Here is a 54,893-nt window from a genome sequence, read left to right as displayed (position 1 = left end):
GAAGCCCCGCAACGTCATCGCCTGCGTACCCGGCGGCCGCCAGCACGAGAGCGAGACGCACGCCAGGTTCTCCCACCTGAGGATCGACAGCACCGAATGGTTCTCATTCGAGGGCCCCATCGTCGATGCAGTGAACGACTGGCACGCGCGCGCGATGGTCCTGCGCCGGCACGCCAACGCGAACCTGTTCAAGGCCCCGCGCAGCACCTGACCAGCTTGACACCGGCCGCCGCCCCGCGCCCCACCTGCGGGGCGGCCTTCCTTCACGACCACGGGAGCCACCGTGACCACCCGCCCCGCCACCGACGGACGCCGCCTCTCTCAAGCCACCCGCGCAGCCTGGGCCCTCGTCCTCGCCATGCTCCTTGCGGCCGCCGCATGGTCGCTCTCCGGACAGCTCATGCGTTGGGGCATGGGCCCCTGGCTCGCCTGGCCCCTCTCCATCATGTTCGACGCAGCCGGACTCATCTGCGCCACCTACGCCCGCCGCGCCGTTGAACGCGGCACCCCCGCCGGCCTCGCCCGCCTCGCCCTGGTCGCCTTCGTCTCCGTCGCCGGACTCCTCAACTACAACCACGGCCACGACATCGGCGGCTTCCCCGCCGCCATCGGCTTCGCCTCCCTCTCCGCCGGCGTCGAGCTCCTCTTCGAACTCCACCGCCGCGACATCCGCGACGAGCAGCGCGCCGCCCGGGGCCTTGTCGCCGAGCGTCTCCCGCACATCCCCGCCCTCGGCTGGATTATGTATCCGACCCGCTCCTGGGCGACGCTGCGCGCCGCGGTCGGTGTCCGCCTCGACCTCCTCGACCCCGTCCAGACCGGAACCCGGGACACGTCCAAAGACAAGCCGGGACACGCCACCGCCACTGTCCGCGCCGCTGTCCGGGCCACTCTGGACACCGTCCCGGACGCGTCCCTCGATGACGTCCTCAACCAGCTCGACATCCTGGGGATCGACGCCGACGAGGACACCGTCCGAGACATCCTGGACAGCAGGCAGGACGCGAAGGACAGCAGGTCACAAGCGATCCTGCGCCCCATCGCCCCGCCCGGGCAGACCGTGGCGGACACCATCAGGACAGCCCTGTCCTCTGGCATGCAGGACAAGGACAAGGTCTTGTCCTACGTCTGGGACGTCCACGGCCCCGATGTTCCGCGCTCCACCGTCGTCCGGACCTTCAACCGGATCAAGGACGAGCGGCGGGCCGGCTGATGGGCGCGCGGCCGTCCCCCGACGGCGACGAGCTGCGCGCCCGCCACTACCTCTACCGCCTCGGCGCCCGCCCCTTCGGCCACCAGGAGCCACCCATGCCCGACGACCAGCGCCCCATCACCCCGACCCGCATCATCCCCGCCGGCGCCCCGCTTCCCGCCCGGCCGCCCGAGCCCGGAGAGATGCCACCCTGGTACGCCCCGCCCGCGCCTCCACCGTCCGCCCCACCCCCGCCGCCCCCCGGCCCCGTCGAGGTCCGGCACATCCACGAGGTCCTCCTGGTCCTGCCCGAACCGGAGCCCGAGCCCCGACCCCTGTGGACCCGCCTGTGGGACCGGCTCGCCACCTGGCGCATGGGCGGCGCCATCCTCGCCGCGCTCACCCCGTGGGCGGGCGGCCAGAGCCCCGTCGGCATCTGGGCCCACACCGTCCACCAGGCCCGCACCGAGGCCAGCGTCGGCGCCGCGTACATCCTCGCCAGCGTCGCCCTCGGCGCAGCCTGGACCCTCGACCGGCGCACCGGCCGCGCCGTTCCCCGCTTCCTCCTCGTCACCGCCGCCCTCGGCGGCCTCGGCGTCCTGCACTGGTGGGACCCGATCCAGATGCTCACCGGAGTCGACCTGTGACCGCCACATCCACGCTCACCCTGGGCGGACTGCTCCTCGCCCTGATTATCCTCACCTGCAACCTCTACCCCTGGTGGGTCGGCGGCCGCGAGATGAAGCAGCTCGCCATGTTCGGCAAGGGCTTCTGCGCCGCCATCTGCGCTGCCGCCTGCCCCGGCGGCATCCTCGGCTGGGCACACTCCCGCTCCGGCACCGTCGGCAACGGCGTCGGCGAGCGCACCAGCCAGGCCACCACCGGCACCACCTCCGCCCAGGCCCTGACCACCGGCCAGCTCGTCGGCCTCGGGGCCACCGGCGCGGCCATCGTCGTCCTCGCCGTCACCATCGTCGTCCTCGCTTACAAGGACGCCGGGAAGAAGGACCGCCGCCGGATTATCGGCGGCGCCTATGTCGGCAGCACCCTGTGCCTCACCGCAGGCGTGGCCGGCCTCCTGGCCTGGCTGCCCGGCGCTCTCAACGAGCTCGGCGACGGAGTCGTGGCCGCGTTCGAGGGAGCCGGTGTCCTGTGAGCCGCCTCGGCCACCCCGCCGGCCGTCTCGCCGCCGGTTCCGGCGCCCTCGCCCGCCACCTCGGCGCGCGGGTGGCCGCGTGGGTCGCCCGCGGCCGCCGCACCGACCTCACCGGCTGGCGCTCCGTCCTCGGCTGCTGGGCCCGCCTCGCCGCCCTCGGCATCGGCCTCTACCTGCTGTGGCGCCTCGTCCGCGCCATCCCCAACCTGCTGTGGCTCATGAGCGCCGTATGGGCGGCCGCCGACTGGCGGGCCGGCCGCCCCGCCGTCGAGGAGCCCGCTCAGCCCCTCACCGAAGGGGCAGCCGGCGCACCCCGCGGCGACGTCCGGGACGCCACCCTCACCTGGATCCGGCAGCAGATCGGAGACCGGCAGGGAGTGCACCTCCGCACCCTCCTCCGGCACGCCCAGGCGCACGGCATGTTCGAGGGCATGGAGGTGACCGAGTTCCGGTCCCATCTGGAGCGCTGGGGTATCCCCGTCCGGGACCAGCAGCGGGTGCGCGGCATGGGGGTCACCGTGGGCATCCGCGCGACCGACCTGGACGCCTCCGTCAGCCCCTCTCCCGAGCCGGTCGCCGAGGAAGCCGCGTGAGCGAACTACACCCGTTCTGACCTGCGGAACTACACCGCAACTACACCCCGACTACGGGCTGAACTACGGGCCCAACTACAGCTACGGGGCAGCCGTCCTTCCGTCGAGTCGCGGTACCCGCACGCCCGCCGGGCCGACGCGGAGGTCGAGCAGGAGCGGCACCGGACCGCCGCGCACGGCGGGCTCGCCCCGGCTGGCGGGGACGGGGTCGAGCGGGTGCACGCGAGCGGGGGCGGCTGCCTGCCGGCCGGGTCGTGGTGGGCGGTCCTGTTTCTGCTGGCGTTGCTGGTGTCGAACTGCTGGGGCCGGTGAGGGGCCGGTGATCGGTTTGACAGGGCTGGGAGACTGGGCGTGCAGCCGACGGTGACCGCCGCGGATGCCCCTGGGAGCCCCTGCCTCGTCCCCCCCCCGTCGGCAGGGGCTTCACCCATTCTTGGGCGTGGAGCGGCCCCGCACTGGAGCGATCCGGGCGGGGCCTTCGTCATGCGGTGGGCGTGGCATGCTGGTGGTGCGCGACCAACGCACAGGCACCCTTGTTCGGGTGGTTGTTGGCCCCGTCGTCCTGCTCCGTGGCGGCGGGGCCGTCGTGCGTCAGGGGGCGAGAGGGGTGGGCTCCTCGTCCGGGCGTGCCGAGCTTTCTCCGCCGCGGTGCACTGTGTAGCTGACCTCGCCCACACCGATGCGACGCCCAGCCTTCCTGCTGGCCTCTTCTGCGACCTCGGCGCGCGTCTTTTCCACCCAACGTTCACGCTCTTCCGATGTGGCGTCGTCCCATGACTCCGCCGCCAGCGGCGACACCGAGCCAGTGTCCATCTCTGTGTGGGAGGCCACGTGCCACTGCACGAAGACGATGTCGTCGTGAGGCTTCAGCGGATGCGGGTAGCGGTACTGGGGTTCGCTCATCGGGTGTTCTCCTCGCTGCTCACCGGGCGCTCCGGGGCGAGCTTGCCCACAGTCGGCGGCCTCTTCCGCTCCACCCCCAGGGCGCGGGCTCGGCGGCGGAACACCTCAGGCGTGAGCCCGGTCCAGGCAGCGAGTTGACCGACGGTCGCGCCGGCCTTCAGCTCGCGGTCTGCGAACTCCAGCATCTCGGGCTTCAGTGCGCGCTCGCCCTCGTAGTGGGCCTTGTAGCGGGCGAACGTGTTGGCGGCGTCTAGGGGCGGGTCGTAGTCCTTCGGCATGCCTCCATTTTGGCACGACGCGTAGCCCTACCATAAGAGCTACGTGTAGCCCTATTGACAGGGCTACATGTAGGCCTCATGCTGGAGTTATCGCAAGGAAGCACCGCACCAAGGGGGACCCGTGATCCGCTCGAACCGCACCCGCCGCCCGCTCGCCCACCGCCACCTCACGGCCGCAGCGAAGACCGCCAAGGCCCTCGCCTACCGCACCCTCTCCGGCCCGGTCGCCGTCGCCGTCGACGCCGGCAAGCTCATCCGCACCGGCGACTTCCTCGCCCGCGTCGGCGGCGGCAACCTCCCCGACGGCAAACAGTCCTGGTTCGGCCGGCACGTCGCCAAGGCCTACCGCGCCCAGCACGGCGGCGACGCCCTCAAGGTCTGGGCGCAGCACCGCACCACCAGCCGCTGGATCCACGTCCACGTCTACGGCCCCATCGACGAGGCCCTCTACGCCGGCCTCCGCTCCTACAAGGGCACCCAGCACCTCCTCCGCACCTCGTACTCGGAGGCCGCATAGACCAACTCCACGACGCACCAGACGACCCCGCCCAGCAGCACCATCCGCAAGGAGCCCCCCGTGAGCGCCACCGACCTCGCCGCCCGCATCCTCACCCTCGCCGCCACCCTCCTCCACCCCCACGAGACCAGCGACAGCTGGATCCCCGGCCACCAGACGCCGGCCTGCATGACCGACGGCCTCCGCGACACCGTCCTCCGCGACGCCCGCGAGACCGTCCTCCTGCCCGTCCGCCGGTACGCCACCGTCGACGAGACCCGGACCCTGGTCGCCTCCGTCCTGCCCCCGGTCACCGGCACCGTCACCGAGTACGCCGCCCTGCTGCGGGAGACCGCCCGCGCCCTCACCGCCCAGGAGGCCCCCGCATGCTGAACCCGGTGATCCGCTGGGAGCCCGGCATCCTGGTCCGCTACCACGGCTCCCTCACCGCCCTGCACGGCATCTACCGGGCGTTCCCGTGCGGCTGCCTCAACTGCGACGACCCCCGCCTCGGGACCGTCCGCTACCAACTCCTCGACGATGAGGGCGAGGTGGTCGCGTCCTGCGTCCGGCCCGGATCGGCCACCCCCACCGACGACGAGGAACCCGAACACGAGGAGTGCTGCGGCACCCACCGCAGCGGAGATGGCTACCGCGACTGCGACGGCACGCCCCTCTGACACTCCCTGATCGGCAAGGAGACTCTGATGCCCGTCCCGACGCCCGAGCAGCGCGCTCTGCTCGCTGAGGCCCGGCTGCGCCGCCGCGGCTGGACCGTGTTCGAGGCCGGTGCCCGCCGGGCTGCGCTCCGTGTGATCCGCGCCCGCCTGGACGGCACCGACCCGCCCTCCTTCCGCCCGACCACGACAGGATGAACCACATGCTGAACCTCCCCCGCCTGCGGATGAACATCCCCGGCACCTGGGAGATCTTCTCCGCCGACGGCCGGCACGCCGGCATCGTCTGCTCACAGACCCCCCGCCGGGACATCGAAGCCCACCTGACCTACCTGAACCAGAAGGAACCCGACGGCGGATGGACCTACGAGTACATCCCCACGAAGCCTCAGGACGCGCGATGACCTGGCCCGAGCCTCGGTACCCCATCGGTCACGTGGTAACGAATCGACTGGACGAGCCGTTGACGGTCGTCGCCCAGGAGAGACCCGATCAGATCAAGACGCGGGGGGCTCGGCGGCCTTTCTCGGACGAGGACGCGCGGGGCATCCGCTGGTTCTACACACTGCGCCGCCCAGACGGAAGCGAGTGCAGCAGCAGCGAGGCAGGCATTCGCCACATGGAACAGTGTGCGGCGGAACGCGCCCACGCCGCCGACTCCAGCGTGCAGGACGAGCGGTCGAAGATCTCCCCCACCCAGCCGGGCCGTCAGCTGCACGTCGGGGAACGTCTGAGCAGTCCCCACGGAACGTGGACGGTCAGTGAGGCGCGGCACGTTCCCGACGGTCCGATCCTGAAGTTCTGCTCCTACCTCCTCACACACGAGGACGGCCGGCAGGAGGAATGGCGCGGCCGGGACATGGCGGAAGCCGACTTCCACCTCATCCTCGACGACCAGCAGCAGACCCTGATCTGAACCGGAGAACGCCATGGTCACGAATGACGCTCAGGATGTCCGTCTGGAGCAGGCGGCCAACGCAAACTACTTCGTCTATGACCGCGAGACGGGCAAGCTGATCGGCCGGGTGTGGCAGGAGCCGAACGACGGCTGGTGGGCCACCTTCTACCTCGGCGAAGGCGTCACGGCGCGGAGCATGTCTGGCGGCAGGTTCAACGGCCGAGACGCTGCGGTGACCGCAGTTTTGTTCCAGTCGAAGGATCGCTGAGACGACCGGCCCCGCCTGACTTCGCCGTAGGCTCGACCCCGCCACCACAAGGAGAACCCCCATGGCCGACACCGCCCACTGGCCCTTCGGTACCGACGCCGACCGCGACGACCCGCTCACCGAGCTGCGCGTCCCGGCTGTGAACAGCTTCAACCCCGGATGGCACTACGTCGCCGCGTACCTCAAGCCGGTGACCGACGGGCCCGACTACCTCAAGGGCCCGCCGTTCGGCAGCAACGAGCGGCCGACCGACCGCGAGGCGCAGATGCTCGCCTCGTTCCTCCTGGAGCACCGCCGCTACTGGTTCAGGAACCAGGGGTACGCCCGGAAGATGGACCGTCGGCCGCTTGACGTCGACAGCGGGTGGAACACCACGGTGTTCATCAAGTACGGCCCCGACGATTGGGGTTACCGGCGCTGCTCGTGGATGTACGGGCACACGTTCGTGCCGCCGGGACCTTCGTACCGGGAGCGGTACCCGGACGAGTCGTGCGGCGGCCCGTTGTCCCTGGAGCAGGTCATGGACCGCGCCCACACCCTCGGCAGCGACGAACCGATGGATCACTGGGTGAAGTGGAAGGCCGACCATCCTGACGTATTTCCCGCCTGACCCCGCACCTACCGAGGTCCTCGTTCCCCGCCACCGGGACCGAGGGCCTCACCCATGCACCACCGCTCATCAGCATCCACGATGACCAACCGCCCTATCATCATGGAACCCGAACACCAGCCACCGAGCGGAGGGCGGACACCGTGCCCCACGACCAGAACGCCCGACGCGCAGACGGCCGCTACATCCCCACCCAAGAAACGGCAGACCGCGCCGCCGAAGCCGCACGCCTCAAAGCCGCCAACCCCCGCATGACCTACCAGGAGATCGCAGACGCCGTCGGCTACCAGAACAAAGCCGGAGCCTGGCGCGCCATCAACCGCTGCCGCGAAGCCGTCATCCGCGAGGCCGGCGCAGAGCTCATCGCCGCCGAGGCCAGCCACCTCGACGACCTCTTCGTGTCCGCCCTGGAGGTCATGGAGCGAGACCACGTCGTCGTCTCCCACGGCCGCGTCGTCCTCGACGAAGACGGTAAGCCCCTCCTCGACGACGGGCCGAAGCTCGCCGCGATCCGCGAGATGCGCATGATCCGCGAGAGCTACCGCAAACTGTTCGGCGCCGACCAGCCCGCCAAGGTCGAACACTCCGGCGGTGTCAAGTACGAGATCATCGGCGTCGACCCGCAGGACGTCGTGTGACCACCACCGTCGTGCGGTACGAACCGCGCGGCGGCGCCAAAACCCTGCTGTCCGCCAAGGACCAAGAGATATGCATCGCGGGCCCCGCCGGCACCGGCAAGAGTCTCGCCATGCTGCAGAAGGCGTTCTACACCAGCCTCATGGTTCCGGACTGCCGGTCGCTCATCGTCCGTCAGACGCACGCTGCGCTGACCGGGTCGACGCTGGTGACGTTCGAGCAGCAGGTCGCGACGGCCGCGCTCGCCGAGGGCGTGGTCCGCTGGTTCGGTGGCAGCCCGCGGAAGCCGCCCGCGTACCAGTTCGCGAACGGCGCTGAGATCCTCGTCGGCGGCTTGGACCGGCCTGAAAAGTTCCTGTCGACGGAGTTCTCGCGGATCTACGTGGACGAGGCGACACAGATCAGCCTGACCGCCCTGGAGACCTTGATCACCCGTCTGCGGGGGAACTCGGACACCTACCGGCAGATCATCGTCGCCTGCAACCCGGACCACCCCAAGCACTGGATCAAGCAGCGGTGCGACGAAGGCACCATGCGGATGATCCACTCGCTGCATCGGGACAACCCGCTCTACGTCAACACCGACGGCACCCTCACCGAACGCGGCGTCGACTACATGGCCAAGCTCGATGCCCTCACCGGAGTCCGCCGCCTCCGCTTCCGCGAAGGGATCTGGGCAGCCGCCGAGGGCCTCGTGTACGAGGGCTGGTCCGAACCCGTCCACGTCGTCGACCCGTTCGACGTGCCCGACACGTGGACCCGTTGGATCACCGTGGACTTCGGCTTCACGAACCCCTTCGTGGCACAGTTGTGGGCTGAGGACCCCGACGGCCGGCTGTACCTGATCCGCGAGTGGGTGCGCACCCGGATGCTCGTCGAGGACCACGCCACCGTGATCCGCGATCGGCTGCTCAAGGACCAGCCGCGGCCGCGTGCGGTCATCACCGACCATGACGCCGAGGACCGGGCCACCCTGGAGCGCAGGCTCGGGATGGGCACACAGGCTGCCCACAAGTCGGTCAGCGACGGCATCCAAGCCCTTCAGTCCCGCCTCAAGACACAAGGCGACGGCCGCACACGCCTGTACGTCTTCCGTGACGCGCTCCTCGAACGCGATCCCGAGATGGACGCGGCGTCCCTCCCGATCGGTCTGGCGGAGGAGGTGGCCGGCTACGTGTGGGCGGTGAAGCCGGGCAATGCGGGTGGGCTGAAGGAGGAGCCGGTGAAGGAGAACGACCACTCGATGGACGCGGGCCGGTACATGGTGGCGGCGCGGGATCTGGGGGGTCGGCCGCGGGTGCGCTGGCTGTGAGACTGTCAGATTCCTACAAGTCGTGATCGTTGGAGAGTGAGGCTGCAATGTCCGCGAAAAGGGTCCCTCTGCGCAGGTGGGCACGGTCTCTGAATAGAGCTATGCCGGTCCTACTTGACACGACTGGGATCATTCTCTTGTCGGGTTCCGCCATGCTCCTCAGCGTGGCGGCAGGCGTGGCCGCTCTCGGTGTCGGCGCACTCGTCCTGAACTGGCGGTTCTACGGCGGTGACACCCGCGAGTAGCAAGGGAGGGCAGGTTGGCCAGAACCCTCCTCGGCGCGCTCACCAACGCCACCCGCACCGCCACCCAAACCCCCGTCCCCTTCGCCTCCCGCGCCGCCTCCTACGCCGGCGGCCTCTTCGGCACCCGCCGTGATGCCGAGAGCCAGATGCGGGCCATGTCCGCGGTCGGCACCTTGTTCGCGATCGTCGACCGCACCAGCAACGCCACCGCGCTGGTGGACTGGAAGCTGTACCGCAAGGCCAAGTCAGGCCGTGACGAAGACCGCGTCGAGGTCACCTCCCACGCCGCCCTCGACGTGTGGAACAAGCCCAACAAGTTCATGCCGCGGCAGGAGTTCGTCGAGTCCTCCACGCAGCACTACGACCTCACCGGCGAATCCTGGTGGGTCGTCGCCCGCGTCCCCGGCATCAAGTTGCCGCTGGAGATGTGGCCCGTCCGCCCCGACCGCATAACCCCCGTACCCGACCCGAGCGCCTTCCTGAAGGGCTACGTCTACACGAGCCCCGACGGGGAGCAGATCCCCCTCGAAGTCGACGAGGTCATCCAGCTCCGCCGGCCGAACCCGCTGGACCCGTACCGCGGCCTGTCACCGGTGCTGTCGATCCTGCCGGACCTGGACACCTCCCGGTATGCCGCCGAGTGGGCGCGCGCCTTCTTCGTCAACAGCGCGCAGCCCGGCGGCATCCTCGAAGTGCCCGTCCACCTCTCCGACGGCGAGTTCGACGAGATGCGGGCCCGGTGGAACGAGCAGCACAAGGGCGTCAACAACGCCCACCGGGTGGCGATCGTCGAGCACGGCGCCAAGTGGGCTGACCGCACCATCTCCCAGCGGGACATGCAGTTCGTTGAGCTGCGGGGTGCGACTGCGGACCGGGTTCGTGAGGCCTACGGCATATCCAAGTCGGCCATCGGCGACTTCGAGGACATCAACCGCGCCTCCGCGCTGGCTGCGAAGGCGTGGTTCGCGGAGCAGCAGACCATCCCCCGCCTGGAGCGCATCAAGGCCGCGCTCAACTTCGAGTTCCTGCCGATGTTCGGGCGCACCGCGGAGGGCCTGGAGTTCGACTACTGCGACCCCGTCCCCGCGGACCCGGAGCAGGAAGCCGCCGACCTCACAGCGAAGGCCAACGCAGCGAAGTCACTGATCGAGGTCGGCGCTTACGGGCCCGCCGTCGTCGAGGCGTTCGGCCTGCCCGCAGTGCCGTTCGGATCCCCTGACGCGGACCCGGACAAGGAACTCCTGATCGACATCCTGAAGACGGCGCCGGCCGCGCTCGCGGACCGGATCCTTCCGATGCTCGGCTTCGACGTCCCCGCCCCGCCTCCGGCACCGGCTGCGCCCGCTGCTGCCCCTGCGGACGATGCTCCTGTCGAGGACGAGCCTGCCGGGCCCGCGAATGCCTGGGATGAGGCCGTGGCCGGGCTGGTCGGCGACGGGATCGAGGCGGCGATGCGGTGGGAGGCCGTCGCTGAGATCGACGACAACACGTGCGGCCCTTGTGCGGACAACGACGGCCAGACGTACCGCAACCGGGCGGCCGCGTACAAGGACTATCCGGGCGGCTCGGGCTACGTGAAGTGCGTGGGTGCGGAGTACGGCAACGAGTGCCGCTGCCGTGTGGTGAAGCGACGGAAGCGGAAGGACGACGAATGAGCCGGATGCCGGGCCTGACGCTGCCCGCGAACCTGAACGGCTTCCTCACCAAGCAGCGGGAGCAGGCCGACAAGTTGCGCGCCCAGCACGGTGTGGAAGCCAAGACCTGGTATCGCATCACCAACGCGGCCTCGCAGGATGAGGCGGAGGTGATGCTGTACGACGAGGTCGGCGGCTGGTACGGGGCGACCGCCGACCAGTTCATCGCTGACCTGCGTGGGGTGACGGCGCCGAACCTGCGGGTGCGGATCAACTCGCCGGGCGGGTCGGTGTTCGAGGGGATCGCCATCGCCAACGCGCTGCGCTCCCACCCCGCGAACATCGTCGTGCAGGTCGACGGGATCGCCGCCTCCATCGCCTCCGTGATCGCGATGGCGGGGGACCGGATCGAAATGGCCCCGAACACGATGCTGATGATCCACGACGCGTCCGGAGTCTGCCTCGGCAACGCCTCCGACATGGAGGAGATGGCCGAACTCCTCGACCTCATCTCCGACAACATCGCCGACGCCTACGCCCAGCGCGCGGGCGGCACCCGCGAGCAGTGGCGCGAGCGCATGAAGGCCGAGACCTGGTACCTGCCCGAGGACGCCGTCGAGAACGGCCTCGCCGACGAAGCCGTCCAGGCCCCGAAGTCCGGCACCCCGACGGAGCCCGACGAGGACGAGGACGCGCCAATGGCTCGCGCCTTCGACTTGGCCGCCTACGGGTACGTCGGCCCGCGCCGTGAGGAGCCCGCGCCGGAGGGGCAACCGACAACGCTGACCATCAACATCGGCGCCGCCCTCACCGAGGAGATGGTCGAGGATCTGCGCGCCATGGTCAGGAAGGCCGGCACTCCCACTGCCATCAAGGACAGCGGGCTGACCGAACCGGCCGCCGTTGAACCGCCTGTTGAGGAGCCGTCCCCCGACCCCAACGCGCACGTCGACGACCCGACCGTACCCGAGCCCGCGGCCCCGGCTGCCGAGCCCGAAGACGAGTGGGCGGCCGACATCGCCGCCCTCCTCACCACCCCCGCGGACGACTGGGCCGCGGATCTCATCCATCTCATCGGCCCCGACACGTCGTCCCGCGCGGCGACGGCAGCCTGAAGGAGGCAACGTGGCACCCACTACGACCGTCCCGCGCAACAGCGCCGAGCTGGCGGAGATGCTCGCCGACCCGGCGAAGCGCAAGGCAGTCCTCGCGTCGCAGGACTCCCTGACCGAGTTCATCGACTCCTACGCTCAGGGCCAGCAGGGCGACGGCACCGACCTGCAGCGGCAGGTCGACGAGGCCGTCCAGCAGGGCTTCGCGAACTTCCTGCGGGAGAACGGCACCGAGGACATCAAGCGCCCGGACGTGCGCGCCGCTGCCCCCGACCCGTACGCGGCTGCCGACGCCTCGCTCCAGGGCCGCGGCCTGTACAACAAGGCGGCTGAGGGCGCCAAGGTCGATGGCCTGTTCAACTCCACGGGCGAGTTCTTCCGGGCGATCGCCCGCCGCGACGACCTCTCCCCGGAGATGTCGGCGAAGCTCGCCCAGCTGAAGAACTACAGCAGCGACATCCCCTCCGACGGCGGCTACCTCATCCCCGAGACGCTGCGCTCCGAACTGCTGCGCGTCTCCCTGGAGAACGCGGTCGTCCGCCCCCGTGCCCGCGTCATCCCGATGGAGACGCTGCGGGTGCCGTTCCCGGCGATCGACTCCACCACCAACGTCAACAGCGTGTACGGCGGCATCGTCGGCTACTGGACCGAGGAGGGCGGCCAGCTCACCGAGTCGCAGGCGCGTTTCGGACGTGTCGTCCTGGAGGCCCGCAAGCTCACCGGCTTCGCCAAGGTGCCGTCCGAGCTGATGAACGACAGCCTCGTCTCCTTCTCGGCGTTCATCAACCAGCTGTTCCCCGAGGCCCTGTCGTTCTTCGAGGACACGGCGTTCCTCACCGGCAACGGCGTTGGCCAGCCCCTCGGCATCCTCAACGGCGCCGCCGCCATCTCCGTCACCCGGGCGACCTCGTCGCAGATCACCTTCGCGGACGTCATCGGCATGTACGCGCGGATGCTCCCCCAGTCCCTCTCCCGCGCGGTGTGGCTCGCCTCCCCCTCCGCGATCCCGCAGCTCGCGTCCCTCGCCATGACGCGCGGCACCGATGGCATCGCCTCCCCGCCTCTGTGGCTGACCGGCGGCCAGGCCATCGACACCCCGCCCATGTCCCTCCTCGGACGGCCCGTCGTCATCACCGAGAAGGTCCCGGCCCTCGGCTCGGCCGGCGACCTGTCCCTGGTTGATTTCGGGTTCTACCTGATCGGTGACAGGCAGGCGATGCAGGCCCGCCAGTCCGAGGAGCGCTACTTCGAGACCGACGAGATCGCGTTCCGGATCATCGAGCGCGTCGACGGCCGTCCGTGGCTGCAGTCCGCGATCACCCCCGCCAACGGCGGCTCCACCCTGTCTCCGATCGTCAAGCTCGCCGCCTGACCCGGCGCACCAGAAAGGACACCAGCCATGGCAATGGAAGCCCTGGGGCGCCTCGTCGACATCTGCATCGGCGCAGCCCCCGTCGACCTGTCCACCGCGGCCGTCACCGGCAAGCGCATCTCCCTGAAGGACGCGGGCGGTCTCACCATCGTCGTGTTCAAGGGCGCCGGCACGGCCGGAGACGACCCGACCGTCACGCTGAAGCAGCACACCGCCAGTTCTGCCGGCACGACGTCGAACCTGGCGGTCATCGACCACTACTACCTCAAGTCGGCCACCACGCTGGCGGGCACCGAGCAGTGGACCAAGGTGACGCAGACGGCGGCGGCGACGATCGCCGATCCGGGCGGGGCCGGCACGTCGGCGGAGTCGCAGCAGATCATCGTGATCGAGGTCGACGCGGCGCAGCTGTCCGACGGCTACACGCACGTGTCTCTCGACGTGGCGGACGTCGGTACGAACGCGCAGCTCGGCTCGATCCTCTACCTCCGCCGTGACCTGAAGGTGGAGCGGGCGCCGGCTGCGCTGGCGGCGTCGCTGTGAGTCTGTGGGTCTGTCTGGACTGCTCCACGGCGTTCGCGGTGGGGGTGCCTCGGTGCCCTCACTGCGGGTCGGAGCGTCATGCCGAGGAGGGTTCGGCAGCAGCGCTGGGTGTGTATGCCAGTCAGGTCGTCGAGGAGGACAGCATGCCGAAGATCACCCGCCATGGCGGGGCCAGCGTTGCGGGCGAGGAGTCCGCACCGGTCGAGGGCGGTGAGGACGTATCAGCTGGGAGCAGTTCCGAGACATCCTCCGAGAAGCCGCTGAAGAAGCCCGAGCAGAGCGACAGCGGGACCCCGAAGCGTGCCCGGAAGACGGCGAGCCGCTCCGCCAGGGCGGTGACGGCGGGCTCTTCTGCGGGTTCTGCGGATGGCGGCCCGGAGGACGGTACGTCGGCGACCGAGGCCGCTGACGAGTAGCAGCACTACAACCACGAAGGGGAGGCGGCCATGGCCACCACCACGAACACCACTCTCAACCACTACAAGGTCATGTACGCCGCTCGGGAGCACAACCCGCTCAGCAAGGACGTGGCAGCGGCGTACTTCCAGACGGAGGGCCAGTTCACGGTCTTCAAGGACGAGAACGGCAAGGCCGTCTACGCGATCAACAACGCGAACCTCATCGAGGTCTCGCGCGAGGCGCAGTAGTAGCACCACAACGAGTTCGAGGGAGGAGGAGAGCAGATGACCGCAACCGGCTACGTGTCGACCACCGGCGACGCCCGCAAGGTCGACGTCGCAGGCGACACCATGACGGGCGAACTCGTGCTGCCCGACTCCTCCCCGGACACGGCGCTCGCCGCAGCGTCGAAGGGCTACGTCGATACCGTCGCGGCGGCCAAGGCGGCAGGCGCGGCTTCGTCGACAGACAACGCCCTCGCCCGGTTTGACGGCACAACCGGCAAGGTTCTCCAGAACTGCACAGTGATCGTCGGAGATGACGGCTCCGTCACCATCACAGGCAACCTCACCGACGCTGGCGACTTCCTCATCCGCGACAGCCACGACGCCCCAACCAAGGCGTACAGGTTCCGGAGCAGCGGAGGCGCACTCGATACCGAGTTCGGTGGCTCGGACTGGTACTTCAGCAACTTCCCCGCCGCTGACTTCTCCGGCACGCAGCGCACGTACATGCGGTGGGAGAACGGGGCGGCGGCCATCCACATGGTTGCCGAGCTGCAGTGCAAGGCGGATGTCTTCGGCGCCCGCGTCCACAGCATCGACGGCGCCGGGAACAAGCTTGGTTTCCACGGCGCGGACCCCGTCGCCAAGCAGACCGTCAGCGGGTCACGCGACGGTAACGCCGCGCTCGCCAGCCTGATCACCGCTCTGGCCACGCTCGACCTCATCACAGATGGGACGAGCGCATGACGACCGTGATCGCAGGCCAGTCCGTCGCACTGCTCGCCCAGTTCTACGACTTCGAGGGCGGCACCCTCACCGACCTCGATGCCACCCCCAGCATCAGCATCGTCTCCATCGCCACCGGAGCCACCGCCCTCGCGGCCACCACGTCCGGCGTCACGCACCCCGGCATGGGCTCCTACGGCTACGCCTGGACCCCGTCTTCGTCCCTCACCCCGGGCGCATACCTCGCCACCTGGTCCGGCCTCAAGGACGGCAGCCCGGTCACCGCAGCCGAAACCGTCACCGTCACCGCACCCGCGGCCGCCGACGCCACCAACACCAGCCCTGAGGGCATCTGGTACGCCACCCGCGACGACGTGAAAACCGCGCTCGACGTGAAGGGCACCGCCCGCAACAACACTCAGATCGCCCGCGCCCTGGAGGACGCCTCCCGCACCGTCGAGGATCTCTGCCACCGCCGCTTCTACCCGGTGCAGGCCACCCGCTACTTCGACTGGCCGTCACGCCCGGGGGGAACACCGTGGGTGCTGCGCCTGAACGACACGGAACTCATCTCCGTCACGACGCTGACGTCGGGCGGGGAGACCATCTCCTCGGACGACTACTTCCTCGAACCGGTGAACAGCGGCCCACCGTTCAACCGGGTCGAGATCGACCTCGACAGCACGGCCGCCTTCTCCAGCGGCGACACTTCCCAGCGAGCCATCAGCATCAGCGGCCTGTGGGGCTACCGCAACACGGAGACCACGGTGGGCACGCTCGCCGAGGCCCTCGACGCCTCCGAGACCGCCGTCGACGTCAACGGCGCCGCCTCAACGGCCCTCGGCGTCGGTTCAATCCTCCGCGTCGACTCCGAGCGCATGCTCGTCACCGAGCGGACCCAACTCGACACCGGCCAAAACCTCGGCGGGAACCTGACCGCGCAGGCCAACAGCGTCACCGTCGCCGTCTCCGACGGCACCCTCTTCACCGTCGGCGAGACCATCCTCATCGACGCCGAACGCATGCGCATCGACGACATCGCAGGCAACCAGCTCATCGTCAAACGCGGCTGGGACGGCACCGTCCTTGCCGCCCACACCGCCGGCGCCGACATCTACGCCCCCCGACGGCTCACCGTGACCCGCGGCGCGCTCGGCACCACCGCGACTGTCCACTCGGACGCGAGCACGGTGGTGCGCTGGGACCCGCCGGGCCCGGTCCGGCAACTGGTCATCGCCGAAGCCATCAACACCCTCACCAATGAGGCGGCCGGCTACTCGCGGGCCCTGCGCACCGGTGAGGGCGGCTCGTCGGAGCGTGCGCGGGACGTGAACGCGCTGGCGAAGCGCCGCGAGGACACCTACAAGGTGTGCGGCCGGAAGGGACGGATGAGGAGCGTATGAGCATCACCATCCAGTTCCGCGGCCCGCTTTTCGACGGCCGGGCCGCACGCGCCATGGACCGGGCCTGTGACGACGCCCGCGACGACGTGGCCGCTTTCGCCGAGGAGCGTGTCCTCATGGGCACCAGCGCCTCGTTCAAGACGCGCACCCCGTACTACGAGACCCGCATCACCACCACCCGAGTCAGCGGCGAGGTGTCCCTCGTCCACGACCAGGGCGTCGTCTACGGGCCGTGGCTGGAAGGCGTCGGCTCCCGCAACGCGCCCATGACCCGCTTCCGCGGCTACGGGCACTGGCGCAAGGCCAAGCAGGCTGTAGCGGCGCGCGGCCCGCAGATCGCCGAGATCACTGTCCGGCGGCACCTGCCCGAGATGGGAGGCTGACCAGTGGCCCTCGACATCCTCGGCATCACGAACGCCGTCGTCTCCCACGCCATGGCGTCCGGCCGGTTCGAAACGGTGAACGGGCACGAGCCGAAGAACGCGCCCTCCACAGGCGGCCTCACCGCCGCGGTGTGGTCGGAGCGCGTGACCCCTGTACGTGGTTCCGGGCTGGACTCGCTGTCGGTGCTCCTCGTCCTGAACGTGCGCGTGTTCACGAGTGCGGTGCAGGAGCCGGCGGACGCGATAGACCCCGACATGATCGCCGCCGTTGATGACCTGTGCGCCGCCTACACCGGCGACTTCACCCTCGGGGGCCTCGTCCGCCACGTCGACTTGCTTGGCGCCTACGGGCAGCCGCTGGACATCCGCGCGGGCTACCTGCAGCAGGACGGCGTGCATTTCCGGGTGATGACGATCTCGCTGCCTGTCGTAGTCAACGATCTTTGGGAAGAGGTGGCATAGGTGGCCAAGACAGGCGGGTTGGGCGACAACCTGTACATCCAGGGCTTCGACGCGAGCGGCGATATCCAGCAGCTCGGCACCATCGGCGGCGGCCCGGCGCTGCTGAACATGACGCCGATCAGCAAAAGCGCCTACGAGCGGCAGGGCGGGCTGCGCAGCGGGCAGATCGAGATGACCACGTTCTTCAACAGCGTGGCCGTCACCGGCGCGACCCACGAGAAGCTCAGCGCGCTGCCCCGCACCGACGTCATCCTCACCTACTGCCGCGGCACGGTCCTCGGTGACCCGGCGGCGTCGCTGGTGGCGAAGCAGGCCAACTACGACCCGACGCGCGGCGACGACGGCATGCTCACCTTTGGGGTGTCCGCCCAGTCCAACGGCTACGGCATCGAGTGGGGGCGACAGCTCACCGCGGGGGTGCGCACCGACACGGCGGCGACGGACGGCACGGGCATCGACACCGCCGCCAGCGCGAGCTTCGGCGGGCAGGCGTATCTGCAGGTGTTCAGCTTCTCGGGTACGGACGTCACGGTGAAGATCCAGGACTCGGCGGACAACGCCACGTTCGCCGACGTCACGGGCTTCGCTTTCACACAGATCACTGGTGGCGCGCCGCTCGCCGAGCGCATCGCTCTGGGGAACACGGCCACGATCCGCCGCTACGTGCGGGCGGTGACCACCACGACGGGTGGCTTCACCAGCCTGGCCTTCGCCGTCAACGTGATCAAGAACGAGAACGCGGGGGTGACGTTCTGATGGCCGTCCAGCCGTTCCGGTGGGAGCCGAAGATGGCCCCCGACGCGTACAAGACGTACGCGATCGTCTCCCCGCTCACCTCGCACTTCCGGCCCGCGACGTGCGCCGAAGTCGACTGCCCGCACTACCTGCACGGCTGGCGGGTCCGCGTCGAATCCCTCACCCCGGACCTACTGCACGCGGCCCGCAACTCCGGCCGCAGGTACACCGAGCAGCCCGTAGCCGCGGGCGAGACGTGGCTGGTGTTCGAGGCCGGCCAGGCGTGCTTCAAGGCGCGCGAGCACCGGACACGGATGGACCGGGCGCCGCTGTACGTCGTGCGCGACGGCGACCACCGCGGGAATCCGCGCGGCACGAGAGCCCGGCTGCACCAGCGGCCGGAGAACTGGGTCGAGGACTTCGCTGAGCACCAGCAGAAGCTCGCAGACGAAATCGAGAAAGGGTGATCTGACATGGCGAAGGCTTCAGGTCTCGGCCAGACCACGCTGTCGGTGGACGACTCCGCCGGCACCGCTCGGGCGATCAAGAACGACATCACAAACTGGCAGATGTCCACTCCGCGCGGAGTGCAGGACATCACCGGTGTCGACAAGTCGGCGAACGAGCGGCTGCTGCTCCTCGCCGACGCTTCCGTGACGCTGAACGGCGTCTTCAACGCGGCCTCCAACCAGTCCCACGACGTCTTCAAGACCGTGCCCTCCACCTCGGTGGCCCGCACCGTCACCCAGACCGTCAACGGAGTCACCCTCGCCTTCGAGGCCCTGTTCTCCGACTACCAGCTCACCCGCGCCGACAGCGGCGAACTCACCTGGTCCGCCCCCGGCTCCCTCGCCGACGGCACCGTCCCGACCTGGGCCTGACAGGAGCACCCATGGGCTACCGCAAGACAACCCGCCGCATCGAGGTCTCCCTCAAGAACCACAAGGTGTACGGCCAGGACACGGAGCACCCCGTCGCCTATGCGCGAGGCAAGAACCTCGCCGAGTACCTCCGCCTCATGGGCTACAGCGAGGCGGAGGACGCCGACGAGCGTGCCGGCATCGTCCAGCAGTTGGAGGAGTTCGCCGACGCGCTCGTGTCGTGGAACCTGGAGGGCGAGGACGGCACGCCCGTGCCGTGCACCCGTGACGGTCTCTTCTCCATCGACAACGACCTCGCCCTCGCCCTCGCCACGGAGTGGATGGAGCGCCTCGGCGGCAAGGTGGACGACGCCGACCCTTTGCCGCAGAGCTCGCCCTCTGGCGGGCCGTCCCTGGTGGAGTCCGTGCCGATGGAAGCACTGTCGGACCCCCAGCCGCTTTCGAGCGTGCCCGCCTGATCCTCGGCCTCTGCGACCGCTTCCACTGCCTGCCCAGCGCGCTGCTCGCGGAGGACTCCGAGCTTCTTGAACTGATCGCGATCGAACGACTCGGCACACCCGAACACATGGAGGGAGGGGACGGTCTTGGGTAACGACATCGAAATCAGGGTCCGGGTCGCCAACCAGACCGCGTCCGGGCTCACGGCCGTCAACAACTCCCTCCGCAGGCTCCGCGACGAGGCCCGGGACTCCGGGCAGAGCCTGACCGCGCTCACCGCGCGGGCAACTGCGGCAACTCTGGCGCTGAGGGGGCTGAAGGACGCCGCGCAGGATGCGGCCCGCGCGCTGCGGTCCTTGAACACGGCGGCCCGTAACGCAGACGGCCGCCTCGACACCATGTCGAACCGGGCCCGCACGCTGCGCCGTGACACGGACGACCTCGACGACAGCATGCGCCGCCTCACCACCACCATGGGAGGCCTGGGCGGACGTGTCGGCACCATCCGTATGGACGGCGCCAGCAACGGCATGAACGGCCTCCGCAAGGCCGCCCTCATGCTGTCCCCCGCCCTGGTGCCCATCGCCGCCTCAGCCGTGCCGATCGCCGCAAGCCTGACTGCGGCAGGTGTCGCGGTGGGGGTGTTCGGACTGGCCATCGCAGGCCAAGTGTCGGCAGTGAACGACGCCTCGGACGCTCAGAAGAAGTACGACGACGCGGTCAAGAAACACGGCCCCGCATCAAAGGAAGCGGCGCAGGCCGAACGCCTGTACCTGGACCAGGTGAAGGACATGGCCCCGGCAACCCGCCAGGCGGCCAGCGCGCTCACGGTACTGAAAGACCAGTACCAGGCGTGGTCGAAGTCGTTGGCCGGGGACACGATGCCCGTCTTCACCAAGGGGCTGGCGACGGCGGGGGCGCTGCTGCCGAAGCTCACGCCGGCGGTGAAGGGCGCCTCGGCGGAGCTGGACCGGTTCATGACGATTCTTGCCGGCGGGGTGAACAGCGGCGGCTTCTCCCAGTTCATGGAGTCGTTCTCGTCGTTCGCTACTGGGGCGTTGTCGCGGGCGAATGACGCGCTGGTGCGGTTCATGCGCACCATGTCGGAAGGTGCCGGGAGTTCGCAGTTCACGGAGTTTTTGGCGTACGTCCGTGACGTGGGCCCGCAGGTCGGGGAGACCCTGTCGAACCTGGGCCGGGCGCTGACACACCTGGTGGCATCCACGTCGGAAGTCGGCGTCAGCATCCTCACCGTCGTCAACGGCTTCGCCAAGCTCGTCAACGCCATCCCCACCGAGGTACTCGGCAACCTGCTGCAGTTCGTCGTCGTGTTCAAGGCCGTCAAGCTGGCCGCTATGGGCCTCGGCGGCGCAGGTGGTGCGCTCGCCAGCTTCGGCACGTCTCTGGCAGCGATGTCGGCTGCGTCGACAGCGGCCGGCGGCGGGCTGTCGGGGCTCGCGGCGGCGTTCGGGACGCTGTCTCGGGCGGCGAAGGTCGCGCTGATCAGCTCCGGGATCGGCATCCTCGTGGTGGCGCTGTCGTCGCTGTCGGAGATGGGGAAGAAGGCTCCGCCGGACATCGACAAGATGACGACGTCGCTGCGCTCCTTCGCGCAGACCGGAAAAGCGACCGGTGAGGCGGCGCGGGTCTTCGGCGACGACCTGTCAGGGCTGGCGGACAGCCTGCAGAAGGTGACGGATCCGAAGGGCCTGGACCAGGTCCAGCAGTCCATCATGAGCTTCTTCGGCACCGACTCCACCCCGGTGAAGGACGCGAAGGAGAACCTCGACGGCCTCGACCAGGCACTCGCGAACCTCGTCAAGAACGGGCAGGCGGATCTCGCTGCGGCTGCGCTGGAGAACATCAGCACGTCGTTGAAGAAGCAGGGCTTCACCAGCAAAGAAGTCTCCAGCCAGTTGGACGACTACAAGGCCGCGCTCGCAGACCAGGCGTTCGAGCAGCAACTGGCGGCGCAGTCCATGGGCTTGTTCGGGGAGCAGGCGCTGGCGGTGCAGTCCAAGCTGGACGCCCAGAAGCAGTCCGCGGACGGCCTGCGGCAGAGCATTCAGGCCCTCAACGACGTCAACCGCCAGGGCCTGGGCGGAATGATCGGCTTCGAAGCGGCCATCGACGCCGCGGCGAAGGCCGCTTCCGAGAACGCGGGCGCCCTGTCGATGACGGGCGGGCAGCTCAACCTCAACTCGGAGAAGGCCCGCAACGCCGCCAGCGCCCTCAACGACCTCGCGGCAAAAACGGAGGAGGCTGCCGCGTCGGCGCGGGAGTCGGGCTCGTCGTGGGAGACCGTCAACGGGATCTACACCCGCGGCCGGACGAAGCTCATCGAGACCGCGCAGGCCATGGGGCTGAACAAGGAGCAGGCCACCCAGCTCGCTGAGTCAATCCTCAACATCCCGGACGAGAAGACCACGCAGCTGAACATGATCCGCGAGGACGCTCAGCGCGGGATCGAGGCGTTCAACGCAGCGATCAAGGCGACACCTGGCGCCAAGAGCGTGACGCTGAAGACCCTGTCCGGCGCGGCGGAGAAGGTCTTGGAGGCGTTCGGATACAAGGTCACGCACCTGAAGGACGGCAGCGTCACCGTCACGGCGGCGACCGGCGGCGCTCTGTCCGGTATCCAGAACGTGTCCGGTGCGATCGCGTCCCTGAACGGCGACGTCGCGAACACGTACGTCAACGTCCACTACTCCTATTCGGGCGCCAAACGGTCGGACGGGGCGACGTTCATGGGTGCCTCGGGCCGTCTGGCGACTGGCGGTCCCGTGCCCCGGTACGCCTCAGGTGGGGATGTGCAGGCGTTCCCCACGGGCGGCTACGTACAGGGCCCGGGGAGCGGCACAAGCGACAGCATCCTCGCCTTCATGGCCTCGGGGGCGATGGCCCGGATCTCGAACACCGAGTACGTGGTGCGTGCGGCCGCCGTGCAGAAGTACGGGGTGAGGTTCCTCGACGCGCTCAACTCGGGCCGTCTGAAGGTTGCCGGCTATGCGAAGGGCGGCTTGACGAAGTCGCAGCTGAAGGGCCTCAGCCAGCCGGGGGACGTGGCCGAGCTGACGTCGACGGTCTCCGAGGTCCGCGCCCGGATCAAGTCGCAGACTTCGGGCGACGCAGAGAAGCGGCTGCTGCGCACGCTGGACTCGGTCGCGAAGAAGCTCACCGCCCACGAGAAGTCTCTGATCAGCGTCAACAAGGCGCTGGAGAGCGCCAAGGACCGGCTGAACGACCTCAAAACCGCGGCATCACAGCTGAAGGACTCCGTCAAGAACAACATCCTTTCCGCCGCCGGCATCACTCGCGGAGCCACCTCCGATGGGCCGGTGACGGTGTCCTCGATCATGGGCAGCCTCACCGCGAACAGGGACAAGGCGACGGCGTTCGCGTCCGCCCTCAAGGGCCTGCAGTCGAAGGGGCTGCGCGCGGATCTCATCCAGCAGATCGCCGAGGCGGGCATCGACGGCGGCGGCCTCAACACTGCGGGCGCGCTGCTCAGCGCATCGTCGTCGGAGATCACCTCCGTCAACGCGCTGCAGTCGCAGATCGCGTCGGCGGCGAAGGCAGCCGGGCAGACCACCGCCGACTCCGTGTACGCGGTGGCCATCAAGAACCAGACGGCTACCGTCTCGAAGCTCCAGAAGTCGCAGGACAAGCTGGAGAAGGCGATGTCCGACCTGACGAAGGCGTTGAACCGGTCCGTCGTGAAAGCGGTCGGGAAGAAAGCCGCGGGCGGCATCGTCGGGGCTGCTGCGTCAGGCGGTATCCGCGGTGGTCTGACATGGGTGGGCGAGCACGAGCCGGAGCTCCTCGACCTGCCCGTCGGGTCCCGCGTGTGGTCGGGCCCGGATTCGCGGCGGAAGCTCGCGCAGGCGGCGCCGTGGGCGTCGATGCTCACCGCCCCCCGCGGCGCGCCTGCCCCGGCTGCCGCTGCCACGGATGCCGGCGGTGACAGTACGCCGATCGTAATCCAAGTGAAGATCGCCGACCGGGAGTTCGGCGAGCTGTGGCTCGACACCGGCCGCAAGCAGGTCAGGGCCATCGGCTCGATCGACGCCACGCTCAAGCCGACGCGTGGCAGATAGGGAGAGAACGCAGTGCCGTACATCGTGTGGAACGGGCCGGCGCCGACGACGGCTGCCCAGCAGTCGGTGACGACGGGCACGGCCATCAAGACCATGCTGCAGTTGGCCACGCCCAGCACACGGCAGATTCAGCTGCTGGAGTGGGGGTGGTCGTCGGACGACCCGCCGGGCGCGGACGGCGTGATCGAGCTGCTGCAGACGGACGTGGCGGCGACGGTGACAGCGCACGTGGCCGCAGGTGTTCCGAACCTGGACCCGAACGGGGCGGCGTCGCTGCTGACGCTGGGAACGTCGGCGACCGGGTACACCGCGAGCGCCGAGGGGTCGACGACGGCGTCGCGGGTGTTCGACACCGTGTCTCTCAGCTCTGTGTCGGGGGAGTCGGGTCTGTCGTATGTGCGGCAGTGGATGCCGGACGCCCGCCCCATCGTCGCCGTCAGCCGATTCCTGCGCGTGCGGGCGACCACTCCGACCACGGCGGTCGACCTGCGCTGCTACGTGGTGTTCCAGGAGGTGGGCTGACCGATGCCCGCCGTCGCCCCTCTCGTCGCCGCCGTCCGGCGCCGCCTCGCCAACCTCCCCGGCCCGCTCAGGTCGTCCGGGGAGGCATCCAACGGCGAGCCGGTACAGGTGGAGCTGCTCGTGGCAGGCGAGTGGGTCGACATCACCGACTACGACCTGGTCCGCGACAACTCCGGCCGCATCACCATCTCCTACGGGATCCGGGGCGGCGAGGGATCGGAGACGCAGGCCGCGACCGCAGAACTGCAGCTGAAGAACCCGGACGGCCGGTTCACACCCCGCAACCCGTCGGGTGTCTGGTACGGGCAGATCGGCCGCAACACCCCCATCCGGATCTCGGTGCCGGACGGCAACGGCGGCAAGTCCTACCGCATCTGGGGCGAGGTCTCCGAATGGGCACCCAACTGGGACAGCAGCGGCAACGACGTATGGACCGACGTCTCCGTCAACGGCATCCTGCAGCGCCTCGCACAGGGGCCGGCGCCGGAGCGGTCCGTGCTCTACAACGCGATCACCGATCCGCCGCTGACAGGGCTGGTGGCGTACTGGCCATGCGAAGACCCGTCAGGGTCGGTCGAACTGCGGTCGGCGCTCACCAACGGGTCGGGCATGACGTGGACGGGCAACCCCGCTCTCGCCGCCTACGACGGGTTCGGCGCTTCTGATCCACTCCCCACCCTCACCGGCGCCTCCCTCACCGGCGGCGTCGCAAAATACGACATCAGCACGGTGACCCAGTACCAGCTGCGCTACCTCCTCGCCGTGCCCGCCGCCGGGTTCTCCGACCTGGACGTCATCTCTCGCATCGCGGTCGACTTGGGCGCCTACAACCTCGCCTACCTCGACGTCCACTACAACGACCCACCCGGCGGCATCGGCTCCTTCGGCAACCGCGGGACACTGACGATCCTCCTCAAGGACGGCGACGAGAACGACCTCGCCACGTCCGGCACCTCCTCGACCAGCCTCGACCTCCGCGGCCGCCTCCTGCGAGTATCGCTGGAGGTCTCCAACAACGGCAGCGCCCTGTCGGTGACGCTGCGAGTCCTGGACATCGAGTCGGGGGTGACGGACTCCACCACGGTCGGCCTCGTCGCCACCAGCGTCACGCGCGTGACCTCGGTGTCAATGGCCCCCGAAACACTCGCTGGCAGCGCCGGCGTGGCGGACGCAGCGGTCGGGCACGTGCTGGTGCAGACCACGATCACCGACATCACCGATCTCGGGAGGGCGATCCAGCCGACGGGCGAGGCCGCAGGCCGGCGGATCCAACGTCTGTGCGGCGAGGACGGCATCCCGTTCGAATGGATCGGCGACCTCGACGACACGGTCGCGATGGGTCCGCAGGGCAAGGCGAATCTGCTGGCGCTCGTGCAGGAGTGTGCGCTCGCCGATGGCGGTTTCCTGTACGAGACGGCGGAGCGCGGTCTGGGGTATCGGACACGGGCGTCGCTGTACAACCAGGACCCGGCGCTGATCCTCGACTACGCGGGCTACAACCTGTCTGAGGTGCCCGTCCCCGTAGAGGACGACCGGTACATCCAAAATCGGATCACGGTGACCGTGAACGGCGTCTCCCAGTCATACGAGGAGACGGAAGGCCCGCTGGGCATCGACCGCATAGGCACGTACGGAGAGACGAGCGGTCTGACCCTCAACCTCTCCGCCACAGACTCGGCCACGCTGCGCGACCATTCGGCATGGCGCGTCCACCTGGGCACGGTGGACGAGGCCCGCTACCCGAAGATCAGCGTGGACCTCGCACACTCGTCGATCACGCCGGAGATGCGTCGGGCGATCCTCGCGCTCCGCCTCGGCGACCGCGTGCAGATCACCAACATGCCCGGCGCGTGGCTGCCCCCTGACACCGTCGACCAGCTCATCCTCGGCCGCGAAGAGAGCATCACGCATTTCGAGCATCGGCTGTCGTTCATCTGCCGCCCTGCATCCCCGTACAGCCACATCGGCGTCCTCGATGCGCAGGAGACGCGGATCGACATCGACACCGAACTGTACGAGGAGATCGACTCCGAGGACACACAGCTGATGGTCGTACCGTCCACGGGCGAGGTGTCACTGTGGACGACAGACTCTGCTGATTGGCCGTTCGATGTCAGGCTGGGCGGCGAGGTCGTGCGGGTGACGGGCGTCGCTGCCTGGCTGGGGGACTCGTTCACGAGGAGCGTCTCGGGCGACTGGGGAACGACGGACAGCGGCCAGGTGTGGGGCTCCGTCGGCGGCACCGTCAGCACCGATTTTTCCGTCAACGGCAGCGCAGGCGTGCACGTCCTGACGTCGGTGGACATCTCCCGTCGGGGCTTCATCGACCTGACGTACCCGGACTTGGACTACTACGGCAGCATCACGACCTCCGCGACGGCGACCGGCGGATCGATCTACGGTGGGCTGCTCGGCCGCTACGTCAACTCTGACATGCTGTACCACGCGCGGGTGGAGTTCACGACGGCCAACGCCGTCCTCCTCGACATCCACCGGCGGGCGTCCGGGACGGCGACGACCCTCGGCTCGTACACGTCCGCCATCACGCACGTGGCAGGCACTTACGTGCGTGTACGGTTCCAGATCCGCGGCACGAGCCTCAAGGCGAAAGTCTGGCTGGCGTCGTCGGCGGAGCCGCCGGAGTGGCATGTCGAGGTCACCGACACGGCGATCACCACGCCGTCCTTCGTCGGTGTCCGGTCCATCTCCGCGCCCGCCAACACGAACGTAAACGTGCAGGTCCGCTATGACGACCTCGCCGTCATCAACCCGCAGGCCCTGACGGTGACCCGCTCCGTCAACGGCGTCACCAAGGCTCACAGCGCGGGCACCCCGGTGTCCCTCGCCTACCCGACCCACATCGCCCTGTAAGGAGGCAGCATGGCAGCCGAGTCCTATCCCGCGCTCGCGGGAGGCCAGCGGCTCACCGCCACCCTGCTGCGGAGCATGCTGCCGCAGACCGTCCGCAAGACCGCCGACACGCCGCGAGCGGCGACCACGTCCAGGACTGCGGACCCCCATCTGGCGTTCGATGCGGCCGCCAGCGCTGTCTACATCTTCGACGGGTGGATCAAGTACGACGGCGACAACGCTGCCGACATCAGCCTGCAGCTCACCGTCCCGTCCGGCGCGCTCGGCGAGGTGATGCCGATGGGCGCCGGCAACAGCGTCATCAGCTCTACCTCTGCGCCCGCGCTGACGACCAACACGGCCAGCGCGCAGGGCTACATGGTGCGTACCGAGTCGCTCGATATCAACGCTGCCCGCACGTTCGGTGCTATCAGCACGAGCAACCAGAACGGAATCATCTTCACGGGCACGGTCCGCATGTCGACGACTGCGGGCACGGTGTCGCTGGACTGGGCGCAGGCTGCGTCGAGTGCGACAGCGACGACGGTTTACACGGACAGCTGGCTTCGGTTCCAGCGGATCGCCTGAGGAGGCGGCATGGCCACGTATCTGATCTCTGGCAGGAAGTCGGGTGGCTCGACTGTGCTGGCGGTTCATCTCGACGGCATCGACCAGGACGACGTCGTGGTGGATGAGGTGGACGTCGTCAATGCGATCAAGGCGTATCTGATGACTGTCCCTGGGGTGACGTCGACGATCGCCCAGAAGAACGAGTACGTCACCACGTACGTCTGAGAGGAGAACTCATGGCCACAGGCCCGCAGAAGTACCCGGGCGCGTCGACCGCGTACTTCTACCAGAACCGGTTCGGCGGCGACGTGATGGAGGTCAACGTCGTCGTCCTGCACACCACGGAGGGCACCAACCTCCCCGACTACGGGGGCGGTGCGAGCGCGCCCAACCTGACCGCGGTGCCCGACCTCGCGGCCAAGAGGCTGAAGTGGTACCAGCACTTCGACATCGACCGCTCCTCCCGCGCGCTGGTGAACCTGGCCGGGGGCGTGCAGACCAACACGCTGAACGTCGTGCAGGTGGAGCTGACCGGCACGTGCGACCCGGACACCCACGCCAAGTGGACCAAGTCGGGCTACGCGCACATCTACTGGCCCGAGGCGCCCGGCTGGGCCCTGCGGGACCTCGCCGACTTCCTGGCATGGGCTCACGCGCAGCACGGCGTCCCGCTGACCGGCCCGTCGGCGTGGCTGGCCTACCCGGCGTCCTACGGCGCCACGACGACCCGCATGTCAGGCGCCCAGTGGAACGCCTTCAAGGGCATCTGCGGCCACCAGCACGTCCCGGAGAACACCCACGGCGACCCGGGCGCCATCGACTTCGACCAGCTCATCGCCCTGGCGAAGGGCATCAGCTATTCCCCCGAGGAGGACCCCGACGTGGCATTCACCGACGCCCAGGCCAAGCAGCTCGCCGCGATCGCGACGAGCGTCGACAAGCTGGTCTCCACTCAGAAGGTCGCCCCCTGGCAGTACAAGGGCACCGGGGTCACGCTCGACGCCTACGGCTTCCTGCGCGGCACCAACGCGGACCTGAAGTCCCTCGCGTCGAAGGTGGAGGGCCTCGGCAAGGTCGAGCTGTCCGACGCGCAGCTGGCCGCCCTCGCCACCAAAGTCGCCGCCTCCCCGGGCCTCGCCGACGCCATCGCCGCCAAGGTCGCCGAGATCCTCGCCGACCGCCTCGCCGCCTGAACAAGAAAGGACACCCTCATGAACCCGACAGACGCCCAGCTGTGGGCCGCCGGCCTCGGCTTCGTTCTCCCCCCGGTGATCGCGATCGTCAACCAGCCCAGATGGTCGAGTGCAGTCCGCGGACTGCTGATGCTGGCCGTGGCCGCCCTCGTCGGCCTGGGCACCGCCTACTTCAACGGCGACTTCGACGGGAAGCCGGTGGTGACGTGCATGCTGCTCGCCGCGGTCGCGATCGGCACCTCCTACTACACGGTGTGGAAGCCCAGCGGGATCGCGCCGGGGATCGAGCGGGCCACGTCGACGAAGGCAGCCTGAGGTGCGGGCCGCGGTAGCAGGCTGGTTCAGCGGCCGGCTGGGGCGCCGCGGCCCGTTTCTGTTGTTCATGGGGATCGGCAAGGTGTGCTGGGGCGTGAGTCTGATCGTCGAGCCCCCGGCCACTGGCGGCCCGAGTCTCCTCACTGGGGTGGCGCCGCTGCACTGCTGGGCGTGGGTGTGGGTGCTGGCGGGGGTGGGGACGTTCGTGTCGGCGTGGCTGCCGTTTGCGCGGGACGGGCTGGGGTTTGTGATCGCGTCGGCGCCGCCTGCGTTGTGGGCGTTCGCTTATGGGTGGGCTGGGGTGGTGGGAGACTATGCCCGTGGCATGTGGGTGTTTGTGTGGTACATGACGTCGCACTGCGGCGTGATCTGGTGCGCCTCGCGGGTGCCGCCTGAGCAGGACGGGAGACCGGCATGAATGGCTGGCTGGGCCTTGCGGGGGCGGCGGTTACCGTCGTCGGTGTGGTGGTGACGGGCTGGTTCACGTACCGGGGCGGTCGTGCGGCGGCTGCGATCCAGGCGGAGCCGTCGCAGCGGCAGGCGGATCTGGCTGCGTTCCGGGAGATTCGGGACGACATGCAGAGGGACATCGACGACCTGAAAGCGGAGGCTCGGTCACTTCGGTCACTGGTCAGGTCGTTTGCTCTGTATGTGGGGGAGCTGACGGCGCAGATGCGGGGGGCTGGGCTGGAGCCTCCGGCGCCGCCGGACAGGGTCGACGAGTACAACCGGACCGGGGTGTGACGATTTCCGGCCCGTGATCTATCGCTGTGGCTGGTTGTGGTGCATGGTGTGGGGGCGGGAACCTCCCTCCCCCAGGTGGATTCCCCTTGCTGGGCCCTGCCGTGTGTCGCCGATGCGGCAGGGCCCGCCGCGCCTCCCGGCTCCCCACGGGAGGCCATGCGGCTGCCCGCACCCTTATGCCGCTTCGGCGACTTCGTTCCGGAGCGCGTCCACCCACTCATCCCGCAGCAGCCCGTACAACGCCTGCTCCGCCCGCGTCCACTCCCGCCCCCGCGCCCGCAACACCAACGCCCGGATCACCTCGTTCACGACCGCAGCAGAGCGCACGGACCCGCAGGCCGGGGAGTGGGGGGACATGCCCCCAGGATATCGAGCACAACCCCGCCTCACTCATGACGGTTACAACGAACCCACACGAACAAGGCCCCGCCCCTACCCTGAAGGTGACGAGCCGTCCAGAGAAGGGGCGAGACCATGCCAACCGATGCTACCCCCGACCCATACGCCGACCCCCTGCGCTTCGGCCAGCGCGTGCAAATCCTCCGCGAGCGCCGCGGCATGACCCGCGCACAACTCGCCGACCTCATCGCCATCTCCCCCCACACCCTCCGCAAACTCGAGAACGGACAACAGCAAGCCCCCGGCCTCGACATGGTGATGCGCATCGCCGAAGCATTGCGCGTCCGCGACCTCGCCGACCTCACAGGCCACCCCGACACGCACGTCGACCTCTTCATCGGCCCCGGCCACCCAAGGCTCGCCGCGGTCAAGGCCGCCATCGACTCGTTCCCGCTCGCCTCAAGCGCCGAACCGCCGCCCCCCGCACATCTCGAGGCCCGCCTGCACGCCGCGTGGAAGGCCAGGCACCAGGCGCCCAACCATCGCGAGGTCATCGGCCGACTGCTACCGGATCTGATCCGGGATGCTCAAGCACTGGTGCGGCACGCTGACTCGAGCAACGACCGCCGGCATGCGCAGGCCCTGCTCGCCCAGACGTACTCGCTGTCGCAGTTCTTCATCGCCTACCAACCAGACTCGAGTCTGCTGTGGCGGGTCGCGGAGCGCGGCATGGTCGCCGCCCAGGACTCCGGCGACCCACACGCTATCGGCGTCGCCGCCTGGCTGCTGGCGCAGGCCCACCGCGACTCCGGCCCCCGGCACTTCGACGCCGCGGATGCCGTCAACCTCGAGGCCGTCCGCTTCCTCGAGCCGCTCCTCCCCGATGCCGACGATGAAGTCCTCGCTATCGCGGGGGCCCTCGAGTTCGAGCTGGGTTACACCGCCGCCCGCCGGCGTGAGACGGGCACGGCGTGGCGGCACTGGGACAAGGCGAACACCATGGCCTCGAGGCTGCCCGCGGACTACTACCACTCGGTCACGAGCTTCTCGCAGGCCATCATGGGCGCCCATGCCGTCACCGTCGCCGTCGAACTGCACCAGGGCGGCGAGTCCGTCCGGCAGGCCGCTCGAGCGGACACGGCGGTCATCAAGTCGAAGCCGCGGCGCGCCCGTCACCGTATCGAAGAGGCCCGCGGCTACCAGTTGGACGGGCAGCCGGATGTCGCGATCGCCACGCTCGAGAAGGCGCACAAGGCGGCCCCGGACACGATCGCCTACAACGGGTACGCGCGGCGCATCATCCTCGAGGAGGTCGAGTCGAAGCAGGCGGCCCGGCGTCGGCGTGCGTCGGAGCTTGCGGTGGGGGTCGGGATTTTGGCGGCATGACAGAGGGGTGACCGGATTCCGGTCATCGGTTGGTCGTGAGCGCCTCTACGGTCGCAGGTGTGAGACGGATCACCGTGACCGTGGAGGCGTGAGCGATGGCATCAGACCCTGCCGTGATCAGCGGCATGCCCACCTATCAGGCTCTCGGGCTGCTCCCCCTCCCGGATCTGTCCTCCCTTTCCGAGCTCCAGCTCGCAGGGCGCGTCTGCATCTGGAGCGGCGAGGCACTGAACGCGGCGACCGCCGTGGCACTCGGCGAGCGCCAGCACGACGGGCGTACGGTCTACCTGCGAGCCTCCCGCACAGCAGTGAGCGCGGCGGCCCTGGGTGCGCTCTTCGACCACACGACCGGCGACGAGCCGTGCCCGGACTGCCGGCAGCACCCGATCTGCGAGACAGGCCGCGCCCTGAACCGAGTGATCCGGCTGGCGCGATGAAGGTCTGCAGCCGCTGCGGCAAGCAGATCCGTCCGGGCGAGGGCTACCACGAGATCATCCCTGACTCCCTGTCCGGTGCCCGGCCCACCGAGTACCTGCACAAGCAGTACTGCCGACGGTCGAGTCGCCAGGAAGCGCCGATACGGCGCTGAGACTCCCCGGCCGGCTGTGTCCGTCGCTCCGGCCGGCCGGGAAGGCCGCCCCTGATGGCGGCCCGGGAGTGGCCCGCCGCACCGTCATCCCCGTGCGGGCGGCGGGTCACTCCGCCTCGACGAGATGAGACAGCGGGACATTGAGAGCGCGGGCGATCCGCAGGAGGGTGGAGAGCGTGACGTCCTGGCCGCCCTCCGCGCGCTGAAGCGTGTACCTGCTGATGCCCGCGCAAAGCCAGACGTCGTCTTGAGTCCGGTTCTGGTGGAGCCGCTCCCGCCGGATGGCGTCACCGATCGCGCGGCGGTGGTCGGCGATCCATGAGTCGTCGTCGGGCAGGGCGTGCACCCGTCCCACGCTCGACGGGTCAAGATCAAATGTCTGCCCAAGTCATTAGGCTTTCCTAGATCAAGAACCGGTCAGTACTGCAAGGGCCAGGCCAGCTAAAACACCCGTTCGGATGACGTGATCATTGACCCATTGTCAACGAACAAAGGCGCGTCACAGGATGACTGCACTCTCCACACACCCCTCCACCCAGCACGGCGACAGGCGACACCCCATGAACGACGAGCACGGCCGCCCCACCCCGGACTGCACCCTCACCGACTTCCAACGAGCCCGCGTCAACTTCGCCCGCATCGACCTCGAAACCGCCCGCACAGCCGACCTCGCACAGCTGGACGCTGCGGGCCTCATCCTCCTCGTCGAGAAGCTACGACGCCGACTCGACGAGACGCTCCATCTGGTGGACGAGATCACGCAACCTGGCCAGTCACCCCAGCAGAACAACTGAGTACTCTAAAAACGTTTGTGGTCCCAGACGGTGATGCCGGCGCACCGGCGCACCGCGAGGCACGCCTCGGTCAGGTCCCCGTACCACTCGGCCTGCCGGGCCAGCTTCTCCTCGGTCACCGGCAGCTGCATCCGTACGTCGACCTCGGTGAGCGCGGTGTCCAGGCCGAGGCGGGCGAACCGCCGGAGGTTCTCCTCCAGGCTCGTCGGATAGCCGTACTGGAGGGCGAGATGGGCCTGGAGGCCGATGCCGTCGAGGGGGACGCCCTGGGCCTTCAGCTCCTGGGCGAGGGCGTGGTAGGCGTCGCTCTTCGGGCCGACGGCCTCGATGTTGTAGTCGTTGAGGTAGAGCTTCGCCTTCGGGTCGGCCTGGTGGGCCCAGCGCAGGGCGTCGGCGATGTAGCCGGGGCCGAGCGTCCGGTAGAAGACCGTCTCCCGGTAGGTGCCGTCCTCGTTGAACGCCTCGTTGACGACGTCCCAGGCGTAGACCTGGCCCCGGTAGTGCCGCACCTCGGTCTGGATGTGGTTCTTCAGGACGGCCCGCAGCTCGTCGGCCGTCCACTCCCTGCTCGTCAGCCAGCCGGGCAGCTGGCTGTGCCAGACCAGGGTGTGGGCGCGGACCTCCTGGTGGGCGGCTCGGGCGAGGCCGACGATCTCGTCGCCCGCGGAGAAGTCGAAGACGCCCTGCTGCGGCTCGGTGGCGTACCACTTCATGCCGTTGCCGGGCGTGATCATGTCGAACTCGCTGCCGAGGACGGCCGTGTACGGCTCGTCGGCGAGTTCGGGGTTGTCGGTGGCACTGCCGAAGTAGCGGCCGTGCCGCTGGGCGAGTTCGGCGAGCGTCCTCGCCTCGTGCTGCTCGCCCGCCTGCGCGGCCGGGCCGCTCGCGACACCCGCGGCGACGAGGGAGGCGGCGAGGGCCCCGGCGAGTCTGAGCCGGGTGCGGGAGGTGCGGAACGTGCGGGACATGGTGCGACTCCTCACGATCGGTGGTGTGGGTGAGCCGTACGAGGCGGTGGTGCGTCCGCGGGCGCGCGTCATCCCTTCGTGGCGCCGGCGGTGAGGCCGCCGACGAGCTGGCGCTCGGCGACGGAGTAGAAGGCCAGGGCGGGGACCATGGCCAGGACCAGATAGGCGAAGACCCGGGCGTACTCGGCGGAGTACTGGCCCTGGAACTGCTGGACGCCGATGGGGATCGTCCACCACGTCGAGTCGGTGAAGACCAGCAGCGGCAGGAAGAAGTTGTTCCAACTGCCCACGACGGCGAGGACGGAGACCGTGCCGAGGGCCGGGCGGGCCATGGGCAGCAGGATCCGCCAGAAGAAGCCGAGGGGGCCACAGCCGTCGAGGGTGGCGGCCTCCTCCAGTTCGGCGGGGATCTCCCGGAAGAAGCCCCGCAGGATCACGATGGTCATCGGCAGGCCGAAGGCGGCCTGCGGGAGGATCACACCGAGCGGGTTGTCCAGCAGGTCCAGCGAGCGCAGCAGCAGGAACAGGGGCAGGGCGGCCACCGCGAAGGGGAACATCAGCCCCATCGTGAACAGGGTGAACAGCGCTTCCCGGCCGCGGAAGGCGAACCGGGCGAAGGAGAACGCGGCGAGCGCGGACACCGCGACCACCACGATCGTCGTACCGACCGCGATGAGGGTGCTGCTGCCGACCAGCCGCCAGAACGAGCCGGCGCCCAGGATGTCGGTGTAGTTGGCGGTGATCCACGCGTCGGGCAGGCCGACGGGGTTGCGGGAGAGCTCGTCGGTGGACTTGAAGCCGGACAGGACGGCGTAGACGAGGGGCACGGCCATCACCGCGCCGACGGCGACGAGGACGAGGTGCAGGGGAAGGGTCCGGCCGGTCCTGCGGACGCTCACGGCACCGCCGGACGTGCGGGCGCGCACGGCACCGCCGCTCCTGCCGGGGCGCACGGAACCGTCTGTCTTGCGGACGCTCATGAACCGCCTCCTCGCAGGGTGGTGGTGGCCCCCTCCAGGTCGCGGCGGAGCACGAACCGCTGGTAGGCGAGGGCGAAGACGAGGCTGATGGCGAACATGGCCACGCTGATCGCGCTGGCGTAGCCGACCTGGTAGCGCTTGAAGCCGTACTGGAACATGGTCACGGCCATCGTCTCGGAGTGGTGGTCGGGGCCGCCCGCGGTGGTGACCCAGACCAGGTCGAAGAGCTGGATCGAGCCGATGACGGACAGGAAGACGCTGATCCGCAGCGTCGGCGCGAGCAGCGGCAGGGTGACGTGCCGGAAGCGCTGCCAGGGTCCGGTCCCGTCGATGAGGGCCGCCTCGGTCAGCTCGGCCGGGACGGACTGGAGTCCGGCCAGGTAGAGCATCATGTGGAAGCCGAAGTACTTCCACGTCATGACCAGGAACAGGGTGGCCATGACGGTGGACGGGTCGGCGAACCACTGCCCGCCCAGCCCGTCCAGGCCGACCGCGCCGAGGACGTGGTCGGCGAGGCCGTCGTCCGGCGCGAAGATCATGCCGAACAGCACGCCGGTGATCGCCTCGGAGAGGATGTACGGCGCGAAGAACAGCATCCGGTACACGGCCCGGCCGCGGATCCGCTGGTTGAGCGCGACCGCCAGGGCGAGCGCGAACGGCAGTTGGAGAACGAGCGAGAGCAGCACCAGGAGGAGGCAGCGCCACAGGTCACCGAGGAAGACGGGGTCCTCGAAGAGCCGGGTGAAGTTGTCGCCGCCGACGTAGTCCTCGGGCATGCCGAAGCCGCCCCAGCGGAAGAACGCGGCGTACAGCGCGAACAGCATCGGCAGCAGCACCAGCGTGCCGAACAGCACCAGGGCGGGCACCTGGAGGCCGACGGCGGTGAGCCAGTGCCGCGCGCGCCGGGCCCGTCCCCGGGCCGGACCGGCGGCCGGGGGCGGGAGCACGGCGTCGGCGTCCGGGCCGCTCCGCTCGTCCGGGAGATAGGTCGAGGTCATCGCGGGCTACTGCTCTTCCTTCGCGACCTTGGTGATCGACTCGGCGACCTGCTGGGGCGACTTGGAACCGGCGATGAGGGCGGCGACGCTGTCGTTGACCTCCTGGCCGAGGGCGGGCGCGTACGCCTGGTCGAGGTAGAGCTGGAAGCCGGTGGCCGCCTTCAACTGGGTCTGTACGGCGGTGAGGTTGGGGTCGGTGAGGGCGCTCTCGGCGGCCGGTACGACGGGCAGGACGCCGGTCTTCTCGACCAGTTCGGTGTCGGTGGCGGCGGAGGCGAAGAACTTCAGGAAGTCCACGGCCGCCTGCGGGGCGCCCGCGCGCAGGGCGTGGCCACCGCCGCCGCCGAACACCTCGGTGAGCGCGCCCTTGCCGCCCTCGACCGCGGGGAACGGGAAGAAGCCCAGGTCCGTGCCGAGCCCCTTGCCCGCGTCGGCCTGCACCACGGGCGCCCACTGGCCCATGAGCTCCATGGCGGCCTTGCCGTTGCCGACGGTGGCGGCCTGCCCGGTGGGGCTGGAGTAGGCGGCGCCGAGGAAGCCCTTCTGGAACGGCTCCAGGTCGACCAGTTCCTTCAGGTGCTGCCCGGCCTGGACGAAGCCCTCGCCGGTGAAGTCCTTGTCGTCGCCGGCCTTCTGGACGGCGTCGGCTCCGGCGGTGCGCATCGCGAGGTAGGCCCAGTAGTACATGCCGGGCCACTTCTCCTTCCCGGCCAGGGCGAGCGGGGTGACACCGGCGGACTTCAGCTTCCCGACGGCGTCGAGGAATCCGCTCCAGGTGGTGGGCGGCGCGTCGATGCCGGCCTGCCGGAAGAGCGCCTTGTTGTACCAGAAGCCGATCATCCCGATGTCGAACGGGATGCCGTAGGTCCGGTCGTCGAAGAGGTACGGCTCACTGGCGACCGGCAGCAGGCCCTTCGCCCAGTCCTGGGTGCGCTCGGTGAGGTCCTCGACGAGCCCGGCGTCGATCTGCTGCCGCAGGACGCCGCCGCCCCAGGTGTGGAAGATGTCGGGAAGCTTCCCGGAGGCGGTCAGGGCCGTCATCTTCGACTTGTAGGCGTCGTTCTCCAGCTGAACGATCTTGATCTTGACGTTCGGGTTCTGCGCCTCGAACTGCCGGGCCAGACCGGCCCAGACGTCCTTCGTCGGCTGGGTGGTGGAGATGTTCCACCACTCGATGGTGGTCGTCCCCGACGACCCTCCGTCCGAGTCGCCGCCGCAGGCGCTCAGTGCCGTCATGCTCAGACCGGCCGCGGCGGAGGCCGCCAGGAAGCCGCGGCGGGACAGTGCCGGGTGGCCCATCATGCGCTCCTCGGGGTTCGGGACGGCACACACCGCTGTCCGTCCGATGTCGAAAGTTTCGCTTGAGATTCGGAAAGCTTCGCTGCTGCCGCACCCTAGAGACAGGCTCCGAGGGGTGGCAACCCCTTGAACACAGGCAATCCGGCGGGTGCGGTTCAGCGGGTCGGCCGGTGCTCGCACCAGTCGAAGGCCGCGGTGCCCTCGGTGACGTAGAGCCCGATGACCCTGCCGGTGAAACCGCCGGCCACCTCGGTGGAGAGGTACCGGCCATCGAGCTCCGCCAGCGCCTCGGTGCCGTCCGCCGTTTCGACGGAGAAGGCGATCGTGTCGGGACCGGCCGGGCGCACCCCGTCGGCCCGCTGCCCCGAGGCCGTCACGGACGGCGCCACCTGGTCGGTCGTGCGGATGTCGACGACGAGGGTGAGGGGACCGGGCGGCACCGGCCGTCGTGCGACCCACTGCCGTACGGGCCCGATCCGGACGACCACGCCTGCCTCTCCCCCGCTCACCTCCAGGTCGTAGTGGTGGGCCTCGTCGAGGCGGACGGAGAGCCCGGCGCGCCCGGATCCGGGCTCCAGACGGGCCGCCGTACGGCAGTCGGGGTGGCGCTGGCGGCGGCCGACGAAGGTGTGCCCCGGACGGTCGAGGCTGTCGCCGGTCGCGGTCAGGGTGAGCCGGCCGGGGCGGTCGCTCAGCGACCAGGAGCCCTCGGGCCTGCGGCGCGGGGAGATCCAGTGGGGGGCGAGGACGGGGGCGTCGAAGTCGTCCCGCTCCGGCTCGGGCGGGACGGGGTGCCAGGCGCCCGCCGGCGCGGGGTGCCGCTCGCGCACCGGACCCGTCCGGGGCCAGCCGTCGACCCACTCGACCGGGACCAGGAAGGTCTCCCGGCCGAGCACGTGGAACCGGGGGAACCAGCCGCGCGGACGCGTCCCGAGCAGCACCATCCACCACCGGCCGTCGGCCGCCTCGACGAGGTCGGCGTGACCGGTGCACTGGACGGGCAGATCGGTGCCGGCGTGGGTGAGGACGGGATTGGCGGGGGCGGCCTCGTACGGGCCCAGCGGCGACCTGGCCCGCGCGACGGACACGCTGTGGCCGTGGGCCGTGCCGCCCTCGGCCAGCATTAGGTACCACCACCGCCCGATGCGGTACAGGTGCGGGGCCTCGGGATGCTGGAGTCCCGTCCCCGACCACACGGGCACCGGCCCTTCGAGCACCTCGCCGGTCACCGGGTCGATCCGGGCGACCCGCACCCCCGAGACCGCACACCAGCAGGAGCCGTCCTCGTCCCAGGCGAGGTCGGGGTCGATACCGGGCAGGTCGATCCAGACCGGGTCGGACCACGGCCCCTCCGGCCGTTCGGCGGTGACGAGGAAGGTCCCGCCGCCGGCGACATTGGTGGTGATCATGTAGAACCGGCCGTCGTGGTACCGGATCGTCGGCGCGTAGATCCCCGCGGAGGCCGGCAGGTCGTCCGGCAGCGACAGTTGGGCCGGGCGGTCCAGGACGTTGCCGATCTGGCGCCAGTGGACGAGGTCACGGCTGTGGAAGACCGGGACGCCCGGGAAGTACTCGAAGCTGGAGCAGACGACGTAGTAGTCGTCGCCGACCCGGCAGACGCTGGGGTCGGGGTGGAAGCCGGGGATGACGGGGTTGCCGTAGGTCCGGCCGGCCGCGCCGTCGTCCGTCGCGCCGTCCGCCATGGCGTCCGTGGTGCCGGTGGCCGTGGTGCCGGTGGCCGTGTCACCCGCCGCGTCGCTCGTGGCGCCGCCGCCCCCGCCGCCCGCCCTGCGATCCGTGCCGTCGTTCGCCTTCATGTGCCTGCACCCCTTCGGGAGACCGAAGCGGTCGAAACATTCGGTCTCTTCGACGAACATTACGGAGCGGACTGTAGGCGGCGGCCGACGGCTCGGCAAGGAGGACGTCGCACGGCGTGCTCCGGGGCCCGGCGCCCGGCCTCGGATCGCACCGCCTATCGTGACCGGCATGCAGTCCTACACCATCGGCCAGGCCGCGCGGCTGCTCGGCGTGAGCCCGGACACCGCGCGCCGCTGGGCGGACGCGGGCCGAGTGGCGACCCACCGCGACGAGACCGGACGACGCCTCATCGACGGCAAGGACCTCGCCGCGTTCTCCGTCGAGCTCGCGGGCTCCGGCAGCGGCGAGGAGGGCGCCTCCTACACCTCCGTGCGCAACGCGTTCCCCGGCATCGTCACGGCGATCAAGCTCGGCGACGTCGCCGCCCAGGTCGACATCCAGGCCGGTCCGCACCGCCTCGTCTCCCTGCTGACCCGGGAGGCCGTCGAGGAACTGGGCCTGGAGGTGGGGATGGAGGCCACCGCGCGAGTGAAGTCGACGAACGTGCACATCGACCGGGTCTGATCGGGCGCTCTCCCGTGGACCGACGTGCAGGCGGCGGGTGACCAGCGTGGAGGGCGTGGACTTCGGCGGCACAGACGCGCACATCCCCGGCATGGAGGTCATGGGGCCCTACGGTGGGGTCCCATGACCTTGAGCATCCGCAACCAGCTCTCCGGCACCGTCAGCGACGTCACCCCGGGCGAGGTGATGGCCACCGTCAAGGTCCGGCTCACCGGAGGCCCCACGCTCACCGCGGCGATCACCCAGGAGGCGGTGACCGAGCTGCATCTCGCCCCGGGCTCCACCGTGCAGGCGCTGGTGAAGGCGACGGAGGTGTCCCTCGCCACCGGCCACCTCGAGGGCCTGTCCATCCGCAACCGGCTCCCCGGCACGGTCGTGGGCCTCACCCTCGGCGCGGCCATGGCGTCCGTGAAGGTCTCCGTCGCGGCCGGCGAGCTCACCGCGGCGATCACCCGGGAGGCGGCCACCGACCTCGGCCTCTTCGTGGGCTCCGACGTCGTCGCACTGATCAAGTCGACCGAAGTGGCCCTGGCCACGGCCTAGCCGTGCTGTCCGGGCAGATCGGTCAGGCCCGGCACGGCCGGGGGCCCCGTCCGGCACGGACGGGGCCCTCGACTGCCCGCTCAGTCCTCGTACGCGTCCAGCGGCGGGCACGAGCAGACCAGGTTCCGGTCACCGAAGGCCTGGTCGATACGGCGCACCGGCGGCCAGTACTTGTCCGCGGCGGACACCCCGGCCGGGAACACGGCCTCCTCGCGCGTGTAGGGGTGCTCCCACTCCCCGCCGAGCGCGGCCGCGGTGTGCGGGGCGTGGCGCAGCGGGTTGTCGTCGGCGGGCCACTGGCCCGAACCCACCTTGTCGATCTCCGCACGGATCGCGATCATCGCCTCACAGAACCGGTCGAGCTCGGTCAGGTCCTCGGACTCGGTCGGCTCGATCATCAGCGTGCCGGCCACCGGGAACGACATCGTCGGTGCGTGGAACCCGTAGTCGATGAGCCGCTTGGCCACGTCGTCGACGCTCACCCCGGTCGCCTTGGTGAGCGGCCGCAGGTCGATGATGCACTCGTGCGCGACCAGCCCGCCGGGGCCGGTGTACAGCACCGGGTAGTGCGGCTCCAGCCGCTTGGCGATGTAGTTGGCGGACAGCACCGCCACCTGCGTGGCCCGCTTCAGCCCGTCCCCGCCCATGAGCCGCACGTACGCCCACGAGATCGGCAGGATGCCCGCGGAGCCCCAGGGCGCGGCCGAGATCGGCCCCACGCCCGTCTCCGGCCCGGCGGCGGGCTGGAGCGGGTGGTTGGGCAGGTACGGCGCCAGGTGCGAGCGCACGGCCACCGGCCCGACGCCGGGGCCGCCGCCGCCGTGCGGGATGCAGAACGTCTTGTGCAGGTTCAGGTGCGAGACGTCACCGCCGAAGTGCCCCGGCTTGGCGAGTCCGACGAGCGCGTTGAGGTTGGCGCCGTCGACGTACACCTGCCCGCCGGCCTCGTGTACCCGGGCGCAGATGTCGGCGACGTGCTCCTCGAACACGCCGTGCGTCGACGGATACGTGATCATCAGGACCGCGAGCTCGTCCCGGTGCTTGTCGATCTTCGCCCGCAAGTCCTCGACGTCGATCTCGCCGTCCCCCGCCGTGCCCACCACGACGACCTTCATGCCGGCCATCACGGCGCTGGCGGCGTTGGTGCCGTGCGCGGACGACGGGATGAGGCACACGGTCCGCTGCTCGTCACCGTTGGCCCGGTGGTACCCCCGTACGGCGAGCAGGCCGGCCAGCTCGCCCTGCGACCCGGCGTTGGGCTGGAGGGACACCTTGTCGTACCCGGTGACCTCGGCGAGACGTTCCTCCAGCTCATGGATGAGCGTGAGGTAGCCCTCCGCCTGCTCGGCGGGCGCGAACGGGTGCAACTGCCCGAACTCGGGCCAGGTGACCGGCTCCATCTCGGTGGTCGCGTTGAGCTTCATGGTGCAGGAGCCCAGCGGGATCATGCCGCGGTCGAGCGCGTAGTCCCGGTCGGCGAGCCGGCGCAGGTAGCGCAGCATCGCGGTCTCGGAGCGGTGCCGGTGGAAGACGGGATGGGTGAGGATCGCGTCGGTGCGCAGCAGCCCGGCCGGCACCGCGTCCTCGGTCGCCGCGTCGAGTTCCTCGATGTCGCCGTCGACCCCGAAGGCGGCCCAGACGGCACTCACCTGGGCCCGCCCGGTGGTCTCGTCGCAGGCGATCGACACCTGGTCGGCGTCGACGAGGCGCAGGTTGACGCCGTTCTCGCGCGCGGCCGCGACGACCTCGGCGGCCCGGCCGGGCACCCGCACGGTCAGCGTGTCGAAGAACGAGCCGTGCACGACCTCGACACCGCCGGCCCTGAGGCCGCCGGCCAGGACGGAGGCGTACCGGTGGGTGCGCCGCGCGATCGCCCTGAGCCCCTCGGGGCCGTGGTGGACGGCGTACATCCCGGCCATGACGGCGAGCAGCACCTGCGCGGTGCAGATGTTGCTGGTGGCCTTCTCCCGGCGGATGTGCTGCTCACGCGTCTGGAGCGCCAGCCGGTAGGCCTTGTTCCCGTCCGCGTCCACGGACACGCCGACGAGCCGGCCGGGCAGGCTGCGCGCGAACTTCTCGTGGACGGCCATGTAGCCGGCGTGCGGCCCGCCGAAGCCCATCGGCACACCGAACCGCTGCGTCGTGCCGACCGCGATGTCCGCGCCCAGCTCACCGGGCGACGTCAGCAGCGTCAGCGCGAGCAGGTCGGCGGCGACGGTGACGAGCGCGCCCAGCGCGTGGGCCTGCTCGACGACCGGCCTGAGGTCGCGTACGGCGCCGGAGGCACCCGGGTACTGGAGGAGCACGCCGTTGATCTCGCGCTCGGCGACCTCGGCCGGGATCCCGTCGCCGAGGTCGGCGACGACCACCTCCACGCCCGTCGGCTCGGCCCGCGCCTCGATCACGGCGATGGTCTGCGGCAACGCGTCCGCGTCGACCAGGAACAGGCCCTTCTTGTTCCTGCCCATGCGGCGGGAGAGAGCCATCGCCTCGGCGGCGGCGGTGCCCTCGTCGAGCAGCGAGGCACCGGACGTGGGCAGCCCGGTGAGGTCGGCGACCATGGTCTGGAAGTTCAGCAGCGCCTCGAGCCGCCCCTGGGAGATCTCCGGCTGGTACGGCGTGTAGGCCGTGTACCAGGCCGGGTTCTCCATGACGTTGCGCAGGATCACCGGCGGCGTGAACGTCCCGTAATAGCCCAGGCCGATCATGGAGTCGAGGACCTGGTTGCGGTCGGCCAGCGAGCGCAGCTCGGCCAGCACCTCGGCCTCGGACCGCGCGTCCGGCAGATCCAGCGCGTCGGCGTTCTTGATCACATCGGGGACGGCGGCGGCGGTGAGCTCGTCCAGCGAGCCGTACCCGACCTGCGCGAGCATCTTGGCCCGCGCCTCCTGGTCGGGCCCGATGTGGCGCTGCTCGAACGGGTTGGCCCGTTCGAGGTCGGAGAGCGGAATGCGAGGGGCGGTCATTGCGGAGGCCTCCTGGTCTGACGCGACCTTCGAGGGGCACCACGGCACGGGTACCCGGACGGCCTCCCCCTCTGTCATCTCGACCTGAGAGCTTCACCGGCCGCCCGTGGACGCCCGGCTTTCACCGTCGGTGAGGGCGGAAGCCATCGACGTCCGCCCTGCTTTCCAGAGTGACCTCGTCCGTGCGGTACGTGGGCCTGAGAGATTCCGGGGAGGATTTGCTCCTTCGGCGCCTCCGGTGTTCTGCCGGAGGACTCTCCCGCACGGGGTCAGCAGCCGTAGTCAGACTACCAGCGAGGTCAACGGTGCCCCCCTGTCGAGTGGCCGCCATCACAGATGTGCTCTTTTGTAGTGCTTACGGATGAGTTGCGACCAAGTGGAGGGCCCGTGCAGACCGACATCGATCCGCGCAACCTGATCGGCCGCAAGGCGTTCGACCGTCATGGCACCAAGATCGGCACGATCGACGAGGTCTACCTCGACGACGCCACCGGCGTGCCGGAGTGGGCGGCGATACGGACCGGCCTGTTCTCCCGGGACGCCTTCGTCCCCCTGGAGCCCAGCGAGCTGGTCGAGGGCACCCTGCGCGTCCCCTTCGACCGCTCTCTGATCAAGGACGCCCCGGACTTCGGCGTCGGCCGCCACCTCTCCCCGGAGCAGGAGCTCCAGCTCTACCACCACTACGGACTCGACGTGGGCGCCCCTCCCCCGGCGGTGGACCACGACTTCGGCACCCTGGCCGGCCGGGACGACACCTGACCCCGGTCAGCCGCAGGCCCGCAGCAGCCGCGCCAGCATCCCGGCGGGATCGAGCAGGACACGCGCTCCGTCCCGCACGACCCGCCGGGTCCCGGCGTCGACGGGGTCCGCGCGGGCCCAGTCCGGCGCGCCGATGCCCACCTCGACCTCCAGCCCGGAGGCGGTGACCTGCCGCCACTCGGTGACCGGCCCCCACGCCCTGACACGGATCAGCTCACCCAGGGCCAGCTCGCGGAACCAGGCGTCATCGTCGGCGTACCCCGCGGCCCGGGTCGTCAGGACGACGAGGTCGACATCGGAGTCCTGCCGCGCCGCGCCCCGGGCCCATGACCCGACCAGCAGCACCCCGACGACGTCACTCCGGCCGAGGGCCCACGCCGTGACCCGCTCCACCACCGTCCGGACCTCGGCACACCGCTGCGGCGACACCACGGAAGCACCCTCCCCGGTCACCGGACGGTCCCAGGTCGCCCCGCCGGCACCCCGCCCGCCGGCCCCGCGTCCCCGACCTCCCCCGCCACGTCCGCCACCGCCTCGTCCGCGTCCCCCACCGCGCCGTGCGTCGTCGGGACCTCTTCCGGTCTTCGCCGGACCAGCGGCAGCGGATCCGCCGGCTCCAGGTCCGGGTCGTCGATCCGGAACGTGCGCACCCGCCCCACCTCCGACTGCGGTGTCTCGAACCGCACGGTGACCCGCCCCAGGCCACTGCCCTGCACCCAGCCGTGCCCCAGCACGGCGTGCCGCACATCGTGCCCCGGACGCCACTGGTGCCCGTCCGGCACCGCGTCCTCCCGCACCGGCTCGTCCGGCACCTCCTCCTCGACGCCCTCCGCTCTCGCCTCGGCCACCTGCGCGAACAGATCCTCCTGGGTGAAATCGGCCAGGCCGCTGACACCGACCCCGAGCAGCCGTACCCCGCCCGTGGTGTCCACCGCGTCCAGCAGCCGGCCGGCCGCCTCCCGCACCACCGCGGGATCGTCCGTGGGCCCCCGCAGGGTCTCGGACCGGGTGAGCGTGGAGAAGTCGTACCGCCGCACCTTCAGCACGATGGTCCGCCCCGACAGCCCGGCCCCCCGCAGCCTGCGCACACACCGGTCGGCGAGCCGCTGCACCTCCAGCTCCACCCGCACCCGGTCATGGATGTCCACGTCGTAGGTGTCCTCGACCGACACCGACTTGGCCTCCCGCTCCGCCACCACGGGCCGGTCGTCCCGCGCCAGCGCCATCGCGTACAGGCCGTGCCCGTGGGCCTTGCCCAGCAGCCGCACGAGCTCGTCCTCACCGGCCTCGACGATCTCGTCGACCGTGGTGATCCCCGCCCGGCGCAGATGGTCACCGGTCGCCGGACCCACCCCCGGCAGGGTCCGCACCGGCATCGGCCCGAGCAGCGCCCGCTCCGTGCCCGGCTCGATCAGCACCAGGCCGTCGGGCTTGGCCTGCTCCGAGGCGATCTTCGCGAGCATCTTGGAGCCGGCCAGTCCCACCGATCCCGTGAGGCCGGTGACCGCACTGATGTCCGCCCGCAGCCGCACCCCGGCCAGCCGCGCCGACCCGCTGTCCCAGGCCGCCTCCCCGGCCTCCAGGTCCACGAACGCCTCGTCCAGGCTCAGCGGCTCGACCAACGGGGACAGGGACCGCAGCAACCCCATCACCTGGTCGCTGATCGACCGGTAGAACGCGAAGCGCGGGGTGAGGTAGGCGGCGTTCGGCGCCAGCCGGCGGGCCTGGGCCATGGGCATCGCCGAGTGCACCCCGAAGACCCTTGCCTCGTACGAGGCGGTCGCCACCACCCCGCGCGGCCCCAGCCCGCCCACGACGACGGCCTTCCCGCGCAGACTCGGCTTGGACGCCTGCTCCGCCTGGGCGAAGAAGGCATCCATGTCGAGATGCAGGATCGTGGGCGCGTTTCTCACATCTCCGATGCTGCACCACACCACTGACAACGGCACCGGACCGACCCACAACGGCACCGGAGCACCGGACCGCCCGCATGTCGCGCCCTTGTGCTCCCGGACGGCCCCGGGACGCCGTCCCGCCGCCCCCGACCGCCCGCCCGGCACCTCTCCGATCGGGGGCCGCCCGCCCGCACCCGTCGGGTCTCAGACCGCCCGGTTGCGCCGCCGCGCCAGCTCGTCCGCCGGGTTGTGCCCGACGAGCGTCTCCCCGGTGTCCACCCGCTCGCCGTGCAGCTGGGACAACGCGCTCTCGACGTCCCGCCACACCACGCCCACCGCGATCCCGAAGATGCCCTGGCCACCCTGGAGCAGCGCGTGCACCTCGTCCGGCGAGGTGCACTCGTAGACCGTGGCACCGTCGCTCATCAGCGTCATGCGCTCCAGGTCGCGAAACCCGCGCTCACGGAGGTGCTGGACGGCGGTGCGGATGTTCTGCAGTGAGACACCGGTGTCGAGGAACCGCTTGACGATCTTCAGGACGACGACGTCCCGGAAGCTGTACAGACGCTGTGTTCCGGACCCGTGCGCGGGCCGCACACTCGGCTCGACGAGCCCGGTGCGCGCCCAGTAGTCCAGTTGTCGATAGGTGATGCCGGCGGCCGCACACGCCGTCGGGCCCCGGTAGCCGATCTGCTCGGACGCCATGGACGCCGTCCCTCCGCTGCTCGGCACGGCCGCCGGTCGCTGGGGAGCGAGGTCGGCCCCGCCGCTGTGCGCGGGGTACCCCCTGCCCGAGCGCAGCCGAGAACTCGGGGAAGGGTACGGACCGCTCTCCCCGACACCGAATCCGGGGGCACCCCCAGCCGTACCGTCGCCGCTGCTTCCCACGCCGACCTCCGTCCTTGACCTGCCTTCTCGACGGTAGGCAGTCACCAGGGGTGCGTCAACGATCGCCACACTCGCCACGCCGAGTGATAATCACCCAAGGAGTGGTTTCCCGCACCCCACCGCGGGGAAAGGCTAGCCGAATGCGCGGAGCGGGAGCCGTGGGCCGCTCTCACGGGCCACCGGCACATGACAGGCAGGGCACGCCCCGGCGCCCTTCCGCGCGCGGCCCGTCCCGCCGACCGGGCACGGGCGGGCACCGCCCGCTACTGGTTGCTGCTGCCGAAGTCCTCCGGCGAGATCTGGTCGAGGAACTCGCGGAACTTCTCCACCTCGTCCTCCTGCTCGTCCGGGATGGCGATGCCCGCGTCGTCCAGGACCGTGTCGCTGCCGTAGATCGGCGTCCCGGTGCGCAGCGCCAGCGCTATGGCGTCGGACGGGCGCGCACTCACCTCGACACCACTGGCAAAGACCAGCTCGGCGTAGAAGACCCCCTCGCGCAGGTCCGTGATGCGCACTTCCGTGAGCTCCTGGCCGACGGCCTCCAGCACGTCCTTGAACAGGTCGTGGGTCAGCGGCCGCGCGGGAGCCATGCCCTGCTGGGCGAAGGCGATGGCCGTCGCCTCCCCCGGTCCGATCCAGATGGGGAGGTAACGGTCGCCCCCCACTTCACGCAGCAGCACGATCGGTTGGTTGGAGGGCATCTCGACCCGGACACCTACGACATCGAGCTCGTTCACACAGCAACCCTAGGCCGTGCCCGGGACGTTTGGGTAGTCGGGCCGGGAACGGGTGACCGATCCGGCCTCCCGGAGCACCCACCCGTCAGGGCAGCCGCACGCCGAGCGCGGTCTGCACGAGCGCCGCGTGCAGCCGGACCGTCAGCCCCGCGAGCTCCTTCGTACGGGCCTCCGCATGGGCCCTGGTCTGGGGATTGCGATGCCGACGGAGCGGGGCGACCACCTGGTCCACGAGCCCCGCCTCACGGTCCGCGGCGGCCTTCATCACCCGCAGGTGCCGGGGCTCGATACCGAAGCGCCCCAGCTCGGCGACGAGCGAGGCCACCGTGGCCGCCTCCGCGTCGTACACCCCGCCCTCCAGGGGCACGAGGAGCCCGTACGCCTCCCACTCCTCGAGCTCCGGCTCCTCTACCCCCGCGGCCGCCAGCAGCTCGGCCCGCCCGATACGGGCCACCGTGGGCACGTCGGACAGCTCGGGCACGGCCTCACCGTCCCGCTGCCGGCCCACGGTCGGCAACGGCCCGGCCTCACCGCGCTCCATGGCGTCCAGGTGCTCCCGGATCACCTTGAGCGGCAGATAGTGGTCCCGCTGCATCCTCAGCACGTGGCCGAGGCGCTCGACGTCCTCCGCGCTGAACTTGCGATACCCCGAAGGGGTCCGCTCCGGCTCGACCAGTCCCTCCGACTCCAGAAAGCGGATCTTCGAGATGGTGACGTCGGGAAACTCGTCACGCAGCACGTTCAGCACCGCGCCGATGCTCATCGGACCGCCGTCCACGGCGGCGGTGCCGTGACCGGCACCGCCCCTCGGTGTTCGCAGCATGGACCTTCCCTGGGGATACCCCCGGACGGAACCCGGGGGAGGGTCAGTAGCCTCGCTGGCTCGCGTAGAAGACCAGCCGGTACTTGCCGATCTGCACCTCGTCACCGTTCGACAGAGCGACCTCGTCGATCCGCTCCCGGTTGACGTACGTGCCGTTCAGACTGCCGACGTCGGCCACCGTGAACGAACCGTCCGGCCGACGGCGGAACTCCACATGACGGCGCGAGACGGTCACGTCGTCGAGGAAGATGTCGCTCTGCGGGTGACGACCGGCCGTGGTCAGGTCGCCGTCCAGCAGGAAACGGCTGCCCGAGTTGGGCCCGCGACGCACGACCAGCAGCGCGGAGCCGAGCGGCAGCGCGTCCACCGCGGCCTGCGCCTCGGGGGAGAGCGCCGGCAGCTGCGTCTGACCGGTGGTCTCGGAGTCGTAGGCCTCGAGACCGGAGATGGAGATGGTGGAGGTCGTCTCCGACGCGCGCTCGGGCGTCAGACCCGGCCTCAGCGGCGCGCCGCAGTTGGAGCAGAAGCGGCTGTTCTCCGCGTTGCGGTTACCGCACCTCGTACACACCAGGGCCGTCATAGGGGAAAACCCTCCACCCGTACTCGAGGTCGACGGTTGGCCGAAACCTATGCCGCCGGCCTGGGCAGGGTCAACCGACGCCCCGCCCTGGCCTCCCGGAATGTCACCGCCCGGACCAGCCACCTGGTCGCGGAACAGCGGCCGCTCACCCTCCGCCTCGGGCTGTGCGCGATGACGGGCGGTCGCGTTGTCGCTGCCCTCTCGCGCGCTCTTGCCGAACAACTTCGCAAACAACTTCACGGGCGATTCCCCTTGACCGAAACAGACCCGCCCGTGGGGCAGGACGAACCCTGACTGAATACACCGGCCGACCCGGACACCTTCACAACGTCCGTATCCACCAGACAGTTTCCACCACGCACCACCCGATCGGTGCGCCGACCCCCCGCAACCTCATGCCCCTGCCGGACGACCCCCATGCACCCCCGGTTCACTGGGAGGACGACCGAGCGTAGTCAGGCTGCTGCGCCGCTCGCAAGGCGTCCACGACGATCTTGGTCGATCGCTCGACGGTCACGGTGGCCTGCTCCTTCTCAAGAGTCTGCACCACGCCTCCAGGGATGTTGAGCGCCGGTTCGAGGTCCTGCGGTTTGCCGATGACCTTGAAACGATAGGGCGCGTTGATCTTGTTCCCGTCGACGCTCACGCTCTTGCCGGAATCCGTCAGAAACGTGCCGGCGACGACCCGTACACCGTTCACCTGGATCGCCTCTGCCCCCGCCGCGCGCAGCTCCTGGATCGCGTCGAGCAGCATGTCCGCCTCGACCGTCCCCTTCGTGTCCTCGATGGTCATGGTGATGCCGGGTCCCTGGGCGGCCACCGTGCCCGCCAGGACACCCAGTTGCTTCTCCTTCTCGACCGTCTGCTTCCGTGCCTCTTCGGCCTGGTCGGAACTGTTCTCCAGCTCCTGCCGCTGCTCCTCGAGGCCTTGCTTCTCGTCCTCAAGACGCTGAGTGCGGTCATCGAGTTCATCGAGGATGCGCACGAGATCCTCCTGGCGCGCGCCGCGCAGGGCGTTGCCGCTCTCGCTGTTGGAGGCGACCTGGACGGCCAGGCCGAAGCCGAGGCCGAACAGCAGCACGGCGACGATGAGTTGGGCCCGGGTCACGCGCGGCGGCCACAGTCCCTGCACCAGCCGCTGCCGCCCCGTCAGCGCGGGCTCCGCGGCCTGCCCCGGCCCCTGCTGCTGCGCGGGCACCGCGGGGACCTCCGCGGGCAACTCCCTGCGCAGCCGGGTCGTCGCCGTGTCGTCCTGGTGCGACCCGTTGCCGTGCGGCTCGTGACGGTGCGTCCCGCTCCGGTGTGTCTCGTCCCGGCGTGTCTCGTCCTGGTTGTTCATCGGCCTCACGCCCGGAACACGTGCCGACGGATCGCCGCGGCGTTGGAGAAGATGCGGATGCCGAGGACGACCACCACACCCGTGGACAGCTGGGACCCGACGCCCAACTCGTCGCCCAGGAAGACGATCAGTGCGGCGACGACCACGTTCGACAGGAACGACACCACGAAGACCTTGTCGTCGAAGATCCCGTCCAGCATGGCCCGCAGCCCGCCGAACACCGCGTCCAGCGCCGCCACGACGGCGATCGGCAGGTACGGAACGACAGCGGCCGGAATCTCGGGCTGGACCAACAGGCCGGCCACGACGCCCACGACGAGGCCCAGTACGGCGATCACGATGTGTCCTTCTCAGTTATCGGCTGTGCTGTACGTACGATCACACTCGGCGCGGCGGGCACCCGGACGTCGTCCTGCACGGAGATGGCGGTCCGGATGCCGAAGTTCTCCTGCAGGGCGTGCAGGTACAGCCCGTCGGAGCTGTCCTGGAACCGGCTGCTGAGGTTCTTCCCGTCCCCCACCGCCAGCACGGTGTACGGCGGCACCAGCGGTTTGTTGTCGACCAGTATCGCGTCGCCCGCGGCCCTGATCGCCGACAGCGCCGTCAGTCGCTGCCCGTTGATGGAGACCGCCTCGGCGCCGGAGGCCCACAGCCCGTTCACCACACGCTGCATGTCACGGTCGCGCACCCGCCCGGTGTCGGAGAACCCGGAGGTCTCGCGGGCGTCGCCGTCGCCGCCCGTGGAGGCTTCCTCGGCGTCGTCCACGACGAGTTCGATCCCCGGCCCGTGCACCGCGACGGCACCCGCCAGCATGCCCACCAGCTCCGCCTGCTCACCGCCGCCGCTGTCCCTGAGCGCCTCGCGCTGCCGGGCGCTCACGTCGGCGCGCAGTTCGTCGACGGTGTCCTCGAGCTTGTCGGCCGCCTCGGTCTCGCGGTCGATGCGGTCGATCAGTTCCTCGCGCTCCTTGGCGACGACCGGGGCGGCGGTCCGCGCCTGGGCCGCGCCGACGGTCACCACGAGGGCCGCGAGCACCAGCCCGGCGGCCAGTCCCAGCCTGGCCCGCAGGGTCTTGGGCAGACCCCCGGTGCCGTCGGCCTGTCTCCGGGCGGCCGCTTCGGCGTACCCGTCGTCGAGGCTGTGGTCCATGACGTTGGTGAGCAGCGACATGGACGCGTCCGGGCGCGAGGCGCGCGCGGGTGTGCTCCGAACGGGGGGCTGCTGCGGCATGCCGCACATCGTCGCATGTCGCGGCCACTACCTGTGAACGACCCCACCGGCGTGCCGGACAGGCCTCCTTCGGGGCCACCTGTCCGGCACGCGCGCGTGGAGGTGCTGTCAGCGTCCGGCGCTGTCCACCACCGTCGCCCATTCGTCCAGCAGGGCCTGCGCGGAGGCGTCGTCGGGGCCTTCGGCCCACAGGTGGGTGACGGCCTCGGCGGGGTCCGGCAGGACCATGACCCAGCGTCCGTCCGTCTCCACCACCCGGACGCCGTCGGTGGTGTCCACGAAGCGGTCTCCGGCCGCCTCGACGACCCGCCGCATCACGAGCCCCTTCACGGCCCACGGGGTCGCCAGATCCCGCTTCAGGACGTGTGCCCGCGGGATCCGCGCGTCGATCTGGCTCAGCGTGAGCTGCGTCCGGGCCACGAGCCCGATCAGCCGCACGAACGCCGCGGTCCCGTCGAAGACGCTGCTGAACTCCGGGACGATGAAGCCGCCCTTGCCGTCCCCGCCGAAGATCGTGGACTCGTCCCGCCCGACCCGGGTGAGGTCGTCGGGCGAGGTCGTCGTCCACTCGACCTGCGTCCCGTGGTAGGCCGCCACCTGTTCGGCGATCCGGGTCGTCGTCACCGGCAGGGCGACGCGCCCGCTGCGGCGCTCGGCGGCCACCAGGTCGAGCATCACGAGCAGCGCCCGGTCGTCCTCGATGATCCGGCCCTTCTCGTCCACCAGGGACAGCCGCTCGCCCACGGGGTCGAACCGCACGCCGAACGCGGCCCGCGAGGACGCGACGATCTCGCCGAGCCTTACGAGCCCCCGGCGCCGCATGTCGGCCGTCTCCGTCGGCCTGGACTCGTCCAGACCGGGGTTGATGGTCAGCGAGTCCACCCCGAGCTTGCCGAGCAGGCTCGGCAGGACGAGCCCGGCGCTTCCGTTCGAGGCGTCGACCACGACCTTCAGGCCGGACTCGGAGATCCCGGTGGTGTCCACGTTCCGCAGCAGCGACCCGGTGTAGGAGTCGAAGACGCTGGCCGGGAAGTGCAGGTCCCCGATCTCTCCGGGGAACGCCCGCCGGTACTCCTGCCGCGCGAACACCCGGTCCAGCTTCCGTTGACCGCCTTGCGACAGATCGGCGCCCTGTCCGTCGAAGAACATGATGTCCACGGAGTCCGGTACCCCGGGCGAGGTCCGGATCATGATGCCGCCCGCGCTGCCCCGAGCGGTCTGCTGCCGCGCCACCGGCAGCGGTACGTTCTCCAGGTCCCGTACGTCGATGGCGCTGGCCTGCAGCGCGGAGATGACCGCCCGCTTCAGCGCCCGGGCACCACGGGAGTGGTCGCGGGCGGTGGTGACGGTGGAGCCCTTCTTCAAGGTGGTGGCGTAGGCACCGGCCAGGCGCACGGCCAGTTCGGGCGTGATCTCGACGTTCAGGATGCCGGAGACGCCCCGGGCACCGAAGAGGTGCGCCTGTCCGCGGGACTCCCAGATCACCGACGTGTTGACGAACGCGCCGGCTTCGATGGTCTTGAACGGATAGACCCGCACATTGCCCTGCACGATCGATTCTTCACCGATCAGGCATTCATCACCGATGACGGCCCCGTCCTCGATCCGGGCGGCCCGCATGATGTCGGTGTTCTTCCCTACGACGCATCCGCGCAGATTGCTGTGCTGCCCGACGTACACGTTGTCGTGGACGACGGCCTTGTGCAGGAAGGCGCCGCTCTTCACGACGACGTTGGAGCCGATGACGCTGTGTTCGCGGATTTCCGCGCCGGCCTCGACCTTGGCGTAGTCACCGATGTAGAGGGGCCCGCGCAGAACGGCGTCGGGGTGGACTTCGGCGCCCTCGGCCACCCATACGCCCGGGGAGATCTCGAAGCCGTCGAGTTCGACGTCGACCTTGCCTTCGAGCACGTCGGCCTGGGCCTTCACATAGCTCTCGTGCGTGCCGACGTCCTCCCAGTAGCCCTCGGCGACATAGCCGTAGATCGGCTTGCCCTCCTTCATGAGCTGCGGGAAGACGTCACCGGACCAGTCGACGGGCACGTCGGCCTCGACGTAGTCGAAGACCTCGGGTTCCATCACGTAGATGCCGGTGTTCACGGTGTCCGAGAAGACCTGGCCCCAGGTCGGCTTCTCGAGGAAGCGCTCGACCTTGCCTTCCTCGTCGACGATCGTGATGCCGAATTCCAGCGGATTGGGCACTCGCGTCAGGCAGACGGTGACCAGCGCGCCCTTTTCCTTGTGGAAGTTGATCAGTTCGGTGAGGTCGAAGTCCGTCAGTGCGTCGCCGGAGATGACGAGGAAGGCGTCGTCCTTCAACGCCTCCTCGGCGTTCTTGACGCTTCCGGCGGTACCGAGTGGCTTCTCCTCGTTGGCATAGCTGAGCTCCATTCCGAGCTCTTCACCGTCACCGAAGTAGTTCTTGACCAGTGACGCCAGGAACTGAACAGTGACGACGGTCTCGTTGAGCCCATGCCTTTTGAGCAGCCGCAGAACGTGCTCCATGATCGGCCGGTTGGCCACCGGCAGGAGCGGCTTGGGCATGCTCGAGGTCATAGGGCGAAGGCGCGTGCCTTCGCCTCCGGCCATCACGACGGCCTTCATGTCGGAAGCGTCCTCCTTGAAGAGACGACGGTCTAGCCGACTTCACCCGTCCAGATTGTCCCGCACTTTTCGGCGGCGGGCCATCGAGCCACTTCTCAGCAGGCGATCGGCGGGCTCAGTCGGCCATGGCGTCCGCACGGACCAGGCGGCGGACTTGTACCACGTAGAGGACTCCTGCCCACCAATAGAGCGTTGTACCCCACCCGGCGAACGCCCATCCGAAAATGGCAGCGAGTGACGCAAGCCATCCGGTTCCGTCACTGAGCAGGAGAAGCGGGAAGGCGTACATCAGGTTGAAGGTGGCCGCCTTCCCCAGGAAGTTCACTTGCGGCGGCGGATAGCCGTGCCGTCTGAGGATGCCCACCATCACCAGCAGGACCAGCTCCCGCGCGAGAAGTACAGCCGTCAACCAGAGGGGCAGAATGTCCCGCCAGGTGAGGCCGACCAGGGTCGAGAGAATGTAGAGCCGGTCCGCGGCCGGGTCGAGGAGCCGGCCGAGGCTGCTGACTTGGTTCCAGCGTCGCGCGAGCTTGCCGTCCAGGTAGTCGCTGACCCCGCTCAGAGCCAGCACCAGCAGGGCCCAGCCGTCGCTCTGCGGCCCCCCGAACTCAGGCCTGAGAATCAGCCACAGGAACAGCGGTACGCCGACGAGACGCGCCATGCTGAGGATGTTCGGGATGGTGAGGACCCGGTCGGTCTGAACACGGGTCTCCTGGACCTCCACCCGGGGGCCTCCAGTAGGAAAACGAGCCAACGATGCCCCCCGACCTTACCTCAACGCAAAAAAGCTCTGGCTCCCGGGTTGTATGCCCGGGAGCCAGAGCTCCAATGATTGTTCGGCGGCGTCCTACTCTCCCACAGGGTCCCCCCTGCAGTACCATCGGCGCTGAAAGGCTTAGCTTCCGGGTTCGGAATGTAACCGGGCG

General features: G+C 69.8%; 65 protein-coding genes, 1 rRNA gene and 1 riboswitch (1 of these 67 running past the window's edge). Of the genes, 44 read left to right on the top strand and 22 right to left on the bottom strand.

The window, feature by feature from the left end; genetic code table 11:
* The 5 genes from ACIP67_RS40430 to ACIP67_RS40410 form a co-directional block, all read left to right on the top strand.
* A protein-coding gene (locus ACIP67_RS40430; protein ID WP_401699022.1) for a GIY-YIG nuclease family protein crosses the window boundary here: on the top strand, positions 1-211 show its 3' portion. The gene continues 170 nt to the left of window position 1, outside the view; the window shows 211 of its 381 coding nt (coding positions 171-381); the start codon falls outside the window, past its left edge; the stop codon is at positions 209-211.
* A 72-nt stretch (positions 212-283) separates the two neighbouring features.
* On the top strand, positions 284-1,213 hold the full coding sequence (locus tag ACIP67_RS40425) for a hypothetical protein (RefSeq protein ID WP_401699020.1): 930 nt from the start codon (positions 284-286) through the stop codon (positions 1,211-1,213).
* Positions 1,213-1,839 (top strand): hypothetical protein, encoded by a 627-nt coding sequence (locus tag ACIP67_RS40420; RefSeq protein WP_401699018.1) that lies wholly within the window; start codon positions 1,213-1,215, stop codon positions 1,837-1,839. The genes ACIP67_RS40425 and ACIP67_RS40420 overlap by 1 nt, the downstream gene beginning before the upstream one ends.
* The gene (locus tag ACIP67_RS40415; protein WP_401699016.1) at positions 1,836-2,348 is read left to right on the top strand and encodes a hypothetical protein; all 513 of its coding nucleotides are present in this window, start codon (positions 1,836-1,838) and stop codon (positions 2,346-2,348) included. Before ACIP67_RS40420 ends, ACIP67_RS40415 begins: the two co-directional genes overlap by 4 nt.
* Positions 2,345-2,941, top strand: a complete 597-nt coding sequence (locus ACIP67_RS40410) for a hypothetical protein (RefSeq protein WP_401699013.1) — start codon at positions 2,345-2,347, stop codon at positions 2,939-2,941. Before ACIP67_RS40415 ends, ACIP67_RS40410 begins: the two co-directional genes overlap by 4 nt.
* Positions 2,942-3,532: 591 nt before the next feature.
* On the opposite strand, the gene ACIP67_RS40405 is transcribed toward ACIP67_RS40410, so the two are convergent.
* Positions 3,533-3,844, bottom strand: coding sequence for a hypothetical protein (locus ACIP67_RS40405; protein ID WP_401699010.1), 312 nt, complete (start codon positions 3,842-3,844; stop codon positions 3,533-3,535).
* On the bottom strand, positions 3,841-4,122 hold the full coding sequence (locus ACIP67_RS40400; RefSeq protein ID WP_401699007.1) for a hypothetical protein: 282 nt from the start codon (positions 4,120-4,122) through the stop codon (positions 3,841-3,843). Before ACIP67_RS40400 ends, ACIP67_RS40405 begins: the two co-directional genes overlap by 4 nt.
* Positions 4,123-4,243: 121 nt before the next feature.
* Here ACIP67_RS40400 and ACIP67_RS40395 point away from each other — a divergent pair, with 121 nt between their 5' ends.
* From ACIP67_RS40395 to ACIP67_RS40240, 32 genes are all read left to right on the top strand, one after another.
* Positions 4,244-4,639 carry a hypothetical protein gene (locus ACIP67_RS40395; protein WP_401699005.1) on the top strand — a complete coding sequence of 132 codons (396 nt, stop codon included), beginning with the start codon at positions 4,244-4,246 and terminating at the stop codon, positions 4,637-4,639.
* A 60-nt stretch (positions 4,640-4,699) separates the two neighbouring features.
* Positions 4,700-5,011 carry a hypothetical protein gene (locus ACIP67_RS40390; RefSeq protein ID WP_401699003.1) on the top strand — a complete coding sequence of 104 codons (312 nt, stop codon included), beginning with the start codon at positions 4,700-4,702 and terminating at the stop codon, positions 5,009-5,011.
* Positions 5,005-5,298, top strand: coding sequence for a hypothetical protein (locus ACIP67_RS40385; RefSeq protein ID WP_401699000.1), 294 nt, complete (start codon positions 5,005-5,007; stop codon positions 5,296-5,298). Before ACIP67_RS40390 ends, ACIP67_RS40385 begins: the two co-directional genes overlap by 7 nt.
* Positions 5,299-5,325: 27 nt before the next feature.
* Entirely contained in the window at positions 5,326-5,493 is a 168-nt protein-coding gene (locus tag ACIP67_RS40380; protein ID WP_401698997.1) for a hypothetical protein, read from the top strand.
* Positions 5,494-5,498: 5 nt separating this feature from the next.
* Entirely contained in the window at positions 5,499-5,699 is a 201-nt protein-coding gene (locus ACIP67_RS40375; RefSeq protein WP_401698995.1) for a hypothetical protein, read from the top strand.
* Between the two features lie 32 nt (positions 5,700-5,731).
* On the top strand, positions 5,732-6,211 hold the full coding sequence (locus ACIP67_RS40370; RefSeq protein WP_401698993.1) for a hypothetical protein: 480 nt from the start codon (positions 5,732-5,734) through the stop codon (positions 6,209-6,211).
* Positions 6,212-6,224: 13 nt separating this feature from the next.
* The gene (locus ACIP67_RS40365; RefSeq protein ID WP_401698991.1) at positions 6,225-6,461 is read left to right on the top strand and encodes a hypothetical protein; all 237 of its coding nucleotides are present in this window, start codon (positions 6,225-6,227) and stop codon (positions 6,459-6,461) included.
* Between the two features lie 61 nt (positions 6,462-6,522).
* Entirely contained in the window at positions 6,523-7,071 is a 549-nt protein-coding gene (locus ACIP67_RS40360; protein WP_401698988.1) for a hypothetical protein, read from the top strand.
* Between the two features lie 143 nt (positions 7,072-7,214).
* Entirely contained in the window at positions 7,215-7,709 is a 495-nt protein-coding gene (locus ACIP67_RS40355; RefSeq protein WP_401698985.1) for a hypothetical protein, read from the top strand.
* On the top strand, positions 7,706-9,019 hold the full coding sequence (locus tag ACIP67_RS40350; RefSeq protein ID WP_401698983.1) for a phage terminase large subunit: 1,314 nt from the start codon (positions 7,706-7,708) through the stop codon (positions 9,017-9,019). Before ACIP67_RS40355 ends, ACIP67_RS40350 begins: the two co-directional genes overlap by 4 nt.
* A 259-nt stretch (positions 9,020-9,278) precedes the next feature.
* Positions 9,279-10,919, top strand: a complete 1,641-nt coding sequence (locus tag ACIP67_RS40345) for a phage portal protein (protein ID WP_401698981.1) — start codon at positions 9,279-9,281, stop codon at positions 10,917-10,919.
* Complete coding sequence (locus ACIP67_RS40340; protein ID WP_401698978.1) at positions 10,916-12,013, top strand: head maturation protease, ClpP-related; 1,098 nt, start codon at positions 10,916-10,918, stop codon at positions 12,011-12,013. Before ACIP67_RS40345 ends, ACIP67_RS40340 begins: the two co-directional genes overlap by 4 nt.
* Positions 12,014-12,023: 10 nt before the next feature.
* Positions 12,024-13,382 carry a phage major capsid protein gene (locus ACIP67_RS40335; protein ID WP_401698976.1) on the top strand — a complete coding sequence of 453 codons (1,359 nt, stop codon included), beginning with the start codon at positions 12,024-12,026 and terminating at the stop codon, positions 13,380-13,382.
* Positions 13,383-13,409: 27 nt separating this feature from the next.
* Positions 13,410-13,925, top strand: coding sequence for a hypothetical protein (locus tag ACIP67_RS40330; RefSeq protein ID WP_401698974.1), 516 nt, complete (start codon positions 13,410-13,412; stop codon positions 13,923-13,925).
* 143 nt (positions 13,926-14,068) lie between these two features.
* A complete protein-coding gene (locus ACIP67_RS40325; RefSeq protein WP_401698972.1) occupies positions 14,069-14,341 on the top strand; it encodes a hypothetical protein in 273 nt (90 codons plus the stop codon).
* Positions 14,342-14,371: 30 nt separating this feature from the next.
* A complete protein-coding gene (locus tag ACIP67_RS40320; RefSeq protein ID WP_401698969.1) occupies positions 14,372-14,572 on the top strand; it encodes a hypothetical protein in 201 nt (66 codons plus the stop codon).
* A gap of 36 nt (positions 14,573-14,608) precedes the next feature.
* Positions 14,609-15,295: a hypothetical protein gene (locus ACIP67_RS40315; protein ID WP_401698966.1), complete on the top strand. Its 687-nt coding sequence runs from the start codon at positions 14,609-14,611 to the stop codon at positions 15,293-15,295.
* Positions 15,292-16,677, top strand: a complete 1,386-nt coding sequence (locus ACIP67_RS40310; RefSeq protein WP_401698964.1) for a hypothetical protein — start codon at positions 15,292-15,294, stop codon at positions 16,675-16,677. The genes ACIP67_RS40315 and ACIP67_RS40310 overlap by 4 nt, the downstream gene beginning before the upstream one ends.
* On the top strand, positions 16,674-17,060 hold the full coding sequence (locus ACIP67_RS40305; RefSeq protein ID WP_401698961.1) for a hypothetical protein: 387 nt from the start codon (positions 16,674-16,676) through the stop codon (positions 17,058-17,060). The genes ACIP67_RS40310 and ACIP67_RS40305 overlap by 4 nt, the downstream gene beginning before the upstream one ends.
* Before the next feature lie 3 nt (positions 17,061-17,063).
* Positions 17,064-17,522 (top strand): hypothetical protein, encoded by a 459-nt coding sequence (locus ACIP67_RS40300; protein WP_401698958.1) that lies wholly within the window; start codon positions 17,064-17,066, stop codon positions 17,520-17,522.
* Entirely contained in the window at positions 17,523-18,278 is a 756-nt protein-coding gene (locus tag ACIP67_RS40295) for a hypothetical protein (RefSeq protein ID WP_401698956.1), read from the top strand. It begins immediately after the preceding gene.
* Complete coding sequence (locus tag ACIP67_RS40290; protein WP_401698953.1) at positions 18,278-18,724, top strand: hypothetical protein; 447 nt, start codon at positions 18,278-18,280, stop codon at positions 18,722-18,724. The genes ACIP67_RS40295 and ACIP67_RS40290 overlap by 1 nt, the downstream gene beginning before the upstream one ends.
* A 6-nt stretch (positions 18,725-18,730) precedes the next feature.
* Positions 18,731-19,138: a hypothetical protein gene (locus ACIP67_RS40285; RefSeq protein WP_401698951.1), complete on the top strand. Its 408-nt coding sequence runs from the start codon at positions 18,731-18,733 to the stop codon at positions 19,136-19,138.
* A gap of 11 nt (positions 19,139-19,149) precedes the next feature.
* Entirely contained in the window at positions 19,150-19,596 is a 447-nt protein-coding gene (locus ACIP67_RS40280; protein WP_401698948.1) for a hypothetical protein, read from the top strand.
* 126 nt (positions 19,597-19,722) lie between these two features.
* Complete coding sequence (locus tag ACIP67_RS40275) at positions 19,723-23,673, top strand: phage tail protein (RefSeq protein WP_401698946.1); 3,951 nt, start codon at positions 19,723-19,725, stop codon at positions 23,671-23,673.
* Between the two features lie 12 nt (positions 23,674-23,685).
* Positions 23,686-24,195: a hypothetical protein gene (locus tag ACIP67_RS40270; RefSeq protein ID WP_401698944.1), complete on the top strand. Its 510-nt coding sequence runs from the start codon at positions 23,686-23,688 to the stop codon at positions 24,193-24,195.
* A 3-nt stretch (positions 24,196-24,198) separates the two neighbouring features.
* On the top strand, positions 24,199-27,066 hold the full coding sequence (locus ACIP67_RS40265; protein ID WP_401698942.1) for a hypothetical protein: 2,868 nt from the start codon (positions 24,199-24,201) through the stop codon (positions 27,064-27,066).
* 9 nt (positions 27,067-27,075) lie between these two features.
* A complete protein-coding gene (locus tag ACIP67_RS40260; RefSeq protein ID WP_401698940.1) occupies positions 27,076-27,633 on the top strand; it encodes a hypothetical protein in 558 nt (185 codons plus the stop codon).
* Positions 27,634-27,642: 9 nt separating this feature from the next.
* Positions 27,643-27,840: a hypothetical protein gene (locus ACIP67_RS40255; RefSeq protein ID WP_401698937.1), complete on the top strand. Its 198-nt coding sequence runs from the start codon at positions 27,643-27,645 to the stop codon at positions 27,838-27,840.
* Positions 27,841-27,851: 11 nt separating this feature from the next.
* Complete coding sequence (locus tag ACIP67_RS40250) at positions 27,852-28,808, top strand: hypothetical protein (protein ID WP_401698934.1); 957 nt, start codon at positions 27,852-27,854, stop codon at positions 28,806-28,808.
* Between the two features lie 18 nt (positions 28,809-28,826).
* The gene (locus tag ACIP67_RS40245) at positions 28,827-29,123 is read left to right on the top strand and encodes a hypothetical protein (protein ID WP_401698932.1); all 297 of its coding nucleotides are present in this window, start codon (positions 28,827-28,829) and stop codon (positions 29,121-29,123) included.
* Positions 29,124-29,537: 414 nt separating this feature from the next.
* Positions 29,538-29,867, top strand: a complete 330-nt coding sequence (locus ACIP67_RS40240) for a hypothetical protein (protein ID WP_401698929.1) — start codon at positions 29,538-29,540, stop codon at positions 29,865-29,867.
* Between the two features lie 174 nt (positions 29,868-30,041).
* Here the strand turns inward: ACIP67_RS40240 and ACIP67_RS40235 are convergent, their stop codons facing one another.
* Positions 30,042-30,224 (bottom strand): hypothetical protein, encoded by a 183-nt coding sequence (locus ACIP67_RS40235; RefSeq protein WP_401698926.1) that lies wholly within the window; start codon positions 30,222-30,224, stop codon positions 30,042-30,044.
* A gap of 117 nt (positions 30,225-30,341) precedes the next feature.
* Between ACIP67_RS40235 and ACIP67_RS40230 the strand changes: the two genes are divergently transcribed.
* From ACIP67_RS40230 to ACIP67_RS40220, 3 genes are all read left to right on the top strand, one after another.
* Complete coding sequence (locus ACIP67_RS40230; RefSeq protein ID WP_401698924.1) at positions 30,342-31,592, top strand: helix-turn-helix domain-containing protein; 1,251 nt, start codon at positions 30,342-30,344, stop codon at positions 31,590-31,592.
* Between the two features lie 95 nt (positions 31,593-31,687).
* Positions 31,688-32,029, top strand: coding sequence for a hypothetical protein (locus tag ACIP67_RS40225; RefSeq protein ID WP_401698921.1), 342 nt, complete (start codon positions 31,688-31,690; stop codon positions 32,027-32,029).
* Positions 32,026-32,181: a hypothetical protein gene (locus ACIP67_RS40220; RefSeq protein ID WP_401698919.1), complete on the top strand. Its 156-nt coding sequence runs from the start codon at positions 32,026-32,028 to the stop codon at positions 32,179-32,181. The genes ACIP67_RS40225 and ACIP67_RS40220 overlap by 4 nt, the downstream gene beginning before the upstream one ends.
* 106 nt (positions 32,182-32,287) lie before the next feature.
* Here ACIP67_RS40220 and ACIP67_RS40215 read toward each other — a convergent pair whose 3' ends face one another.
* Positions 32,288-32,527 (bottom strand): helix-turn-helix domain-containing protein, encoded by a 240-nt coding sequence (locus ACIP67_RS40215; protein WP_401698917.1) that lies wholly within the window; start codon positions 32,525-32,527, stop codon positions 32,288-32,290.
* A 214-nt stretch (positions 32,528-32,741) separates the two neighbouring features.
* Here ACIP67_RS40215 and ACIP67_RS40210 point away from each other — a divergent pair, with 214 nt between their 5' ends.
* Positions 32,742-32,975, top strand: coding sequence for a hypothetical protein (locus ACIP67_RS40210; RefSeq protein WP_401698914.1), 234 nt, complete (start codon positions 32,742-32,744; stop codon positions 32,973-32,975).
* A 5-nt stretch (positions 32,976-32,980) separates the two neighbouring features.
* Here the strand turns inward: ACIP67_RS40210 and ACIP67_RS40205 are convergent, their stop codons facing one another.
* From ACIP67_RS40205 to ACIP67_RS40185, 5 genes are all read right to left on the bottom strand, one after another.
* Positions 32,981-33,943, bottom strand: a complete 963-nt coding sequence (locus ACIP67_RS40205) for an endo-1,4-beta-xylanase (protein ID WP_401698912.1) — start codon at positions 33,941-33,943, stop codon at positions 32,981-32,983.
* A 68-nt stretch (positions 33,944-34,011) separates the two neighbouring features.
* Positions 34,012-34,776, bottom strand: a complete 765-nt coding sequence (locus tag ACIP67_RS40200) for a carbohydrate ABC transporter permease (protein WP_401699146.1) — start codon at positions 34,774-34,776, stop codon at positions 34,012-34,014.
* A 143-nt stretch (positions 34,777-34,919) separates the two neighbouring features.
* Complete coding sequence (locus ACIP67_RS40195) at positions 34,920-35,921, bottom strand: carbohydrate ABC transporter permease (protein WP_401698910.1); 1,002 nt, start codon at positions 35,919-35,921, stop codon at positions 34,920-34,922.
* A gap of 6 nt (positions 35,922-35,927) precedes the next feature.
* Complete coding sequence (locus ACIP67_RS40190) at positions 35,928-37,220, bottom strand: extracellular solute-binding protein (protein WP_401699143.1); 1,293 nt, start codon at positions 37,218-37,220, stop codon at positions 35,928-35,930.
* Positions 37,221-37,375: 155 nt separating this feature from the next.
* Positions 37,376-38,923 (bottom strand): glycoside hydrolase family 43 protein, encoded by a 1,548-nt coding sequence (locus tag ACIP67_RS40185; protein WP_401699141.1) that lies wholly within the window; start codon positions 38,921-38,923, stop codon positions 37,376-37,378.
* A 283-nt stretch (positions 38,924-39,206) separates the two neighbouring features.
* Between ACIP67_RS40185 and ACIP67_RS40180 the strand changes: the two genes are divergently transcribed.
* Positions 39,207-39,602: a molybdopterin-binding protein gene (locus ACIP67_RS40180; protein ID WP_385074085.1), complete on the top strand. Its 396-nt coding sequence runs from the start codon at positions 39,207-39,209 to the stop codon at positions 39,600-39,602.
* 123 nt (positions 39,603-39,725) lie between these two features.
* Positions 39,726-40,145 carry a molybdopterin-binding protein gene (locus tag ACIP67_RS40175; RefSeq protein WP_401698907.1) on the top strand — a complete coding sequence of 140 codons (420 nt, stop codon included), beginning with the start codon at positions 39,726-39,728 and terminating at the stop codon, positions 40,143-40,145.
* Between the two features lie 80 nt (positions 40,146-40,225).
* Here ACIP67_RS40175 and gcvP read toward each other — a convergent pair whose 3' ends face one another.
* Entirely contained in the window at positions 40,226-43,111 is a 2,886-nt protein-coding gene (gene gcvP, locus ACIP67_RS40170) for an aminomethyl-transferring glycine dehydrogenase (RefSeq protein ID WP_401698905.1), read from the bottom strand.
* A gap of 175 nt (positions 43,112-43,286) precedes the next feature.
* A riboswitch (glycine riboswitch) is annotated at positions 43,287-43,383 on the bottom strand.
* 115 nt (positions 43,384-43,498) lie between these two features.
* On the opposite strand from gcvP, the gene ACIP67_RS40165 reads away from it, so the two are divergent.
* The gene (locus tag ACIP67_RS40165; protein ID WP_401698902.1) at positions 43,499-43,870 is read left to right on the top strand and encodes a PRC-barrel domain-containing protein; all 372 of its coding nucleotides are present in this window, start codon (positions 43,499-43,501) and stop codon (positions 43,868-43,870) included.
* Positions 43,871-43,876: 6 nt separating this feature from the next.
* Here the strand turns inward: ACIP67_RS40165 and ACIP67_RS40160 are convergent, their stop codons facing one another.
* The 12 genes from ACIP67_RS40160 to rrf all read right to left on the bottom strand — a co-directional run.
* Positions 43,877-44,302: a nucleotidyltransferase domain-containing protein gene (locus tag ACIP67_RS40160; RefSeq protein ID WP_401698900.1), complete on the bottom strand. Its 426-nt coding sequence runs from the start codon at positions 44,300-44,302 to the stop codon at positions 43,877-43,879.
* Between the two features lie 17 nt (positions 44,303-44,319).
* Positions 44,320-45,783, bottom strand: a complete 1,464-nt coding sequence (locus ACIP67_RS40155) for a DNA polymerase IV (RefSeq protein ID WP_401698898.1) — start codon at positions 45,781-45,783, stop codon at positions 44,320-44,322.
* 186 nt (positions 45,784-45,969) lie between these two features.
* The gene (locus tag ACIP67_RS40150) at positions 45,970-46,653 is read right to left on the bottom strand and encodes a MerR family transcriptional regulator (RefSeq protein WP_401698895.1); all 684 of its coding nucleotides are present in this window, start codon (positions 46,651-46,653) and stop codon (positions 45,970-45,972) included.
* 263 nt (positions 46,654-46,916) lie between these two features.
* Positions 46,917-47,390, bottom strand: coding sequence for a bifunctional nuclease family protein (locus tag ACIP67_RS40145; RefSeq protein ID WP_030833746.1), 474 nt, complete (start codon positions 47,388-47,390; stop codon positions 46,917-46,919).
* Positions 47,391-47,475: 85 nt separating this feature from the next.
* Entirely contained in the window at positions 47,476-48,213 is a 738-nt protein-coding gene (locus tag ACIP67_RS40140) for a MerR family transcriptional regulator (RefSeq protein ID WP_401698893.1), read from the bottom strand.
* Between the two features lie 43 nt (positions 48,214-48,256).
* Positions 48,257-49,141, bottom strand: coding sequence for an FHA domain-containing protein (locus ACIP67_RS40135; RefSeq protein ID WP_389517467.1), 885 nt, complete (start codon positions 49,139-49,141; stop codon positions 48,257-48,259).
* Between the two features lie 82 nt (positions 49,142-49,223).
* Positions 49,224-50,132: a DUF881 domain-containing protein gene (locus ACIP67_RS40130; RefSeq protein WP_401698890.1), complete on the bottom strand. Its 909-nt coding sequence runs from the start codon at positions 50,130-50,132 to the stop codon at positions 49,224-49,226.
* A gap of 5 nt (positions 50,133-50,137) precedes the next feature.
* Positions 50,138-50,470, bottom strand: coding sequence for a small basic family protein (locus ACIP67_RS40125; protein ID WP_030798533.1), 333 nt, complete (start codon positions 50,468-50,470; stop codon positions 50,138-50,140).
* Positions 50,467-51,372 carry a DUF881 domain-containing protein gene (locus tag ACIP67_RS40120; RefSeq protein ID WP_401698886.1) on the bottom strand — a complete coding sequence of 302 codons (906 nt, stop codon included), beginning with the start codon at positions 51,370-51,372 and terminating at the stop codon, positions 50,467-50,469. Before ACIP67_RS40120 ends, ACIP67_RS40125 begins: the two co-directional genes overlap by 4 nt.
* Before the next feature lie 99 nt (positions 51,373-51,471).
* Positions 51,472-53,967: a sugar phosphate nucleotidyltransferase gene (locus tag ACIP67_RS40115; RefSeq protein WP_389517373.1), complete on the bottom strand. Its 2,496-nt coding sequence runs from the start codon at positions 53,965-53,967 to the stop codon at positions 51,472-51,474.
* Positions 53,968-54,082: 115 nt separating this feature from the next.
* Complete coding sequence (locus ACIP67_RS40110) at positions 54,083-54,691, bottom strand: CDP-alcohol phosphatidyltransferase family protein (RefSeq protein WP_401698884.1); 609 nt, start codon at positions 54,689-54,691, stop codon at positions 54,083-54,085.
* A 110-nt stretch (positions 54,692-54,801) separates the two neighbouring features.
* Positions 54,802-54,893, bottom strand: a 5S ribosomal RNA gene (rrf, locus tag ACIP67_RS40105); the annotation flags it as partial.

It is taken from the genome of Streptomyces sp. NPDC088812 (assembly GCF_044750285.1).
In the GTDB taxonomy this organism is placed as follows: domain Bacteria; phylum Actinomycetota; class Actinomycetes; order Streptomycetales; family Streptomycetaceae; genus Streptomyces.
Note: the sequence above shows the minus strand (reverse complement) of the source record. Positions and strands in the feature narration are given on the sequence as shown.

Bases quoted from the DNA above. Each gene is read 5' to 3' on its own strand.
- ACIP67_RS40420 (WP_401699018.1), top strand. From the start codon at position 1,213: ATGGGCGCGCGGCCGTCCCCCGACGGCGACGAGCTGCGCGCCCGCCAC.
- ACIP67_RS40405 (WP_401699010.1), bottom strand. From the start codon at position 3,844: ATGAGCGAACCCCAGTACCGCTACCCGCATCCGCTGAAGCCTCACGAC.
- ACIP67_RS40400 (WP_401699007.1), bottom strand. From the start codon at position 4,122: ATGCCGAAGGACTACGACCCGCCCCTAGACGCCGCCAACACGTTCGCC.
- ACIP67_RS40385 (WP_401699000.1), top strand. From the start codon at position 5,005: ATGCTGAACCCGGTGATCCGCTGGGAGCCCGGCATCCTGGTCCGCTAC.
- ACIP67_RS40380 (WP_401698997.1), top strand. From the start codon at position 5,326: ATGCCCGTCCCGACGCCCGAGCAGCGCGCTCTGCTCGCTGAGGCCCGG.
- ACIP67_RS40375 (WP_401698995.1), top strand. From the start codon at position 5,499: ATGCTGAACCTCCCCCGCCTGCGGATGAACATCCCCGGCACCTGGGAG.
- ACIP67_RS40365 (WP_401698991.1), top strand. From the start codon at position 6,225: ATGGTCACGAATGACGCTCAGGATGTCCGTCTGGAGCAGGCGGCCAAC.
- ACIP67_RS40360 (WP_401698988.1), top strand. From the start codon at position 6,523: ATGGCCGACACCGCCCACTGGCCCTTCGGTACCGACGCCGACCGCGAC.
- ACIP67_RS40340 (WP_401698978.1), top strand. From the start codon at position 10,916: ATGAGCCGGATGCCGGGCCTGACGCTGCCCGCGAACCTGAACGGCTTC.
- ACIP67_RS40330 (WP_401698974.1), top strand. From the start codon at position 13,410: ATGGCAATGGAAGCCCTGGGGCGCCTCGTCGACATCTGCATCGGCGCA.
- ACIP67_RS40325 (WP_401698972.1), top strand. From the start codon at position 14,069: ATGCCGAAGATCACCCGCCATGGCGGGGCCAGCGTTGCGGGCGAGGAG.
- ACIP67_RS40320 (WP_401698969.1), top strand. From the start codon at position 14,372: ATGGCCACCACCACGAACACCACTCTCAACCACTACAAGGTCATGTAC.
- ACIP67_RS40315 (WP_401698966.1), top strand. From the start codon at position 14,609: ATGACCGCAACCGGCTACGTGTCGACCACCGGCGACGCCCGCAAGGTC.
- ACIP67_RS40310 (WP_401698964.1), top strand. From the start codon at position 15,292: ATGACGACCGTGATCGCAGGCCAGTCCGTCGCACTGCTCGCCCAGTTC.
- ACIP67_RS40305 (WP_401698961.1), top strand. From the start codon at position 16,674: ATGAGCATCACCATCCAGTTCCGCGGCCCGCTTTTCGACGGCCGGGCC.
- ACIP67_RS40290 (WP_401698953.1), top strand. From the start codon at position 18,278: ATGGCCGTCCAGCCGTTCCGGTGGGAGCCGAAGATGGCCCCCGACGCG.
- ACIP67_RS40285 (WP_401698951.1), top strand. From the start codon at position 18,731: ATGGCGAAGGCTTCAGGTCTCGGCCAGACCACGCTGTCGGTGGACGAC.
- ACIP67_RS40280 (WP_401698948.1), top strand. From the start codon at position 19,150: ATGGGCTACCGCAAGACAACCCGCCGCATCGAGGTCTCCCTCAAGAAC.
- ACIP67_RS40265 (WP_401698942.1), top strand. From the start codon at position 24,199: ATGCCCGCCGTCGCCCCTCTCGTCGCCGCCGTCCGGCGCCGCCTCGCC.
- ACIP67_RS40260 (WP_401698940.1), top strand. From the start codon at position 27,076: ATGGCAGCCGAGTCCTATCCCGCGCTCGCGGGAGGCCAGCGGCTCACC.
- ACIP67_RS40255 (WP_401698937.1), top strand. From the start codon at position 27,643: ATGGCCACGTATCTGATCTCTGGCAGGAAGTCGGGTGGCTCGACTGTG.
- ACIP67_RS40250 (WP_401698934.1), top strand. From the start codon at position 27,852: ATGGCCACAGGCCCGCAGAAGTACCCGGGCGCGTCGACCGCGTACTTC.
- ACIP67_RS40245 (WP_401698932.1), top strand. From the start codon at position 28,827: ATGAACCCGACAGACGCCCAGCTGTGGGCCGCCGGCCTCGGCTTCGTT.
- ACIP67_RS40240 (WP_401698929.1), top strand. From the start codon at position 29,538: ATGAATGGCTGGCTGGGCCTTGCGGGGGCGGCGGTTACCGTCGTCGGT.
- ACIP67_RS40235 (WP_401698926.1), bottom strand. From the start codon at position 30,224: ATGTCCCCCCACTCCCCGGCCTGCGGGTCCGTGCGCTCTGCTGCGGTC.
- ACIP67_RS40230 (WP_401698924.1), top strand. From the start codon at position 30,342: ATGCCAACCGATGCTACCCCCGACCCATACGCCGACCCCCTGCGCTTC.
- ACIP67_RS40225 (WP_401698921.1), top strand. From the start codon at position 31,688: ATGGCATCAGACCCTGCCGTGATCAGCGGCATGCCCACCTATCAGGCT.
- ACIP67_RS40220 (WP_401698919.1), top strand. From the start codon at position 32,026: ATGAAGGTCTGCAGCCGCTGCGGCAAGCAGATCCGTCCGGGCGAGGGC.
- ACIP67_RS40210 (WP_401698914.1), top strand. From the start codon at position 32,742: ATGAACGACGAGCACGGCCGCCCCACCCCGGACTGCACCCTCACCGAC.
- ACIP67_RS40205 (WP_401698912.1), bottom strand. From the start codon at position 33,943: ATGTCCCGCACGTTCCGCACCTCCCGCACCCGGCTCAGACTCGCCGGG.
- ACIP67_RS40200 (WP_401699146.1), bottom strand. From the start codon at position 34,776: ATGGCCGTGCCCCTCGTCTACGCCGTCCTGTCCGGCTTCAAGTCCACC.
- ACIP67_RS40195 (WP_401698910.1), bottom strand. From the start codon at position 35,921: ATGACCTCGACCTATCTCCCGGACGAGCGGAGCGGCCCGGACGCCGAC.
- ACIP67_RS40190 (WP_401699143.1), bottom strand. From the start codon at position 37,220: ATGGGCCACCCGGCACTGTCCCGCCGCGGCTTCCTGGCGGCCTCCGCC.
- ACIP67_RS40185 (WP_401699141.1), bottom strand. From the start codon at position 38,923: ATGGCGGACGGCGCGACGGACGACGGCGCGGCCGGCCGGACCTACGGC.
- ACIP67_RS40180 (WP_385074085.1), top strand. From the start codon at position 39,207: ATGCAGTCCTACACCATCGGCCAGGCCGCGCGGCTGCTCGGCGTGAGC.
- ACIP67_RS40175 (WP_401698907.1), top strand. From the start codon at position 39,726: ATGACCTTGAGCATCCGCAACCAGCTCTCCGGCACCGTCAGCGACGTC.
- gcvP (WP_401698905.1), bottom strand. From the start codon at position 43,111: ATGACCGCCCCTCGCATTCCGCTCTCCGACCTCGAACGGGCCAACCCG.
- ACIP67_RS40140 (WP_401698893.1), bottom strand. From the start codon at position 48,213: ATGCTGCGAACACCGAGGGGCGGTGCCGGTCACGGCACCGCCGCCGTG.
- ACIP67_RS40130 (WP_401698890.1), bottom strand. From the start codon at position 50,132: ATGAACAACCAGGACGAGACACGCCGGGACGAGACACACCGGAGCGGG.
- ACIP67_RS40120 (WP_401698886.1), bottom strand. From the start codon at position 51,372: ATGTGCGGCATGCCGCAGCAGCCCCCCGTTCGGAGCACACCCGCGCGC.
- ACIP67_RS40115 (WP_389517373.1), bottom strand. From the start codon at position 53,967: ATGAAGGCCGTCGTGATGGCCGGAGGCGAAGGCACGCGCCTTCGCCCT.